This is a genomic window from Oerskovia gallyi, assembly GCF_014836745.1.
Lineage (GTDB): Bacteria > Actinomycetota > Actinomycetes > Actinomycetales > Cellulomonadaceae > Oerskovia > Oerskovia paurometabola.
This window is the reverse complement of sequence record NZ_JACSQE010000014.1, coordinates 24,107-81,777: the sequence shown is the minus strand read 5'-3', so window position 1 is coordinate 81,777 and position 57,671 is coordinate 24,107. Positions and strand designations below refer to the sequence as shown.

Genomic DNA, 57,671 nt, shown 5'->3' with positions numbered 1-57,671 from the left:
TTCGGCTTCCTCGTGCTCTCGGCGTACACGATCCGGCTCGTCGACCGGCGACCCTCCCAACGCGGGCGGCGCGTCACGAACCGGGCGCGCGCGGTCAGCACCGTCGCGGGGTTTCGGGGCGCGGTCTCGCTCGCCGCGGCGCTCGCCGTACCGACGACCCTGAGCTCGGGGGCTCCGTTCCCCGACCGGGACCTCATCGTGTTCATCACGTGCGGCGTGGTCGCGACGACGCTCGTGGTCCAGGGACTCCTGCTGGCTCCCACGATCCGGTGGGCCCGCCTGCCCGACGACGACGGGGTCGCCCGCGAGCGCCGGCTCGCCGACGAGACGGCTGCGCAGGAGGCCCTCGACGCGTTGCCCGACGTCGCGGCGGCGCTCGGCACCGACCCGTCGGTCGCCGACCGCCTGCGCGGTGAGTACGAGGAGCACCTGACGCTGCTGCGCGCCCGGGACGCGGAGGGCGACGAGGGCGGCGAGCCGGACCCCGCGGTGCGCCTCGACGACGAGTACACCGAGCTGCGGCTAGCGCTCCTGGCCCGCAAGCGCGACACGGTCGTGCGGCTGCGCGACCAGCGCGCGATCGACGACACCGTCCTGCGTCAGGTCCAGGCGCGGCTCGACCTGGAGGAGATCCGGCTCAGCCGGGGCGGCCCTGCGCCGGAGTGAGCGGGCCCCGCAGCGGAGCGACCCGGCCCCCGCCGCGGCCAGTCGACCGGGGCTCTCGGCACGTGGTCAGCGCGACCTCGATCTCGCGGGAGAATGGAGAGCTGGGTGCTGCGTCCCGCGCGGATGCGCCCCACCCCCTCGACCTCGATCGCGCAGGAAACTGCAGGAAGCCACAGGACGTTCCAGTGCCCTCAGCGGACCAGCCCACCACGACCTCCAGCACCACCGCTCCCGCGGCCGCCTCCCCGGCGAGCCCCGCGAAGGAGCGGGCGACCGTCCTCGCGGAGGCCTCGCGCCGCCGCTCGTTCGCGGTCATCAGCCACCCGGACGCGGGCAAGTCGACGCTCACCGAGGCGCTCGCGCTGCACGCCAACGCGATCCGCGAGGCGGGGCGCGCGGACGGCAAGGCGGGCAAGCGCACGGTGTCCGACTGGATGGACATGGAGCAGGACCGCGGGATCTCGATCACGTCGGCCGCGCTGCAGTTCACCTACCGGGACGCCATGATCAACCTGGTCGACACCCCGGGCCACGCCGACTTCTCCGAGGACACGTACCGCGTGCTGTCCGCGGTCGACGCGGCCGTGATGCTCGTCGACGCGGCCAAGGGGCTCGAGGTCCAGACCATGAAGCTCTTCGCGGTCTGCAAGCACCGCGGCATCCCCCTCATCACCGTCATCAACAAGTGGGACCGTCCGGGCAAGGACGCGCTCGAGCTCATGGACGAGATCCAGGAGCGCACGGGCCTGGTCCCGACGCCGCTCACGTGGCCCGTGGGCGTCGGCGGCGACTTCCGCGGTGTCCTGGACCGCCGGACCGGTCAGTACGTGCACTACACCCGCACGGCCGGCGGCACCACCATCGCGCCCGAGGAGGTCATGGACCCGGACGCGGCCCTGACACGCGAGGGCGACGCCTGGACGACCGCCGTCGAGGAGGCCGAGCTGCTCGCCGACACCAACGGCGACCACGACCAGGAGTCGTTCCTGGCCGGCCAGACCACGCCGGTGCTGTTCGGCTCGGCCGTGCAGAACTTCGGTGTCCACGCGCTGCTCGACGTCCTGGTCGACGTCGCCCCCTCCCCCTCGCCGCGCGTCACCGTGAACGAGGACACACGTCCCGTGGAGGCACCCTTCAGCGCGTTCGTCTTCAAGATGCAGGCTGGCATGGACACCGCGCACCGCGACCGCCTCGCGTTCGCGCGCATCTGCTCGGGCGTGTTCGAGCGCGGCATGGTCGTGAGCTCGGCCCGCACGGGCAAGCCCTTCGCGACCAAGTACGCCCAGCAGGTCTTCGGGCGCGAGCGCACGATCGTCGACACGGCCTACCCGGGCGACGTCGTGGGCCTCGTCAACGCGGCGGGCCTGCGCGTGGGCGACACGCTGTACCTGGACAAGAAGGTCGAGTTCCCGCCCCTGCCGACGTTCGCGCCCGAGCACTTCGCGGTCATGCGCGCCAAGGACGTCTCGCGCTACAAGCAGTTCCAGCGCGGCGTCATGCAGCTCGGCGCCGAGGGCGTCGTCCAGGTCCTGCGCTCGGACCTGCGCGGTGACCAGGCGCCCGTCCTGGCCGTGGTCGGGCCCATGCAGTTCGAGGTCGCCGAGCACCGCATGGCGACCGAGTTCAACGCGCCCGTGACGCTCGACCGCCTGGGCTACTCGATGGCGCTGCGCACCACGAAGGACTGGGTCGCGAAGCTCAACGAGCAGCCGGGGGTCGAGGTGCTCCAGCGCGAGGACGGCGAGTACCTGGCGCTCTTCCCGGACCGCTGGCGCGTGACGTCGGTGCGCAACCGCCTCGACGACGTGGTGCTGCTCGAGGACGAGATCTTCGGCTGACGCGCCGGGCGCGACGGCCGCAGCGCCGTAGATGCCCGCAGAGCCCTCGACGCCCGACGGCGGAGCGCCCCCACGTACCCGGGTGCGCTCCGCCGTCGGGCGTTCTCGTGCAACGACGTGACGGCACCTCAGTGCGTGTCGTCGCTCCTGTCCTGCCCGTGGGGAGCCAGCACCGCAAGCACCTGGTAGGCGCGCCGCGCCGGGTCGGGCGACTCCTTGGCCTCGGTGAGCGCGCGGTCGGCCCAGCGTTCGAGCAGGTCCGCCAGGTCCTGCGTCATCTCTGCGGCCAGACCTGGCGTGAGGACGAGCGCGTTGATCGCGAGCAACCGGTCGTCCAGCCGGGCCTTCTCGTCGTTCGCCTCGACGAACAGGCGCTCGGCCCACACCAGTGCCGGGCGGACGACCTCCCGGACCGTCTCGGGCGACCCGGGGTCGACGACGTACCTCTCGGCGACGTTGGTCCACACGCGGTCGCGCCGGTCGCGCGCGTGCTCGGGTGCCTCGGCGATCATGCCCGCCTTGGCCAGCACCCGCAGGTGAAAGCTGATGGAGTTCGCGGGCTCTCCGATCGCCTGTGCGAGGTCCGCGGCCCGGGCGTGCCCGAGGGCCGCGAGCTCCGTGAGGATCCGCTGCCGCATGGGGTGCGCGACGGCCCGGAGCGCCGTGGGGTCCTGGACGTGGAAGGTCTCGCGCATCCCCCGAGGCTAGCAACGTCGTCGCCGTCCGCACGACCACTTGCGCAATTATCATTGCGCATCAGTTGTTGCGAGACTACGGTGTGTCGCATGTCGACCACCCAGAGCACGCCGCCACCTCCCCGCGCCTCGACGGACACCGCGGCCCCGGACCCGGTCCTGCTCTCCGACTCACCCGCAGCACCCGTCTCGCCAGAGCCCCCCGGCGACGCCCCCTCCCCCGCTCCACCCCTCCTGCGCAACCGGTCGTACATGCTCCTGATGTCCGGGCTGACGACCGAGTCGCTCGGAGCCGGCCTCGCCCTGTTCGCCGTCCCGCTCGTCGCCTACTCGCTGACCGGGTCGGTCCTCCAGGCCGGAGCCGTCGCAGCGGTCGGCCAGGTCGGGGCCCTGCTCGCGACGCTGCCGGCCGGCGTCGTCGCGGACCGCGTCGACCGGCGTCGGCTCATCGTCGCCGCGAGCGCCGTGGGCGCCGCCCTCTGGGTGACCGTGGGCGTCGCAGCAGCGCTCGGATCGCTCACCGCCTGGCACCTCGCGCTGGTGCTGTTCGGCGCCTCGGTCGTGGGAGCCTTCGTCGACCCCGCGACGAGCGGAGCCTTCCGCTCCGTCGTCCCGACCCCCCAGCTCCCGACCGCGCTCGCCGCGTCCCAGGGGCGGGACGCCGTCGCGAGCCTGCTCGCAGGCCCCGTCGGCGGCCTGCTCTTCGCCGTCGGGCACGCGGTCCCGCTCGTCGCAGCGGCGATCGGGTCGGCCGCGACCGCGGCATGCACGTGGGCTGTGCGCGAGCCACTCAACGGCGACACCGCGGAGGCCCGCACGACCCGACCCGTCGAGGCGCTGCGCCAGGGGCTGCGCTTCGTCTGGTCGGTCCCGCTCTTCCGGACGCTCCTGGGCCTCTTCGTCGTCATCAACGTCGCGTTCGGCGGGCTGCTCGTCGGGATCAACCTCGAGCTCGTCCGGACCGGGGTCGCCCCCGTCCTCATCGGGGTCATCGACCTCGCCGTGGGTGCGGGCATCCTCGTCGGGGCCGTGCTCGCACCGCGGCTCGTCGCGCGCGTCCGGGCCGGGGCGCTCACGGTCGCCGCACTGATCACCCTCGCCCTCGGCGCGACCCTCATGGCCGCCCTCCAGACCTACCCCGCCTACGTGGCCGTGCTGCCGCTCGCCGTCCTCCTGGTCCCGGCCGTCAACGCGGGCCTCGCGGGCTACGCAGCGGCGATCACCCCGCTCGAGATGCAAGGACGCCTCGCCTCGATCATGGGACTGACCGGGCTCGCCGCCGGACCCCTGATCCCGCTCGTCGGGGCCGGGTTGCTCGACCGGTTCGGGATCGGGACCGCGCTCGTGGCGCTCGCGGGGCTGCTCGTCGCCACGGTCGCCGTCATCGCAGCGGCACGCCCGCTCTGGCGCGTCGGCACCCCGGAGACGTGGGCCGACGACGCGCTGCCGTCGGCCGCCAGGACCACGGACTGACCTCGCGCCGGCCGGGCGCCGGTGTCAGGACGAGCGTGCACCGCAGACCGTGCTCGTCCTGACAGGCGCTCAGCGCGCCAGGTCCGCAGGGTCCGTGTTCGCCCCGCACAGCACGACGGCGACGCGCTCGCCGGGGTCGGGCACGTACGTGCGCGACTCGAGCGCCGCGAGCGCCGCCGCGGCCCCGTGCTCGACGACGAGCCGCCGCTCGTCCCACAGGTGCCGGCGCGCGGCGACGATCGCGTCGTCGGACACCAGGACCGAGCGCACGTCCGCGTGCTGCGCGAGCGACAGCGCCATCTCGGAGGTGCGGCGGGCGCCGAGCGAGTCGGCGGCGACCGACGCGACGGGGACGTCCACCACGCGACCCGCGTCGAGCGCGGCGCGCAGGGCCTGCGCACCGTGCGGCTCGACCGCCACGACCCTGATCCCGTGCGGACGTGCCGCGGCGGCCACGCCGCTGAACAGCCCGCCGCCGCCGACCGCGACGACGACCGTGCTGACGTCGGGGCGGACCGCGACGATCTCCTGCAGGAGCGTGCCCGCGCCCGCCGCGATCAAGGGGTTGTCGTAGGCGTGCGACGCCAGGGCCCCGGTCTCGTCCGCGAAGGACTGCGCGGCGTCGAGGGCCTCGGCGTACTCGGACCCGACCTGGTGGACCTCGGCGCCGAGGGTGCGCAGGCGCGCGACCTTGACCGGCGGCGCGGTCTCGGGCACGAAGACGGTCGCCCGGACCCCGTGCGCCCTCGCCGCCCACGCGTTCGCCATGCCCGCGTTGCCGCCCGACGCGATCACGATCCCGGCGTCGGGCAGCGTGCCTGCGTCGAGGTGGGCACCCACGAAGTTCAGGGCTCCGCGCGCCTTGAACGAGCCCGTGTGCTGCATGAGCTCGAGCGCGAACACGCCCGTCGCGGCACCGAGAGCACCCGGGTCCATGGGGGCGAGCGCGACGGGCCGAACCTGCCCCGCGATGCGCTGCGCCGCGGCGAGGACGTCGAGGTGGTCGATGGTCATGCGGAGTCCTCCGGGGGTGAGCGGCGGACCGGTAGGCCCAGAGGAACACTACGACGTGGCCGCCCGGGCCCGCGCCTCGCGGGGACGAACGCCGAGGTAGGGGGCTGCCCCCTACCTCGCGCGCCCCGGGGTCTGACTCACAACCCCGCCTCGCGGTAGAAGCCCTCGATGTGCTCGCGCACGGCCACGACCGCGCCCGCCGCGTCACCGTTCGCGACCGCGTCGAGGATCGCGCGGTGCTCGGCGCGCAGCCGCACCGCGGTGCGGGGCCAGTCCTCCAACCGTTCCGTCCCGGCAGCGACGTAGGACTCGATCGCCCCTCGGAGCCCGGTCATGACGGCCTCGACGAGCGTGTTGCCCGCGAGCCGGACGAGTTCCACGTGGAACGCCGCGTCGAGCTCGCGGAAGCGGGCCGCGTCGAGCGAGGGGTCGTCCATGGCGTCGAGCAGCGCGACGGCCTCCGCGAGCCCGGCGCCCGCGGCCTTCGCGGCGGCCTGGCCGACCGCCCAGGTCTCCAGCAGCACCCGGGTCTCCACGACGTCCCGGACCACGAGGGTCCCGGACGCGACGTGCAGTCGCACGGCCGCCCCGAGTCCTGCGGCGGGCCGGTCGATCACGGTGGCTCCGGCGTCGGGCCCTGAACCGACCGCGGTGCGGACGATGCCCATGGCCTCCAGGACGCGCAGCGCCTCGCGGACCGAGGGGCGCGAGACGCCGAGCTCCTCGGCGAGCGCACGCTCGGCCGGGAGGCGTTCGCCGAGGCCCCAGCGGCCGGCGGTCAGGTCCGCCTCGATCCGGGCGAGGACGATCTCGTGGGTGCGCACGGGGTCAGCGTAGTGCTGCACGTGCGTATCGGAACGAGTACGACGGTGGTGTCGCGCCGGTTCTGACACATCGTGCCCATGTGGTCCGACCACAGGGCACGATGGTCTACAGTGGCTCGGACACTGTGTGGTCAGACCACAACCTGCTCGTCGCCGAGCAGGGGCCGGGAGGGCCGCGCGGCACCTCCGACGGGCACTCGCCGCCCGCCGGGACCAGACTGAATCCCACCGCCCCCTGCCCGGCTGGAGTACCCAGTGCGTATCGCCCTCGCCGCCACCTGCATCGCCGACGCGATGTTCCCCCAGGCCCCCCGGGCCACCGTCCAGCTCCTCGAACGCCTCGGCCACGAGGTCTACTTCCCCGAGCAGCAGACGTGCTGCGGGCAGATGCACGTCAACACGGGCTACTTCGACGAGGCCGTGCCCGTCATCAGGAACCACGTCGAGGCGTTCGCGCCCGCGCTCGACGGCGAGTGGGACGCGATCGTCGTGCCGTCGGGCTCGTGCACCGGCTCGATCCGCCACCAGCAGGCCATGGTCTGCCGGCGCGCGGGCCAGGAGAAGCTCGGCGCGACCGCCGAGGCCCTGGCCGCCAAGACCTACGAGCTGTCCGAGCTGCTCGTCGACGTGCTCGGCGTGACCGACGTCGGCGCGCACTTCCCGCACCGTGTCACCTACCACCCGACGTGCCACTCGCTGCGCATGATCCGCGTGGGCGACAAGCCCCTCCAGCTCCTGCGCGCCGTCGACGGGATCGACCTCGTCGAGCTCCCCGGCGCCGAGAGCTGCTGCGGGTTCGGCGGGACCTTCGCGCTCAAGAACTCCGAGACGTCGACCGCGATGCTCAGCGACAAGATGTCGGACGTGAAGTCGACGGGCGCCGAGGTCCTGACGGCGGGCGACTACTCGTGCCTCATGCACATCGGCGGCGGCCTGTCGAAGCTGCGCACGGGGGTGCGCACCATGCACCTCGCGGAGATCCTGGCCTCGACGCAGGACGCGCCGACGCTCGTGGCCGAACCGGCCCACGCCCGCTCCGACGACGAAGAGGCCGCACGATGAGCACCTTCCTGGGCTTCCCCACCCGTCGCGGCGCGACGACCCTGCCCGACGGCGGCACGCACCACGGCTCGCCCGGCACCACCGCGAGCCCCGGCTGGGCCGACGACGTGCCGCACCCCGACGCTCCGCTGCGCTGGGGCGAGACGTTCCCCGAGGCCGCCAAGCAGGCGCTGCAGAACACGCAGCTGCGCCGCAACCTGGCCCACGCGACCTCGACCATCCGGGCCAAGCGCGCGGCCGTCGTCGGCGAGGTGCCCGACTGGGAGGCGCTGCGCGACGCGGGCTCGACCATCAAGGCCCACGTCATGAGCGACCTCCCGCACCTCCTCGAAGAGCTCGAGCGCAACGTGACGGCACGCGGCGGCGTCGTGCACTGGGCGCGGGACGCCGCCGAGGCCAACCGCATCGTGACAGAGCTGGTCAAGGCCACGGGCGAGACCGAGGTCGTCAAGGTCAAGTCCATGGTCACGCAGGAGATCGGGCTCAACGAGGCGCTCGCCGAGGAGGGCATCGCGGCGTTCGAGACCGACCTCGCAGAGCTCATCGTGCAGCTCGCCGACGACATGCCCTCGCACATCCTCGTGCCGGCGATCCACCGCAACCGCTCCGAGATCCGCGAGATCTTCCTCGAACGCATGGGCGACGCCCCGCCCGACCTGACCGACGCCCCGCGCGAGCTCGCCATGGCCGCCCGTGCGCACCTGCGCCGCAAGTTCCTCTCCGCGAAGGTCGCGATCAGCGGCGCGAACTTCGCGGTCGCGGACACGGGCACGCTCGCGGTCGTCGAGTCCGAGGGCAACGGGCGCATGTGCCTCACGCTCCCCGAGACCCTCATCACCGTCATGGGCATCGAGAAGCTCATCCCCACCTACCAGGACCTCGAGGTCTTCATGGCGCTCCTGCCCAGGTCCTCGACCGGCGAGCGCATGAACCCGTACACGTCCCTGTGGACGGGCGTCACGCCGGGCGACGGACCGCAGGAGTTCCACCTGGTCCTGCTCGACAACGGGCGCACCAAGGCCCTGGCCGACGACGTGGGCCGCGCGGCCCTGCACTGCATCCGCTGCTCGGCCTGCCTCAACGTGTGCCCGGTGTACGAGCGCGTGGGCGGGCACGCGTACGGCTCGGTCTACCCGGGCCCCATCGGTGCGGTCCTCACGCCCCAGCTCACGGGGTCGACGGGGAAGTCCGACCCCAACAACTCGCTGCCGTACGCCTCGACGTTGTGCGGTGCGTGCTACGACGTGTGCCCCGTGAAGATCGACATCCCGTCGCTGCTCGTGCACCTGCGGGCGCGTGAGGTCGACCAGGACCGGGGCCGCCCCACGGCCTGGGGAGCGGCCATGAAGGCCGCGTCGTTCGTCATGGCCAAGCCCGGCCGGTTCGAGCTCGCCGAGAAGGCCGGCGGCGTGACCCGGGTCCTGGGCGGCAGCTCCGGCCGCATCTCGTCGCTGCCGTTCCCGGGGTCGAGGTGGACCGACGCGCGCGACCTGCCGGTCCTGCCCAAGCAGAGCTTCCGCGAGTGGTGGGCCACCGACCACGCTCCGCGCGAGCCGGTCCCTCCCGTCTCCCCCGATACGACCGGAGACGCCCGATGAGCGCGCGCGACGACATCCTGGCCCGCGTGCGCGCGGCCGTCATCACCGACGGCGCGCACCTCGGGGACGCCGTGGCCGCACAGGCACCGGTCTCGCGCGAGTACCGGACGACGGGCGAGCACTCCCCCGGGTCCCCCGAGGCGGTCGAGATCCTGGTCGACCGGCTCGTCGACTACCGGGCGATCGTCCACCGGGCCGCGACCGAGACCGACCTGGCCCGCACCGTGGGCGAGCTGCTCGCCGACGCGCGCTCCGTCGTCGTGCCCCCGGGGGTGCCCGCGCCCTGGACGAGCGCGCTCGGGGCCACGACCGCCGTCGTGCACGACTCGCGGGAGGACCGGCGGACCGCCACCGAGCTCGACCAGGTCGACGCGGTCCTCACCGCGTCGCGGCTGGCCGTCGCGGACACCGGGACGATCGTCCTCGACGGTGAGGAGGACCAAGGGCGCCGCGCGATCACGCTCGTCCCGGACCTGCACGTGTGCGTCGTGCGGACCGGCGACGTCGTGCACACGCTGCCCGAGGCCGTGACGATCCTCGCCGCGCACCCCACGCGCCCGCAGACGTGGATCTCGGGGCCGAGCGCGACGAGCGACATCGAGCTCTCGCGCGTCGAGGGGGTCCACGGCCCGCGGACGCTGCACGTGATCCTGCTGGCCTGAGCGCTCCCTCCCTCGCTGCCGGTGCCACCGCTCGGCAGCACGAGCAGGTGCTCAGCCCACCTGGCGTCGCACCGCGCGGCGTACGCGCTCGGGGTCGAGCGGTGGCCGCCCGTCGGGCCCGGTCGACAGCACGGAGTGCAGCACGAGCCCCTCGATGAGGGCGTCGAGGTCGGGCACGACGTCCGCGTCCACGTGCCGCCGCAGCGCGGCCTGGCTCGCGGCCATCCACCGCTGCGTGACCGTGCGGAAGGCGGGCTTGCGCGCCGCGAGCACGTAGAGCTCGAGCGCGACCAGCAGGTCCCGCTGGTAGCTGCCCGACTCGTCGCAGACCAGCGCGACGAGAGCCTCGACCGGGTCGCCGCCCTCGGGGACCGCGTCCATCGCCGCCTCGAAGCGCGCCGCGGCCTGGGCCGCGTGCCGCTCGAACGCGAGCCGCAGCACGTCGTCGAGGTTCTCGAAGTGGTACGTCATGGACCCGAGCGGCACGTCGGCCGCGGCGGCGATCACCCGGTGAGTCGCGCCCGCGACGCCGTGCTCGGCGATGACGTCGAGGGCCGCGTCGACGATCCGGTCCTTGCGGTCGGGGTCGACGCGGCGCACCGCGGTCACTCGTCGATGTGGCGCAGCACGCGGGCCGGGTTGCCCACGGCCACGACGTTCGCGGGCAGGTCGCGCGTGACGACGGACCCTGCGCCCACGACCGTGTTCTCGCCGATCGTCACGCCCGGGCACACTGTCACACCGCCGCCGAGCCACACGTTGTCGCCGATCGTGATGGGCTGCGCGGCCTCCCACTTGTCCCGGCGCGGGCCGGGCTCGACGGGGTGCGTGGGCGTCAGGAGCTGGACGTTGGGGCCGATCAGCACGTCGTCACCGATGGTCACGGGCGCGACGTCGAGGCACACGAGGTTGAAGTTCACGAAGACGCGCGCGCCGACCGTGGTCCGGTAGCCGAGGTCGCAGCGGAACGGGGGGCGGATGTCGCTGCCCTCGCCGAACGCGCCGAGCAGCTCGGTCAGCACCTCGCGGCGAGCCGTGCCGTCGTGGGGGTCCAGGGTGTTGAAGCGGTGGCTGAGCGACATGGCACGCTCGGAGTCGGCCGCGATCTGCGGGTCGTCGGCGAGGTAGAGGTCGCCCGCGAGCATGCGCTCGCGCATGGTGCGCTGGTCGGAGGGGTCCGGGAAAGTCATGTGTACAAGCGTACACATGACCGTGGGCACCGTCAGTCCGAGGCCCGACGGCGGTGCGTCATCTCCTCGAGGACCGTCCGGAGCCGCACGGGGAAGTCCTCGGGCGTGTCGGGCGGGAGCCGGTCCACCCGGAACCACGCGACGGCCTCGCTCTCGTCGCTCACGACGGGCAGCGCCTCGAGGTCCGCGAACGCCACATAGCCCACGTCCCAGTGGACCAGGCACGTGCCGAAGCGGGAGGACAGCGCGTGCCGGTGCAGGTCCACGGGCGCGCCGCCGGGCTCGAAGGGCTCCAGCCCGACGATGCCACTCTCCTCGCGGGCCTCGCGGAAAGCCGCTGCCGCCAGGCTCTCGTCGCCCGGCTCGACGTGACCGCCGACCTGGACCCAGAACTGGCCCTTGCGGTGGAAGCACAGCAGCACGTGCAGCAGGTCCGGGGTCAGCACGAAGCAGCTCCCCGTCAGGTGCTCGGCGCCACCGCGGAAGATCACGTCCCCCCGGCCCTCCTCGACGAACGCCACGTACTCCTCGCGCAGCGCGGACTGCGCGGGGCTCAGCGGCCCCCAGGACCGGATCGAGTCGAGGGCGGTGGCGGCAAGGTCTTCGGCGGAGGTCACCCGGGAAGCCTACGACCGACGTGCGCGAGGTAGAGGGCCGCCGCCGAGGCAGAGGGCTCCAACCCTCCACCCCGGCGCGGTCCCTCTACCTCGGCACCGGCCTCAGGGGGTCAGCACGCCCCCTCGTCCTTCCACGGGCCCCAGTCGCTGGCCACGGGCGCGTTGCCCTGCGTCCAGTACCGGGCCGACCACCTGTGGCCCGCGTGCGTGACCTGCGCGCCGCCGTTGTACGCCGTCCCGGCCGCCCACGGCGCTGCCGAGCAGCCGGCACCGCCCGTGTTCCCGCCCGTGGTACCCCCGGGAGTGCCGCCCGTCGTCCCGCCGGAGACCACCGGGTTCACGACCTTCACACCGCGCGGGTGGTCGTAGGTCGTGGCGTAGGTGTTCGTCCCGATCGTCACGCGGACGTTCGAGATCTGCGCCATGGGCAGCCGCCACGACAGCTTGGTGTACGCCGAGCCGCCCGCCGGGATGCCTCCCGAGGGCACCTTGAGCGTCGCCGAGTGCAGGTCCCCCTTGAGCCCGCCCACGTTGTTGCCCGAGTGCCCCGCGACCGTCGTGATGCCCCAGCCGTTCTGCTCGCCGATCGTGGCCGAGGTGGTCGTCGCGAAGTCGAACGAGATGGTCGACCCCGCCGGGATCGCGACCGTCGACCGGTTGGAGAACGTCACCCGGGGGTTGATCGGGTAGTTGTTGTCCCCGAGCGCGAACTCCGAGAACGACACCCCGAGGTCGATCGCCTGCGCCGGCGTCGCCGTCTTGGACTTGGCCGCGCCGTATGGCGCCGCGGTGGAGAACGTCGAGTGCATGCGCGTCACGAGGCTGTCTCCCATGCCGTACTCGCCGCTCGCCGCGTCCAGGCCGTAGTCTCCGGCCAGCTCCCAGATCATCAGGCCGCCGTAGCCGCCCGCGACCACGTAGTCCGCCTTGGCCTGGATCGCCTGGTCGGAGTCGCCCGAGATGAACGACTTCGTCTGCGCGTTCCACCACCACTCGGTCTTGGTGACCGGGTCGAAGTTGTGCTGGTAGGTCCCGGTCAGCGGACCGGTCGGCGCGCCGTAGGCCGCCGCGTACGAGCCGACCTTCCCGTTCTGCAGGTTCAGCATGTGCCAGATCGGGTTGCCGCCCGCGGGGATCTTCGCCCCGGCCTTGTCGACGTCGTACCAGACGTTGTCGATCCCGCCCGCGCCGTTGCCGCACTTGGACGTGCCGCCCAGCGAGGGCCCGGTGCCCGGCGGGCACTTGGTCTGGTCGGGCAGCGCCGCCTTGCCCCACAGTCCGTTGGTCCCACCCTGGACGTTGGTCCAGCCGCGCGTGTAGAACGGGACGCCGATGTTGATACGCCCGGCCTGCACGGCGCCTCGGAAGTAGTGCGCGGCCCAGTCGGCGTTGAGGTACCCGATCCCGTCGTACGCCCCGTACACGCCGGCGGCCGCGAGCTCACCGTCCTTGCCGTCGTCGTACAGGGCGCCGTTGCCGCCCACGAAGTCGTTCCACGTCCCGTGCAGGTCGTAGGACATCACGTTGACGTAGTCGAGGTACGGCATGATCTGGAAGACCTCCATGCCGCGCAGCAGCCACCCGGACGCGGGTGCCGCGATGGTCAGCATGTAGTACTCGCCGTCCTGCGCCGCGGCCTTGTCGAGGGCCTCGCGCGTGGTCTTCATGAGCTGCTCGTAGTTCTTCCAGAGCTGGCCGCGCCGCGCGTCGGCGATCTGGAAGTCGTCCGGGTTCCCGGCCTTGACGTTCGAGGTCGGGTACTCGTAGTCGATGTCGATCCCGTCGAACCCGTAGGTCCGCACCATCGCGACCGCGGACGCCGCGAACGCGTCGTACTCGGCCTGCGTGTCGAGGGTGTAGAAGCCACCGGAGGCGACGCGGTTCCCGTCGGCCCCGAAGTAGCCGCCGGTCTCGGCCCAGCCGCCGACCGACACGAGCGTGCGCACTCCCGGGTGCTGCTTCTTGAACTTGGTGAGCTGGTTGAAGTGGCCTTTGTAGGGAACGGTCGGGTCGAGCGCGTTCTCGGCGCCCGTGAACGTCAGGCCCGTCGCCTCGCTCGTCGCCGACTCGGCGTTCACCGAGATCTTCGAGTCCGGTCCGACGTGCGCGAACGCGTAGTTGATGTGCGACAGCTTGGTCCACGGGATGTCGCTCGCCAGGTACGACGGCGTCCCCTCCTTGCCGGTCCGCCACGACGTGAAGTACCCGATCACGCGGCGGTCGAGACCGTTGGGCAGCTTCTCGCGCCCGGCCTCGTCGTACACGTCGCAGTAGGGCACGTCGACGGTCTTGTTGACGGCGAGCCCGTCGGGGCGGCACTTCTCCTGCGGGTTCGTGGAGATGGGGGTGCCGGGGTCGGCGCCGGTCGGGTCGCCTCCGGTCGTGCCGGTCGTGCCCGTCGTCCCACCGGTCGTGCCCGTGGTCCCCCCGGTCGTGCCCGTCGGGTCGCCGCCCGTCGTCCCACCGGTCGTGCCGGTCGGGTCCGTCCCGCAGGGCCCGACGACCTTCCACGCGCCCCACTGCTGCGTGCCGGGCGTCTCGCCCTGGGTCCACCAGGACGCCTTGTAGTTGGACCCGCTGTACGACGCGACGCTCCCGCCCGTGTACGCCGACGACGCCGACCACGCGGGCGCGCACGCCTCGGCCGCGGACGCCACGGGTACCTGCGCGACGAGCGGGACTGCCACCACTGCCGTCGCGGCGACTCCTGCGAGCCACCGCCTCACGGACCGTCTGCTTCGTTGCATGATCGACCGCCTCCCCAGCACGGCTGCGGCACCGTTGCCGCGGCATCGTGTGCCGTCACGCTAGGCCGCGCGTCGCGGCGCCCACATCAGGGGCGCCCGCACAGTTCGCTACGTACGTGGTTCCCGCAGCCCTCCGATGTGGCTCTCAGGCGTCGCGTCAGGACGAGCGTGGCCTCGAGGTCACGCTCGTCCTGACACCCCGGCTGCCGGGTGGGTCGCTCGCGTCAGCGCCAGTGCTCGAGCAGCCGGGCCGTCGTCCCCGTCGCCTTGTCGAGGACGTCCTCGGTCCCGTCGGCCGCCGCGGACAGGAGTGCTGCGTCGATGAAGTGCCCCAGGAGGTCGACATCGGTGACGTGGTCGTACCCGCTCGCCTCGAGCACGGTCCGCAGGGCCGCGAGCAGCCGGGGGCGGGACGCGCGCAGGATGGGGCGCAGCGCGGGGTCGCGCATCGCGGTGAGCACGGGGTCGAGCCGGACGTCGACGACCTGGTCGTCGACCGAGGGTGCGTAGAACGTCTCGATGAGCAGCCGAGCCGTGCTCGCGGTCGAGCGGTCGCGTCGCGCCAGGCCTGCGGCCTTCTCGGTCGCGGCCGTGCCGCGCAGCTCCTCGGCGGCCTCGACGGCGGCTGTGACGAGCGAGGAGCTCGACGGGAAGTAGTACGAGGCGGAGCCCTGCGGCACGCCCGCCGCCCGGGCGACCCGTCGGTGGGTCACTGCGGGGAACCCCTCGGCGAGCAGGAGGCGCGCGGCGGCCTCGACCATGACGCGCTGGCGGTCGCTGCTGCGGGCCTGGACGGGGACGCGGGCGTCGGTGCTCCGGCGGCGGGCGCCCGCAGCGAGATCCGGCGGGCCGGTGAGGGGAGTGTCAGGGCGTGCGAGGAGGGGCTCGACCTCCGGCCCGGTGTCGTGGGAGGGGTCGACCATCTCTCGCTGCGTCGCGCTCACGCGGTCATCCTAGGGAGGAAACGGACCAAGGGGGCGACGAACGCCGTGGAGGACCGGTGACGGTCGCGGAGCAGGGCGGGAACGGTCGTCGGTGGCGGATTTTCTGCGCAGGGTCACCAGCCCGCATCATGGAGGGATGAAGACCTCGTTCCTGCGCCCGACGACGGCGCTCGCCGTCGTCGCGCTGCTCGCCCTGGGGGCCTGCTCGGGAGGCGACGACGCCGCGTCGTCCGCCTCGTCGCCGAAGGCGGCCGCGAGCGAGAGCACGCCCGACAGCGCTGCTGTCGACGCCGCGACCGACGCCGCCTCCGCGGCGGACGCGGACGCCGGGGCGGCCGCCGCGGCAGAGGGCGGCGAGGCGGCACCGGCCGTCGACACGTCGTTCTGTGCCGCGACCGAGACGGCATGGGCCGCGGCCAACACCGCGCAGGTGTCGATGAGCGTGGACCACCCGCGCACCCTGGTGACCGGCTTCGAGAACGCCCGGGTCGCGCTCACGAGCGTGGAGCCCCCGGCGGACGTCGCGGCCGACTGGAAGACCGTGACGTCCTACGTCTCGACCGCGGCCAAGGCGCTCGCGAAGGCCGACGGAGACTCCCCGAAGGAGATCGTCAAGGCGCTCGACGACGCGGGCAAGGACCTCGACACCGATGCGATGACGGCGGCGTCGGCCCGCGTGACGGCCTACCTGGACACCACCTGCACCGGGTGAACCGGATGGGGAGAAGTCCCCTCGGGGCGAATTCTGGCGACGTTGCTCTCAGCAATGCTCCAGGATGGGGTCCGTGACCAACCGAAAGAGCTCGACCACGACCGTCAGCGGCCTCGCGACCGCTGTCCTCCTGACCCTCTCGCTCGCAGCCTGCAGCGGCGGTGGCGCCGATGTCGCCGCGTTCTGCAAGGCGGGCGAGGACCTCGACGCCACCATGGCCGACGTCGACCCGTCGGACCTCGCGAGCACGGGTGACGCGTTCACGACCCTCGCCGCCGAGATGAAGAAGATCACGGCCCCCGACGAGGTCGCCGCCGACTGGACCGTCCTGACCGAGGCCATGTCCGGGGCCGGTGCGACGTTCACCGAGCTCGACGGCCTCGACCCGACCGACCCGGCCTTCCTCGACAAGGCGACCGCGGTCGGCGAGGACATCGAGAGCGACAAGGTGACGGCCGCGATGGAGAACCTCGAGACGTTCTCCGCGGAGAACTGCAAGGCCTGACCCGAGAGTCCCGGAGGGGCCGGTCACGCAGCGCGCGCTGCGAGGCCGGCCCCTCGTCGTGGGCGCCGGGTGCCGGGGGCAGGGTGCCCCGCGGGCCGCTCGGGGGAGGATAGGGGCATGTCCCTCGGTGAACCCACGATCGACCCACGCCTCCTGCCGCTGCTGCGCGACGACCTCGCGGCCGCCTCCTACACGGTCGACGGGGTCGAGGACTTCCTCGGTCCGCTCGCGGCGGCGGCCCTGCACCGCGAGCAGGCCGTGCCCGCCCTGCGTGTCGCCCGGGCCGCGCTCGACGACGCGACGGGTGCGTCGTCGTCGGGCCGCAAGGACCCTCGTGCGGTGCTCGCCGCGCTGTTCCTGCTGGGCCTCGAGGTCCGCCGCGCGGACCTCGACGCCGCCCTGCCGGGCGTCGGGGCAGACGGCGCCGCTCGCCTCGGGCTCGTGGCCGCGGCGGGCAACGGGCCCGACGACGGCGTCCGCGCCCTGGTGGACCTGCGCCCCTACGCCGCGGCCGACGCGGCCGGTCCGGTCACGTGGTGGCTGGCCTCCGACCTGGGCGAGCTCGCGACCGGGCGACGCCTCGCGGGCGACCACGTGCTGGGCGCGGGCGGCGCCTCGATCACGCTCGCGCAGGTCACGATGCGTACCCCGGTGGGCCGGGTGCTCGACCTCGGGACCGGCTGCGGCATCCAGGCCCTGCACGCCTCGCGGCACGCGCAGTCGGTCGTCGGGACCGACATCTCCCGGCGTGCGCTGCGGTTCGCCGAGTTCAACGCCGCCCTCGACGGGGTGCGCCTCGACCTGCGGGAGGGTTCGATGCTCGACCCGGTCGCGGGCGAGCAGTTCGACCTCGTGGTCTCCAACCCGCCGTTCGTCATCACGCCGCGCGGGACCTCGGGAGCGACCAGCGCCCTTCCTGAGTACGAGTACCGCGACGGTGGGCGCGCGGGCGACGACCTGGTGCGGGACCTGGTCCGAGGCGTCGGGGACGTGCTGGCGCCGGGCGGCGTCGCGCAGATGCTCGGCAACTGGGAGCACCGGCGCGGCGAGCCCTGGACCGAGCGAGTGGGTGCCTGGCTGGAAGAGGCCGGGCTCGACGGCTGGGTCATCCAGCGCGAGGTGCTGGACCCGGCCGAGTACGCCGAGACGTGGATCCGCGACGGCGGCACGACCCCCGAGCGTGAGCCCGGGGCGTGGGCGGCGTCGTACGAGGCGTGGCTCGACGACTTCGCGACGCGCGACGTCGAGGCCGTGGGCTTCGGGATCGTCACGCTCCGCAAGCCCGCCGAGGGGCACGGCGTGAGCCTGCGCCGCCTCGAGGAGCACACGGGGTCGGTGCGTCAGCCGCTCGGCGGGCACCTGGCCGCCTCGCTCGCGGCCCACGACTGGCTCGCAGCCCGTGACGACGCCGCGCTCGCGTCCTCGCGTCTCACGGTGGCTCCCGACGTGACCGAGGAGCGCTACCTGACGCCCGGCGCCGAGGACCCGAACGTCGTGATCGTGCGGCAGGGCGACGGCCTGGGCCGGGGGATCCAGGCGTCGACCGGGCTCGCGGCGCTCGTGGGGGCGAGCGACGGCGAGCTCACCGTCGGGCAGCTGATCGGGGCGATCGCGTCGCTGTTCGAGGTCCCGACAGGCGACCTGGCGGGCGAGCTCCTCCCGGCGGTCCGTGGCCTGGTGAGGGACGGCTTCCTGCTCACGTGACGCTCGGGGTTGCCTCTAGGGTGCCGAGCACGGGGTTGAGGTCGTTCTCCCGGCGATGACGGCCTCAACCTCGTGCTCGGCCGCACGGAACCTCCTGGTCGGCTGCAGCGACCGGAAAGGCCGTGCGGCGCGCGCCGCGCCTCCCTAGGTTGAGCCCATGACCTCTCGCATCCAGCACACGACGTTCGACGCCCGCGACGCCTACGCGCAGTCGGTCTGGTGGTGCGGGGTCCTCGGCTACGTCGAGGACCCTGACGACCCGAACCTGCCCGGCCACGAGGAGTGCATGATCTTCCCGCCCGCCGGCACCCGCGCCCCGGCCGAGTCCCGCGGACGCCTGCTGTTCATCGAGGTCCCGGAGGGCAAGGAGATCAAGAACCGGCTCCACCTGGACCTGCGGCCCACCGACGGGACGCGCGAGCAGGAGGTCGAACGGCTCGTCGGCCTGGGGGCGACCAGGCTCGCCGACCACCGGCGACCCGACGGCTCCGGGTGGGTCACGCTCGCGGACCCCGAGGGCAACGAGTTCTGCATCCTGCGCAGCGACGCCGAGGTCGCGGCCCAGGGCGGCTGAGCCGCCCGCTCCCGCCCGGTGCCGAGCATGCGGTTGTCGTCGTGAAGCGGCGGGTCTTCGACGCCAACCGCATGTTCGACGGACGCCAGCCGCATGCTCGGCAGCGCGGAGCCGCCCGCGGGGCCCCTGCGGAGCGTGCCGTCAGTCCCGCCCGAGGACGGCGCCACGACCGACCCCGCCGCGTGGGTGCGCGCGATCTTCGACGTCCGCTCGACGCCCCTGTGGGTGCGCGCCGCGCACCTCGACTTCCGCTGCGCGGTAGGGGTCGACGGCGCCGCTCGCCTCGTGCGCGTCACGACCGTCGTGCGTCTGCACGGCTGGAAGGGGCGCGCCTACTTCGTCCCGGTGCGGCTGGCCCACGGTCCCGTGCTGGCCGCGATGCTGCGCCGGGCGGCCCGACGCCTGGGCTGACCCCGGCCCAGGTGCCGTGGCCGGCCCTCCGCCCGACGAGGCGCGGATCGTCACCCGCCGCGCTAGTTTCAGGCGCATGGACCTCGAGCTCCGTCACCTGCGGCTGATCGTCGCCGTCGCGGACCACGGGAGCGTGACACGGGCCGCGGCGGCCCTCGGGATCGCGCAGCCCGCGCTGACCGCGCAGCTCAACCGCATCGACCGTGCGCTCGGCGGGCAGGTCTTCACGCGCGACCAGCGCGGCGCCCACCCCACGGCCCTCGGTGAGCTCGTCCTGGGTCGTGCCCGCATGGTGCTGCCCGCCATGACCTCGCTCCTCGACGACGTCCAGCAGCACGTCAACCGTGACGAGGACGGCCCGGGGACGCTGCGGGTCGGGACCGTGGCGAGCGCGCTCGCGGGCCGGTTCGTGCACCGCCTCGTCACGGCCCTGCCCGACGTCCGGGTCACGACCGCCACGAGCTGGTCCGTGGACGACACCGCGCAGCAGGTCGCGGTGGGCACGCTCGACGTCGCGCTCGTCGGCCTGTGCTCGGACGCGATCCCGCCCACGACGGGCGGCGTCGCGTGGTGGCGCGTCGACGTCGACCCCGTGTTCGTCCTGCTGCCGGACGCGCACCCGCACGCCGACCGCTCGTCGGTCCCGCTGGGCGAGCTCGCCGACGAGGTGTGGCTCAGCGGGCCCGGGGACGGCTGCTTCGAGCGCTGCTTCGCGCAGGCGTGCGCGCGGGCGGGCTTCACGCCGTCGGGCCTGAGCGAGGCCGACCGGCCGACCGTGATCGACCTGGTCCAGGCCGGCCACGCGGTCGCCCTCGTCCAGCCGACGTTCCCCGACACCCCGGGTACGCAGGTCGTCCCGCTCGACGGCGCCCCGCTGCGGTGGGCGCACTACGTGGGCTGGCGCAGCGGTTCGGCGCACCTGCCCGTCGAGGTGCTGGTCGACGCCGCCGTCCGGTCCCACCACGACGCCGTGAGCCGCAGCCCGCGCTACCTGTGCTGGCTCGACACCTACGGGGAGACCCGTACATAACGCCCCGGTATGACCCGGCTGGCATCTGTGCCGCCCGCGTCCCGCTCCCTAGCGTGGGCCTCGTTCACCCGGCGATCCCGGGACCCGACGAAGGGACATCGAGATGGCACGATCACTCTGGAAGACGCTCGCCACGGCGTGCGCCGCGACGGCACTCGTGGCCGGACCTGCGGCGCTCACCGCGAACGCGGCGCCGCCCACCCCCGACACCCCGACCGTTTCTCCCCAGACCTCCCCGAAGGTCGCGCCCGAGGTGCTGCGCGCCCTCCAGCGCGACCTGGGGCTGAGCGCCAAGGACGCGACGAAGCGTCTGGCGTTCCAGTCCGACGCGGCGAGCACCGAGGACTCTCTCGCCGAGAGCCTGGACGCCTACGCGGGCGCCTGGGTCGACCCCGCGAAGAACACCCTGTACGTGGGCGTCGCCGACGGTACCGAGACCCAGGAGGTCCGTGCGGCCGGCGCGACGCCCGTGGTCGTCGACCACACGCTCGCCGAGCTCGACACGTGGAAGGCGGCGCTCGACGGCGAGCTCACCGACCCGGCCGCGGTCCCGAGCTGGTACGTCGACGTCACGACCAACCAGGTCGTCGTCAACGTGCACGACGACGGCCGCGCCCTCGCCGAACAGGCGGCCGCGGACGCAGGCGTGCCCGCAGACGCCATCACCTACGTGACCACGACCGAGGATCCCCGTCCGCTGATCGACGTGGTGGGCGGCAACGCGTACACCATGGGCTCAGGTGGCCGCTGCTCGGTGGGCTTCGCGGTGAACGGCGGCTTCGTCACCGCAGGGCACTGCGGGACGGTGGGCACCCGCACCTCGGGGCCGGGCGGCACGTTCCGCGGGTCGAGCTTCCCCGGCAACGACTACGCCTGGGTGCAGGTCGACGCGGGGAACACCCCGGTCGGGGCCGTCAACAACTACAGCGGTGGACGCGTCGCGGTCGCGGGCTCGACGGCCGCGCCCGTAGGGGCCTCCGTCTGCCGGTCCGGCTCCACGACGGGCTGGCACTGCGGGACCATCGCGGCCTACAACAGCTCGGTGACCTACCCGCAGGGAACCGTCTCGGGGCTCATCCGCACGAACGTGTGCGCCGAGCCCGGCGACTCGGGCGGCTCGCTCCTCGCGGGCAACCAGGCGCAGGGGGTGACCTCGGGCGGGTCGGGCAACTGCTCGTCGGGCGGGACGACGTACTTCCAGCCCGTCAACGAGGCGCTCGGGGCGTACGGGCTCACGCTCGTGACCTCGGGCGGTGGGGGCACCGAGCCGCCGCCGGCCGGGTGCCCGGGCTATGCCCGGACCTACCAGGGCAGCGTCTCGGCCGGGACCTCGGTCGCGCAGCCGAACGGTTCGTACGTCACGGCAGGCAACGGGACGCACCGGGTGTGCCTGAGCGGCCCGGCGGGCACGGACCTCGACCTGTACCTGCAGAAGTGGAACGGGTCCGCGTGGGCGAACGTCGCACAGTCGACGTCGTCCGGTGCGGCTGAGGCGATCACGTACACCGGGACCGCCGGGTACTACCGGTACGTGGTCCACGCGTACGCGGGCTCGGGCGCGTACACGCTGGGAGCGACGACGCCGTAGCCCCCTCGGTCGAGAACGGGGTTGAGGTCGCTACCGGTCCGGTGGCGGCCTCGCCCTCGTTCTCGGCACGGTCGGCGAGGGGGCGACGGCGTGGTCGGTCAGCGCGGTCCGTGGACACAGGTCCTCGTACCCTGCATCGTTGTCCCATGTCTCGACGCAACGATCCGATGAGCCACCGGCACTGGGCGGGCGGGTTCTACGAGCTCGCCCTGCAGGTGGGGCCCAGCGACGAGGAGCGGGTCGCGGCGTGGGTCGCCGCTCTGGTCGACGCCACCGGTCTGACGTGCCCCACGGTCGTCGATGGCACCGACCCGGCCCGCGTGGCGACGGAGGAGCGGGCCCTCCGGAAGGCCGGGGAGGCCCTGGTCCGAGGAGCGCACGTCCGAGGCGTGGTGCGACTTCCCGAGGGCGAGGAGGTGGCATGCGGGCTGCTGCTGCTCCAGGGGGCGTCCGACGACGGCACGCGTGCTACCCATGCTGGTGCTGACACTGCGAACCTGAACTGGTTGGTCCTCTACCTTCCGCTCGCCGGGCTCGGTGCTGCGGGCGTCGAGGTCGACGGGTTCCCGTTCGACGACCGCTCGGGGGCCGAGTCCCTCACCTGGCGCCGCCCCCTCGACGAATGGCTGGCCGGACTCGGTCGTTCGGTGCACCGGACCGTCCCGTTCCGTCGCGCGGTGATTGGGTTCGAGGTTGCGGGTGACGACGACGGCCCGTTCGAGCCGGACTGGCTCGCTCCCGCCGCTCCTCGGGACCGGGCACATCTTGTCGTGGGCCGGGCCGGCCTGACCTACGTCGCGGCGGAACACTGACGACGCCGTAGCCCCCTCGGTCGAGAACGGGGTTGAGGTCGCTACCGGTCCGGTGGCGGCCTCGCCCTCGTTCTCGGCACCTTGGACGGACGCCGACGGCACGTCCAGCGAGCCTCGCGGTCGGCGAGGGCCTAGTCTCACGATCGTGCTGATCGCCATGGCGGGACTGCCCGGAACCGGCAAGAGTCGACTCGCGCGCCTCCTCGCGCGCGACCTGGGGGCGGTGATGCTCAGCGCCGACCCCGTCGAGGACGCTTTCCTGCGTGCGGGTGCGGTGCACGACGACGTCACGGGCCTGGGCGCGTACCTCGCCGTCGAGGCTGCTGCCGAGGAGAACCTGCTCCTGGGCCACGCCGTGATCGTCGACGCGGTCAACGACCACCCCGCGGCCCGGCAGCAGTGGGTCGACCTCGCGGCGCGGGCGGCCACCCGGCTCTGGTTCGTCGAGGTCTACCTCGCGGACGAGGAGCTGCACCGCGAGCGCCTCGTGACCCGGGGCACGCGGTACCCGTCGCTCCCGGAGCCCGGGTGGGACTCGCTCGCCGAGCGGGCCAGGGCGCTCGCGGGCTGGACCGACCCGCGCCTGCGGCTCGACGCCTCGCTCGACGACGCGGAGCTCCTCGCGGCGGCCAAGGACTGGCTGGACGGCTGAGCCCCGCCCGCCCAGCCTCGCTGCCGACCATGCGGTTGGCGTCGGAATCCGGCCGGGACGGGACGCCAACCGCATGGTCGGCAGGCGCCAACCGCATGCTCGGCCAGCCTCTCCGTCCTTACGCCCCGTCCGACCGGTAGCCACCCATCCGGTCCGCCGGGGTCCGCGAATCCTCGGGGCGGTCCGATTCCCCCGGCCCGTCCGGGGCCACCGGCCCGGCGAGGTCCACGGGGTCCGGCACCTCGCCCCGCCCGGCACCCGCGTCCTTCGCGTCGCTCCCGAGCCCGAGCAGCACCCACATGGGACCGAACACGACCCACGCCCCGAGCACGATCGCGACCCGCAGCGCCCAGGTCCACAGCGGGTCGTCGGGCCACTGCGCGGGCGGGAGCAGGCCGTCGCCCGCGACGACCGACAGGGTGCTGATGACTCCGAGCGCGATCACGGCGGCGATCAGCGCCTTGCCGAGCTCGCGCATCTCGTGCACGAGCCCCGCCAGGCCGTCCTTGGGGGGCTTGACGGGCGCGGGCCCGTCACCGAACCAGTGCGCGGCGCGGACGTCGGCCCACGAGACGATCGAGTGCCCGAACGCGACCGTGAACCCCAGGTACACGGCCGCGAGACCGTGCACGGCCTCGGGCGGCGACCCGCCGGCGACGTCCGCGATCGACACGGTCACGAGCAGCAGGTCGATGAGGGGCACGCTGAGCAGCAGGACCGTGCTGAGCCGCCGACGGTGCAGCACGTACCGTGAGATCAGTCCCGCGCCGAGCACGACCCAGAAGCCGACCTCGCACGCGAGGATCAGCAGGACCAGCGGGTTCTCCAGGAGGCTCGACATGGTGTCCATGCTGGTCGGGTGCCGGCCCGACGGCGTCGCCCACCTCGCCGATCTTCGCTCGCCGCGCGTACATCGTTCGACGGAGGGACCTGGTCGGTGGCAGCAGGGGGGTCGGGTGACCGCGCCGATCCATGGATCGTGAGAACCGGCGCCTAGGATGCTCGGTGCGGCTGATCGTTCGATCCCCTGCGGCGACCGCCCCGACCGGCGTACGACCCAGCCCCCGGTCGACACCGACACCGGACACGCGCGAGAGGGCCTGAGTGCAGCACGACGACATCGACGCCCTGCGGCGCACCCCCGCCTGGCGCCTCCTGCGCTCGGACAACGCGCCGCTCGCGCTGAGCTTCCTCGGCACGGTCTTCGTCGAGCAGAACGTCCGTTCGATCGGTGAGGCCGAGCTGGTCTCCCTCCTGGACGACGCGCTGTACGCGATCGACGGGCCGGTCCCTGCCCGCGTGCCGCCCCGGCCCGTGACCGAGGGTGACGAGCCCGCGACGGGGAGCGACGTCGTCGGGCAGGAGGGGGCGAACGCCGAAGGGCAGGCCGCGGCCGGGGCGCGCAGGTACCCGCGCTCGCCCAAGGCGTACCTCGACCACTGGTCCGCGCCCGAGCAGGGCTGGCTGCGCAAGTTCTACCCGACGGGCTCGGAGGAGGCGCACTACGACGCGACCCCGGCCGTCGAGAAGGCCGTCTCGTGGGTCTCCGCGCTGCGCGAGCGGAGCTTCGTGGGTACGGAGTCGCGCCTCAACACGGTCTTCGAGCTGCTGCGCCAGCTCACGGTCGGCACCGAGTCCGACGCCGACGCGCGCCTGCGCGAGCTCGAGGCGCGGCGGGCACGGATCGACGAGGAGATCGAGCGCGTGCGTGCGGGCCAGCTCTCGCTGCTCGACGCCGCGGCCCAGCGCGACCGGTACCAGCAGCTCACGGGCACGGCCGCGGACCTGCTCGCGGACTTCCGCGAGGTCGAGGCGAACTTCCGGACCCTCGACCGCGAGATGCGCGAGCGCATCACGGGCTGGGACGGCGCCAAGGGCGACCTGCTGGACGCCGTCGTCGGGAGCAGGTCCGCGATCGCGGACTCGGACCAGGGGCGCAGCTTCCACGCGTTCTACGACTTCCTCCTGGACCGCCAGCGGCAGGAGGAGTTCGCCGAGCTCGTCGAGAAGGTCCAGGCGCTGCCCGCGCTCGAGGAGCAGGTCGGGGACGACGGCGAGGCCGCTCCCGGCGTCACGGGTCGGGCGGCCGGACGCCGCCTGCGCCGCATCCACTACGACTGGCTCGACGCGGGCGAGCGCACGCAGTCGACCGTGCGCGTCCTGTCCGAGCAGCTCCGCCGCTTCCTCGACGACCAGGTGTGGCTCGAGAACCGGCGCGTCATCGACGTGCTGCGCAGCATCGAGTCGCGCGCCCTCGCGCTGCGCGACACACCGGACCGCCTGCGGCTCGGCGCGGACGAGACCGGGCCGCTCGCGACGACCATGGACGCGACCTCGGTCGACGTGCACCTGCCGACCGAACGCCCCCTCTACCGGCCCCAGCACCAGGAGCCGCTCGCGAGCGAGGGCGTGACCGCGGGCGTCGCGGACTTCGACGCGTCGGCCCTGTTCACCCAGGTCCACGTCGACCCCGAGCGCCTGAGCCGCACCGTCCGTGACGCGCTGCGACGCCGGGGCCAGGTCTCGCTCGCGCAGCTCGTCGAGGAGAACCCGCTCGAGCAGGGGCTCGCGGAGCTCGTGACGTACCTGTCGCTCGACGACCCGCGCTTCGCCGTCGTGCACGACCCTGCGCACATCGACGAGGTGCGGTGGGTCGTCGACGTCGTCGACGACCCAGTGCCGGGCGGCCTCGGCGGGGCGCCCGTCGGCGAGCGCGAGACCACCGAGGCCACGACCGCCGAGGCCGTCCCGGCCGTGGACGAGGACGGGTTCCCCGTGCGACCCGCCGGGCCGCGCGTGCGCGTCGCCCGCGTCCCGCGCGTCACGTTCGCCCGGACGGGGGCCAAGGACCTCGCGGGCGCGGTCGCCCGCTCGCTCGCACAGGCGCCGCCCGACGCACCCGACCAGCAGTCCGCCCCGCCCAGCCCGCCGTCCGACCAGCCGTCTCCCCAGGAGGGAACCCCGTGAGCCAGCAGCCCGTCCGGACCGAACGTCCCGGGCAGACCGGTGGGCCCAGCCCCGAGCTCTCGCTCGTCGTGACCTCGCTCGTGAAGGGCGTCGTCTACCGCGAGGCCGGCACGCGCACGTGGCGCGACCTGCTCGCGCTCGAGGCGCAGGCGCGGGACTTCGTCGCGACGCTGGGCCTGGAGATCGTGATCGACGAGTCCGAGGGGTACGCGTACCTGCGCGCGCAGCCCGAGGACGAGCACGACGGCACCTTCATCCCGCGCCTCGTCGCGCGCCGCGAGCTGTCGTTCGACGTGAGCCTGCTGCTCGCGCTGCTGCGCAAGCGCCTCGCGCAGTTCGACTCCGAGGGCGGTGACACGCGCCTGGTCCTGACGCGCGACGAGATCGTGGACCTCGTCAAGGTCTTCCTGCCCGGGTCCAGCAACGAGGCCCGCGCGCGCGACCGTGTCGAGGCCAACGTGCGCCGCGTGGTCGAGCTCGGCTTCCTGCGCCCCGTGCCCGACACCCCGGACACGTACGAGGTGCGGCGCATCCTCAAGGCGTTCGTCGACGGGCAGTGGCTCGCGGACTTCGACGCGCGCCTCGCGGAGTACGCCGCCGAGCTCGCGTCGCGCGACGGGGGAGCGCTCCTGCCCGACGGCGGAGCACCCGTGGGTGCGCCGACCATGCGGTTGTCGCAGGCCGAGCATGCGGTTGACGTCGAGAACGGGCCTGAATCCGACGCCAACCGCATGCTCGGCACCGAGCCCGGCACCGGCACCACCCACGAGGAGGCCTGATGGCCGAGGCACTGTTCAGCGCGGTCGAGCTGCACGACGCGGCGGCGGACCTGGACCAGCGGTCGGGCTACCGCCTCGAACGCCTCGAGGTCCTCAACTGGGGCACGTTCGACAAGTACGCGTGGAGCTTCGAGCTCGAAGGGCGCAACGCGCTGCTCACGGGGGACATCGGCTCGGGCAAGTCGACCATCGTCGACGCCATCACGACGCTGCTGCTCCCCGCGAACCGCATCAGCTACAACAAGGCCGCGGGCGCCGACACGCGCGAGCGCACGCTGCGCTCCTACGTCGCGGGGCACTACAAGTCCGAGCGCAACGAGGTCACCGGCGCCTCCCGGCACGTGGGCCTGCGCCGCGGACACACCTACTCGGTCATCCTGGGCGAGTTCGCCAACCGCGGCTTCGACTCGCGCGCCGTGCTGGCCCAGGTGTTCTGGCTCAAGGACGGCGCGCAGGGCCAGCCCGAGCGCTTCTACGTCACGAGCACCTCGCCCATGACGATCGCCGACGACTTCGCGGGCTTCGACGGGGACATCAACGTCCTGCGCCGCCGCCTGCGCGAGTCCGGCGCGCAGATCCGCGACCACTTCCCGGAGTACGGGCGCGACTTCCGCCGCCTGCTCGGCATCGAGTCCGAGCAGGCCATGGAGCTGTTCCACCAGACGGTGTCGATGAAGTCGGTCGGCGACCTCAACGAGTTCGTGCGCGAGCACATGCTCGAGCCGTTCGACGCGGCCCGCTGGACCGAGAAGCTCGTCGCGCACTTCGACGACCTCACGAGCGCGCACGACGCCGTCGTCAAGGCCCGTGCGCAGATCGACCAGCTCGCACCCCTGCTCGCCGACGCCGACGCGTACGACGCCGCGGTCGCGCAATCGGAAGATCTCTCAATAAGGCGCGAGGCATTGCACGGGTTCACGGCGAGTCGTCGGATCGAGTCGCTCGACCTGCGCATTCTCGAACTCGAGACGTCGATCGCCGCCCGCGCGGACGGCCTCGACCGGCTCAAGGAGGAGCTCGCGCTGCTCGACGCCGAGCGCCAACGCCTCGAGGTCGAGCGCGCCGGGCACGGCGGCGATCGCCTCGCGCAGATCGAGGGCGAGGTCGCCCGTCGCGAGGTGGAACGCGCCGAGCGTCGCGCCAAAGCCGACGAGTACGCGCGCTATCTGGCTGCGGCAGGCCTGGAGACTGTGGCATCACGCGACGAGTTCACGGCCCTGCGCGAGCGCGTTGCCGACCTCCAGTCGGACGCGCAGGACGCCCTGGGCGAGATCGAAGGCCGGGCGGGAGAGGTCACGGCCGAACTGCGCGCGGTCGAGGCCGAGGCCCGCGAGATCAACGCCGAGCTGAGGTCGCTCACCGAACGAGAGTCAAACCTACCTAGCGCGAGCCTGGACCTGCGCGTGCGCTTGTGCTCCGCAGCCGGGCTCACGGAAGCTGATCTCCCCTTTGCAGGCGAACTGATCGGCGTGCGTTCCGAGCATGCCGAGTGGGAGGGGGCAGCAGAGCGGGCGTTGCGTGGCTTCGGACTTTCGCTCCTCGTGCCCGCCCAGCACTATGACGCCGTCACGGCGTGGATCAACGGGCACAACCTGCGGTCAAAGCTCGTCTACCACCGTGTGCCCGTGCCCGTGCCCGGTGATCGTCGATCAGGGAAGGGACGCGGCAGCGTCGGGATGCCGGCAAGCCGGGACGACGGGCCGCTCCTCGCAGACCTGCTCGAGGTCAAGGACGGCGACCTCGCGACCTGGCTGAGCGACGAGCTCGAACGGCGCGCCGACTATGTGTGCGCCGACACGCTCGCCGACTTCCAGCGCGTGCCGCGCGCCGTGACGCGCGAGGGGCAGGTCAAGCACTCGGCCAGCCACCACGAGAAGGACGACCGGCGCTCAGTCCGCGATCGAAAGAACTACGTTCTCGGTTGGAGCAACCAGGCCAAGATCGACGCCCTTCTTGAGGCAGCCGAGGAGGTTACTTCACGCCGCAAAAATCTGGAGGAGTCTCTTGACCAGGTCGGGCGCGAGAAGAACGCGGTGATCTTGCGCTCGGGAGCGCTCAACCGGCTCGACGTGTTCCGCGAGTGGCGCGAGCTCGACTGGGAGGAGCCCGTGCGCACGATCGCCGAGCTCCACGAGGAGAAGCGCCGCATCGAGGGTGCGTCGACCGAGCTCAGCCGCATCGCCGACCAGCTCCGCGACCTTGCGACCCGGGCCGCGGGCGTCGCGTCGGAGCGCGACGCGCTGCTCTCCGCGGCCGGCGCCGACAAGCATGCTCTCGACAGCGCGCGCACGCTGCGCGAGCGGTCGGTGCGCGTGCTCGCCGAGCAGGGGCCGCTCGACGCGGCCCTGGTCGATGAGCTCGCCCGGCTTTTCGACGCGGAAGCTGACGACCAGGCGTCCGCCCAGGGCGGCACGCCGGACGACATCGAGCCGGAAGCTGTCGAGAGCGCGCTGCGTACGCGGCTCACGAGCCAGGTCGAGGAGGCACAGGTTCGCCAGGGCCAGCTCGGGACGCGCATCGCGGCACAGATGGGGGCGTTCCGAACGGCGTATCCGGTCGAGTCGACCGAGCTCGACAATGACCTGAAATCTGCACCTGAGTACCGTGCGCTGCACGAGCGCCTGACTCGCGACGACCTGCCGCGCTTCGAGGTCGACTTCAAGACGTACCTCAACACCAACACGATCCGCGACATCGCGGGTTTCCACGCCGAGCTGTCCAAGCAGGCCGACCTGATCCGCGAGCGCGTCGAGATCATCAACGACTCGCTGCGCGCGATCGACTACAACCCCGGCCGGTACATCCGTCTCGAGATGGCGCCGACGCCCAACACCGAGGTGCGGGAGTTCCGGGCGGACCTGCGGGCGTGCACGGACGGCGCCCTGGGGCTCGATCTCGAGGGGCGTCGCGACGAGGCCACGGGCGAGGAGACCGTCGCGTACTACTCGGAGGAGCGGTTCCTGCGGGTCAAGGCGATCGTCGAGCGCTTCCGTGGCCGCGAGGGCCAGGCCGAGGCGGACGAGGCGTGGAAGCGTCGCGTGACCGACGTGCGGAGCTGGTTTGTGCTGTCCGCGTCGGAGCGCTCGCGCGAGGACGACGTCGAGCACGAGCACTACTCCGACTCGGGCGGCAAGTCCGGCGGTCAGAAGGAGAAGCTCGCCTACACGATCCTCGCGGCCTCGCTCGCGTACCAGTTCAAGCTCGACTGGGGCGCGGTGCGGTCCAAGGCGTTCCGGTTCGTCGTGATCGACGAGGCGTTCGGCCGCGGGTCGGACGAGTCGACGCGGTTCGCGCTCGAGCTCTTCAAGAGCCTCGGGCTGCAGCTTCTCATCGTGACGCCGCTGCAGAAGATTCGCGTTATCGAGCCGTACATCTCGTCCGTGGGCTACGTCGACAACCCGACGGGCCGCAACTCGCGGCTGCGGACCTTGACGATCGAGGATTACGAGACTGAGAAGGCAGCCCATGCAGGTTCGCCGGGCCAGAGCGTTGCCGGCTGACATGAATGCTCTGATTGTGTCCCCCCGCGAAGATCAGGCGGAATGGCCGGATCGATGGGCCACTCCCGAGAGCATCCGGAGGTCGCTCTCTGCTCCATCGAGATTCAGAGAAATTCTGGTGCGCTACTTCAATGGAGGCGGGTTCGTTCCAGAGATGCCGATCGCTCGGCCTAGTGCGGCAGAAATCGGGCCGTTGTTCGGCGAGGTTCAAGCGTGGGTCGCACAATGGTCGTCAGCGTCCTGTGTGGTTGTCGATTGGAAGACTGTTTCAAGCAAGGTGGTGGGGGCGCAATCTCTCCCTGTCAGGGTTCGATGGGAGACGTTTGCGGAACTGTTTCAATTCCTGGGGCGCGAGCGCGAGGTCCGTGAAATTGAACGGCTTCTTGAGATTACGAACGAGACTCTCCCCGAAGTGCAGGATTGGGCCCGTCTAAACGTGTCTCTCATCGCCCGGCACGCGAATTCCTGGGTGTCGTCCCTGCGGGTAGCGCGCTGGGTCGTGGATCATCCTTCGGTCGAAGTTTTCATGCGCCAGATTAATCCCCCCGGAGTTGACACGAAGTTCCTCGAGAAGAACAGATCGCTGGTTGCCAAGCTTCTCGACCAGGCACTCCCGTCGGATCGAGTTCGGGATGAGTACGGTGTGAAGGAATTCGAATTACGCTACCTTCTGAAGCGAAAGCACACCTATGCTCGGATGAGAATCCTGGATCAGAGCGACCCATCGATCTCCGGCTATTTTGGACCGTTCACGGAAATGATTGTACGCTCGTCCGAGCTGGACGAGCACCCGCCTGCGGCCACTCGTGTCCTTGTCGTGGAGAACGAGGTGACATTTCTTTCGTTAGGCCACGTGCCTGGTTCGATCGCGATGCTCGGCAATGGCTACGCCTTGTCCGGACTGCGAGCGGCTTCGTGGTTGAAGGGGGTGGAGGTGGCCTACTGGGGGGACGTGGATACTCATGGGTTTCGCATCCTTGACTATTTTCGGAAAGAAGTGCCGAATGTGCGCTCGTTGATGATGGACCGGTCCACGATCGAGCATCACCGTGATTGGTGGAAGCGGGAGGATAGTCCGGCTACTTCCGAACTGGAGCATCTCACGACCAGTGAGCAAGCTGCATACCGCCGGATAGTTGACGACAAATGGGCCCCGCACCTACGTCTAGAGCAGGAGCACCTCGAACCCGAGTTTGTGCATCGTGCTCTTAGGGCCTGGGTTGCCCTATCGGATGAGCAACATGGGGCGGTCCACTAGGTCCGTGCACCATTGAAGCCCCGCGGCAGCCGCACCTCGAACGTCGTGCCCGACGACGGAGCCCGGCCCGCGTCGTCGGCTCCCGTGCCCGTAGGGCTCGGCCGGGCGAGGTCCGTCGCCGCCGCGTCGCGCACCGTGATCTCGCCGCCGTGCGCCTGCACGACGGCCTGCGCGATCGCGAGGCCCAGCCCGGTCGAGCCCCCGACCCGGTTGCGCGCCGAGTCGCCTCGGCTGAACCGTTGGAACAGGGACGGGCGCAGCGAGTCCGGGATGCCGGGGCCGTCGTCGGTCACGGACAGGACGACGTGGTCGTCGCCGTCGGGCCGGACGCCCACGACCACGCGCGTGCCCGGCGGGGTGTGGACGCGGGCGTTGCCCAGCAGGTTCGCGAAGACCTGGCGCAGGCGCGCCTCGTCGCCCACGACCGTGACGTCGGGGAGGTCGAACGTGTCGTCGCCGTCGGCCCACAGCACGTCGCCCTCGGCGGCAGCCTCGTCACCGTCGAGCACCGGGCCGTCACCCTCGGCCACGGGGAGGTCCAGCTCCCACACGTGGTCGCGGCTGGCCGCGTGCGCGTCCGCGACCGCGTCGATCGCGAGCGCCGCGAGGTCCACGGGCTCCCGGTCGAGCGGCCTGCCGGCGTCGAGCCGGGCGAGCAGCAGCAGGTCCTCGACGAGGTCGCCCATGCGCAGCGCCTCGGACTCGATGCGGTCGAGCGCGCGCAGGGTGTCCGGCGGCACGTCGTCGGGGGAGCGGCGCACGAGCTCCGAGTACCCGCGGATCGACGCGAGGGGCGTGCGCAGCTCGTGGCTCGCGTCGGCGACGAACTGGCGGACCTGCGTCTCGGACTCGTGGCGCGCGGTGAGCGACGCCTCGACGTGGTCGAGCATGCGGTTGAGCGCGGCCCCCACCTGGCCGACCTCGGTGCGCTCGTCCGTGAACTGCTCGTCGACGCGCGGGATCTCGCCGACCTCGCCGCGGTCGAGCGGCAGCTCGGACACGTGCACGGCGGCGTCGGCGAGCGAGTCGAGCGGGCGCAGCGAGCGGCGCACGAGCCACGTGCCGAGCACCGACGCGATCGCGATCCCGACGCCCGCCAGGATCACCTCGACCAGGAGGTAGCCCTCGACCGTCTGGCTGACCGAGGCGGTGCTCATGGCCGTGATGGACGGCTCCCCGTGCTCGGTCGTGGTCGAGATCGCGCGGAACGTCCCGAGGTCGGTCACCTCGACGTCGTGCGGCCTGCCGTCCGCGGGCACGGACTCGAGGTCGGCGATCTGGGCGGCGTCGAGCTCGCGCCGGTCGCCCAGGTCGTCGACGTACCCCGCGAACTGCACCTCGCCGTCCGCGTACACGACGTTGATGGTCCCGGCGCCCTGCCCGGGCGGCAGGGGGTCGCCGTTCCCCGTGCCCGACGACGGCGCCTCGCCCGGGGAGGTCCCGTCACCGGGGTCCTGGGCGGGGGGCGCACCGTCGCCCGGCCGGTCGAAGGGTCCGCGCTCGGCGCGCTGGCTCGCCTGCACGAGCTCGTCGTCGAGGCGGTCGACCAGGCTCTGACGCAGTGCGAGCGTCGAGCTCACCGCGAGCGCGACGCTGAGCACGAGCAGGATCCCGACGAGGACCGTGACGAGCTGTCGGCGCAGGGTGTGCGGTCGGGCGGTGAGCGACGCCCGGGGCGAGGTCACGCGTCAGGCCTTCGCGGCGCCGTCGGGCACGGTGCCTGCCGGGCGGGCTCCGCCCGTCGCCGCTCCCGGGGAGCCCGTGGCTCCCTCGGCGGGCTTGATGACGTAGCCGACCCCGCGCAGGGTGTGGATCATGGGCTCGCGGCCCTTGTCGATCTTGCGACGCAGGTAGGAGATGTAGAGCTCGACGATGTTGGCCTGCCCGCGGAAGTCGTAGTTCCACACGCGGTCGAGGATCTGCGGCTTGGACATGACGCGGCGCGCGTTGCGCATGAGGTAGCGCAGGAGCTCGAACTCGGTCGCGGACAGGTGGATGGGGTCGCCGCCGCGGAACACCTCGTGCGAGTCCTCGTCGAGGACCAGGTCGCCGACCACGACGGTCGAGTCCTCGCGGGCGGCCGTCGCACCGCCACGCCGCATGAGACCGCGCAACCGGGCCACGACCTCCTCGAGGCTGAACGGCTTGGTCACGTAGTCGTCGCCGCCTGCGGTGAGCCCGGCGACGCGGTCCTCGACGGTGTCGCGGGCCGTGAGGAACAGGACGGGGACGTCGGGGGAGACCGCGCGGATGCGGCGCAGCACGGTGAGGCCGTCGAGGTCGGGCAGCATGACGTCGAGCACGATCACGTCGGGGCCGACGTCGCGGGCCGTGCGGATCGCGGACTGCCCGTCGAGGGCGGTCGAGACGTCCCACCCCTCGTAGCGCAGGGCCGAGGTGAGGAGCTCGGCGAGGTTGGGCTCGTCGTCGACCACGAGGACGCGCACCGGGGAGCCGTCGGCCCGGGTCAGGCGTTCGGGGGCGCGCGGGGAGACGAGGGGTTCCGTGGGCGCGGGGGTCGTGGTCATGCGTCCATGGTGCGCGCGGTGTCTCGGTCGTGCCTGTGGTGTTCCTATGAATTGACTGTGAGGGCGCTCGTCAGTCGAGCGGCCGCTCCCGGTGCGAGGCGGCGAGCGTCGAGGCGAGGATCGCCTCGATCGCGAAGGCCGTGGCGCCGGCGAGGTCGACCGCGTCGGGGTCGAGCAGCCACTGGGTCTGGAGGCCGTCCATGACGGCGATGATGGTGCTGGCCGCGCGGTCGAGGGCGACGGGGTCGAGCGCGACGTCGTCCTCGGGGGTCAGGAGGCCGGCCTCGCGGCGTTCGGCGATCACGGTGGTCAGGGCGCTCGTGATGTCTCCGCGCAGGCCTGCGAAACGGCGCGTGGCCCAGTCGCGCGCGGGGTGCTGGTCGGTCACGGACTCGCCGGTCAGGACGGTGTAGGCCTGCACGATGCCGGGGCGCTCGGCGTTCATCCGGGCGGTCGTGACGAGGTGGCGGAACAGGTCGAGGCCGCCGGGGATGTGCTTGCCCTCGAGGTGCTCGACGTCGACGACGTCCCGGAACTCGAGCACCTCGATGAGGAGCTGGTTCTTGGAGCCGAAGTGGTGGAGCACCCCGGCGTGGGTGATCCCGACCTGCTCGGCGACCTCGGCGAGCGAGCCCTGGTGGTACCCCTTGGACCCGAAGACGCGCATGGCTGCGCGCAGGATCTCCTCGCGCCGGGCGGCGGTGCCCTTGCGCGGTCGGCGCGTGCGCGCCGGTATGGCCTCTGTCATGACCGCAACCATACTGTGATCTTCGTTGACTTACTGACCTGTAAGTAAGTGTGGTTGTATATCGGCCAGCAGACAACGCCGTCCGAACGGAGCACCTGGTGTCACTGAAGACCCACGACGTCACGACCGACGTCACCCCCGACGTCAGCCCTGAGGGCGCGGTCGACGTCGACGGGACCGAGGAACGCCTCGCGCGCCTCGCCGCAGACCTCACGGTCGAGGAGAAGGTCTCCCTCGTCGTCGGCGCGGGCATGTGGACCACCACCCCGATCGAGCGCATCGGCCTGCGGGCCGTCGCGATGTCGGACGGCCCCGTGGGCGTGCGCGGCACGGGCGGCGAGACCGACGGCGCCGCGGCGGGAGCGCAGACCTCCGCGATGCTCCCCGCCCCCAGCGCGCTCGCCGCGACCTGGGACCTCGACCTCGCGACCCGCGCCGGCGCGCTCTTCGCGTCCGAGGCCCGCCGCCACGGCGTCCACGTCGTCCTCGCCCCGCAGATCAACCTCCAGCGCACGCCCGTCGGCGGCCGCCACTTCGAGTGCTACTCCGAGGACCCGCACCTGACCGCCGAGATCGCGGTCCGCCTCGTGCGCGCCTCGCAGGAGAACGGCGTCGGCATGAGCGTCAAGCACTACGTCGCGAACGACTCCGAGACCGAGCGCACGCGCTACCTCGCCCGCCTCGACGAGCGCACGCTGCGCGAGGTCTACCTCCCGCCGTTCGAGCGCGTCGTGCACGAGGCCCAGGCCTGGAGCGTCATGGGTGCCTACTCGGGCGTCGACGACGGCGAGACCGCCGCGCCCGTCCTCGAGCACCGCCCGCTCCTCACCGGGATCCTCAAGGACGAGTGGGGCTTCGACGGCGTCGTCGTGAGCGACTGGGTCGCGACCAAGTCGATCCGGGGCGCGGTCGAGGGTGGGCTCGACCTCCAGATGCCCGGCCCCGACGGCCCCTGGGGCGACGGCTTGCTCGACGCCGTCCGCTCGGGCGAGGTCGCCGAGGCCGAGCTCGACGACAAGGTGCTGCGCCTCCTGCGCCTGGCGCACCGCGTCGGCGCGCTCGACCTCGGCGGCCCCGCCGTTCCCGGCACCGGCTCCGGCACGGAGTCCGGCCTCCAGCCCGACGGCGCACCCTCCTCCGCGCCGTCGGCCCGCGACGGGCTCACGGGCCAGGAGGCGTCGGCCGCCTTCCTCCGTGAGCTCGTCGCACGCTCGATCGTCGTGCTCAAGAACTCGCCGGTCGCACCTCGCGCCGGGGAGGGGCCGGTCCGGCTCGTCCCGCTCGACCCTGCCGCCCTCGCGACCCCCGGGCGCCCCCTGACCGTGGCTCTCCTCGGCCCGGCCGCGACCGCCCCCTTCCTGCAGGGCGGCGGTTCGTCGTTCGTCGTCCCGGACCGCGTCTCGACCCCCGAGGAGGAGATCCGCGCAGGCCTGCCCGCCGGGACGCGTCTCCTCGTCCACGACGGTGCACGCTCGCGCTCCAACCCGCCCGCGCTCGACGTCTCCGGCAGGTGCAGCGACCCGCTCACGGGCGCGCCGGGCCTGCGGGTCGAGCTGCTCGGCACCCACGGCGAGGTCCTCGACTCCCGCACGGCACCGTCGTGGGACGGCTGGCTCCAGGACGTCCGCGCCGACGCCGTGGCCGTACGGGTCCGCGCCGACGTCGACCTCGACGAGCCGGGCACGCACGAGCTCGGCATCGGCACGGTCGGCGTCCACGTCGTCACGATCGAGGGCCAGGTCGTCTCGACCGGCGACGTCGTGGTCGACGAGGACGTCGTGCTGAGCTCGGGCCACAACCACCCCGTCGCGCGCACCGTGACGGTCGAGGTCGCCGAGCCTCGCACCGCCCGCCTCGACGCGACCCTCCAGGTCGTCCACGCTGTCGGGTACGCGTCGTTCGTGCGCGGCGAGCTGGTCCACCGGCTGCCCGGAGCGAGCGCCGAGAAGCTGCTCGACGACGCCGTGGCCGCGGCCCGCGAGGCCGACGTCGCGATCGTCGTGATCGGCACGACCGAGGAGGTCGAGTCCGAGGGCTACGACCGCCCCGACCTCGACCTGCCCGGCAACCAGGACCGGCTGGTCGAGGCCGTCCTCGCCGCCAACCCGAGGACCATGGTCGTCGTCAACGCGGGCGCGCCCGTCCTGCTGCCGTGGCTCGACGACGCCCCGAGCGTCCTGTGGGCCTGGCTCGGCGGGCAGGAGGCCGGGACCGGGCTCGCCGACGCGCTGCTCGGGACGACCGAGCCCTCGGGGCGTCTCCCGTGGACGCTGCCCGCCCGCGTCGAGGACGTCCCCGTCCCGCACGCGATCCCGCACGAGGGCGTCGTCGAGTACACCGAGGGGCTCGACGTCGGCTACCGCGCGTGGGAGCGCACGGGCGCCACCCCCGCGGCCCCGTTCGGCCACGGCCTGGGCTGGTCCGAGTGGGAGTACCTGAGCACGACGGTCGTCGTGGCGGACGGTCGCTCGGACGTCCTGCTCGACGTGACGGTCCGCAACGCGGGCACCCGCGCGAGCCGCGAGGTCGTCCAGGTCTACGTCGAACCCGACGCAGCCTCGGACCACGACGCGACCGAAGCCCCCGACCGCCCCGTGCGCTGGCTCGGCGGATTCGCCGTCGTCGACGCAGCCCCGGGCGAGACCACCACGGCGCGCGTGCGCATCCCCGCGCGCGCCCTCCAGATCTGGGACGTCCCCTCGCAGCGGTGGGTCACCGCCGCCGGCGGGCACGTCCTGCGAGCAGGGCGGTCGATCCGCGACCTCCGGCTCAGGGCGACCCTGCCCGCCTGACCCCGGGGGAGCTGGTCGACCAGCCCCCCGAACGCACGACCCGCACCGCCAGCACGGCCAGCCCCACCCGTCCCACCAGCAAGACGACCGGTTCATCGCGGACCGCACGTACGGTTCGTTCAGATTTTCAGTGCAAGGAGGCACTCATGAACAAGCGCAGGATCAGCACGGCGATCATCGGGCTCACGTCCCTCGCCCTCGTCGCCACCGCGTGCAGCGGCGGCAGCGGCGACGGGGGCACCTCGTCGGCAGGCACCTCGGACGTGCTCACGATCGGCATGCCCAACGGCCCGCAGACCGACAACTCGAACCCCTTCGCGAACACGTCCTCGGCGATGTCGCTCGGCTACGCGTTCGCGATCTACGAGCCCCTCGCCCAGGTCAACACCGTGCGGCCCTCCGAGGACCCCACGCCGTGGCTCGCGAGCGAGTGGGAGTGGAACGCCGACTACACGCAGCTCACGCTCACGGCCCGCGACGGCGTCAAGTGGTCCGACGGCGAGGACTTCACCGCCGACGACATCGCCTACTCGTTCCAGATCCGCAAGGACAACGAGGGCCTCAACACGTTCGCCCTGCCCTTCGGCGACATCGCGGTCGACGGCAACAAGGTCACGGTCTCCTTCACCTCGGGCCAGTTCGTCAAGCAGGCCCAGATCCTCCAGCTCTTCATCGTCCCCGAGCACGTCTGGAAGGACGTCGACGACCCCACGACCTGGACCAACGAGGAGCCCGTCGGCACCGGCCCGTACACCCTCAAGTCGTGGACCGCGCAGGCCGCGACGCTCACCGCGCGCGACGACTACTGGGGCGGCGAGCTCGGCGTCAAGGAGCTGCGCTACAGCTCCTACAACGACAACAACGCCCTCACCAACGCCCTCGTGTCGGGCGAGGCGCAGTGGGGATGGACCTTCATCCCCGACTACCAGAAGGTCTACATCGACGCGAACCCCGACGTGAACAACCAGTGGGCCCCCACGGGTCTCGGCGTCGACTCGCTCTTCCTCAACACCGAGACCGAGCCGTTCGACGACGTCGCCGTCCGCAAGGCCGTCCAGATGGTCCTCGACCGCCAGCAGATCTCCGACCTCGCGTCCTCGGGCGTCTTCCCGCCCCTGCTCAACGTCACCGGCATGCCCGAGCCCGCAGGCACCGACTTCATCACCGCCCCCTTCCAGGGCACGAAGTACACGGTCGACGTCGACGGCGCCAAGAAGGTCCTCGCCGACGCCGGCTACACCCTCGACGGCACGACCCTCAAGGACCCCGAGGGCAACGCCGTGACGTTCACGCTCACCAACCCCACGGGCTGGTCCGACTACCTGACCGAGCTCCAGATGGTCGCCGACGCCGTCAAGCCCCTCGGCATCGCCGCGACCGTCGAGGGCCAGAACGCCGACGCATGGTTCACCGCGATCGCCGAAGGCGACTTCCAGGCCTCCATGCACTGGACCGACGGCGGCGCGACCCCCTGGGACACCTACTCCAACCAGATGGACGGCGCCCAGTACATGCCGCTCGGCGAGCGCGCCAACTGGAACTTCGGTCGCTTCAAGAACGACGAGGCGACCGCAGCCCTGGCCACGTACGCCAACGCCACGGACGAGGCAGCCCGTACCGCTGCGCTCGAGACCGTCCAGCAGGTCTTCGTCGACGAGGTCCCGACCATCGCGCTCCTCGGACGCCCGGCCGCGGCCCAGTACTCGACCAAGAACTTCGTGGGCTGGCCCTCGGACGAGGACCCGTACGCGAACCCGCAGCCGACGACGGCGAACGCGTCGCTGATCCTCACGAAGCTGAAGCCGGCTTCCTGATCGTCTCGTGAGAGGTGGGGAGGGGCGTGGCCGGGCCTACCATCCGGCCTCGTTCCTCGGCCTCCCGCCAGGCCCGACCACGGCCCGGCCACGCCCCTCCCCACCACTCCTGCCTGCGCAGCGCGTCCTTCGCTCCCCACGCCGCATACGTGGCCGGTGCTTGATGCAGGCGCCCCCCGTTCCCCCCAGCAGTCAGGTTCACCCATGAGTTCCGACACGCACACCGCCCCGGTCGCGCCCCCGCCCGCCGCGCCCGTCCTCGAGGCCCGCGGGCTCACCAAGCACTTCCCCGTCAAGGGGCTGCGGTCCCACGCCGTCGTGCACGCGGTCGACGGCGTCGACGTCTCGCTGCGCAGCGGCCAGGTCGTCGCGCTCGTGGGGGAGTCCGGCTCCGGCAAGTCGACCATCGCCCGGCTCCTCGCCCGCCTGTACACGCAGACGTCGGGCGAGATCCTGCTGCACGGCGAGCCCGTGACCGCGCACCGCGGCCGGGCCTTCCGCCGGTACTGCCGGCGCGTCCAGATGATCTTCCAGGACCCGTTCGGCTCCCTGAACCCGGTCCACACGATCCGCTACTCGCTCACGCGCTCGCTGCGGATCCACCAGCCGAAGCTGCGCGGACAGGCGCTCGAGGACGCCCTCGAGGCGTTGCTCAACAGGGTGCAGCTCCAGCCCGAGCGGTACGTCGACAAGTACCCGCACGAGCTCTCGGGCGGGCAGCGCCAGCGTGTCGCGATCGCGCGCGCCCTGGCCGCCGACCCCGAGGTGCTCCTCGCCGACGAGCCCATCTCGATGCTCGACGTGTCGATCCGCATCGGCATCCTCAACCTCCTCAAGGACCTGCGCGACCGCCTCGGCATCGCGATCCTCTACATCACGCACGACATCGCCTCGGCCCGGTACTTCGCCGACGAGACCCGCGTCATGTACGCGGGCCGCATCGTCGAGCACGGCGAGAGCGAGCTCGTGACGCAGGAGCCCGCGCACCCGTACACCCAGCTCCTGGTGCGCTCGGCCCCCGACCCGGAGAACCTCGCGGCGCAGGACCGCACGGGCGCGAACGGGGAGCCTCCGTCGATGGTCCGCCCGCCCGAGGGCTGCCGGTTCAGCCCGCGCTGCCCGTTCGCGACGGACCTGTGCCGGAGCACGGTTCCCGGCCTCGTGCCCGTGGGCGACGGCCGTGAGGTCGCCTGCTGGGGCTACGTGGACGCGTCCGAGGTCGATCCTGCCGAGCGGGACCTGCTCCCCGTGCTCGGCGCCGCACGAGTGGGGGTGTCGGCATGAAGTACTTCCTGCGACGCATCGTCTTCTACGTGATCACCGCCTGGGCGGCCATCACGATCAACTTCTTCATCCCGCGCATGATGGACGGCGACCCGGTGTCGTCCTTCATCAACAAGAACCAGGGCCGCATCAGCTCCGAAGCCCGCGAGTCGCTGTACGTCCTGTTCGGGCTCGACAGCGGCGCCTCCCTCTGGGAGCAGTACGTCGACTACTGGAAGATGCTGTTCTCGGGGGACCTGGGCCTGTCGATCATGCTCTTCCCGAGCACCGTGAGCGAGGTCATCGCGCAGGCCCTGCCGTGGACCATCGGCCTGGTCGGCATCGCGACGGTCATCAGCTTCCTGCTCGGCTCGTTCCTCGGCGTCGTCATCGGCTGGCGCCGTGGGTCGTGGGCCGACGGCCTCCTGCCGATCACCACCTTCTTCTCGTCCGTGCCGTACTTCTGGCTGGGCCTGGTCGCGATCATGCTCTTCTCGGTGACGTGGTCGATCTTCCCGTCGTCGGGCGCCTACCAGCCGGGGCTCGTGCCCGGGTGGAACTGGGAGTTCATCAGCTCCGTGATCCAGCACGGCACGCTGCCCGCGATCACGATCGTGCTGTCCTCGGTCGCGGGCTGGATCCTCGGCATGCGGAACATGACGGTCACGGTCACCTCGGAGGACTACGTCACGGTCGCACAGGCCAAGGGCCTCTCGGAGCGTCGCGTGATGTTCGGGTACGCGGCCCGCAACGCGATCCTGCCGCAGGTCTCGGGCTTCGCGCTGTCCCTCGGATTCATCGTGTCGGGGACGCTCGTCATGGAGAAGGTCTTCTCCTACCAGGGCGTGGGCTTCACGCTCCTGCAGGCGATCGGCGCGCACGACTACCCCCTCATGCAGGGCATCTTCCTCATGATCACGCTGTCCGTCCTCGTGGCGAACATCCTCGCCGACCTCGCCTACGTGGTCCTCGACCCGCGCACCCGACAGGAGGGCTGAGAAGATGACCGGCATCCCCGTCCAGATGGACCACGCCCAGCTCGACACCGGCTCCGAGCCGCTCGCCCCCGAGGTGCCCCGGCGCCGCAAGGGGACGCGCAAGAAGCAGAAGCTCCTGTTCCTGCGCAACGGCAAGTCCTTCACGGGGCTCGCGATCCTGGGGTTCTTCGCGATCCTCGCGGTCGTCGGGCCGTGGATCGCTCCCTACGACCCGAGCGCGATGTCGCCCGACGTCCTGCAGCCCCCGAGCGCCGCGCACTGGCTCGGGACCACGCACGTCGGCCAGGACGTGTTCTCCCAGATCCTGGTGGGCACGCGCGGCGTCATGATCGTCGGTTTCGTCGCGGGCATCGGCGCGACGCTCCTGTCGATCCTGGTGGGCGTGAGCGCGGGCTTCCTGGGGGGTGTGAGCGACGAGCTGCTCTCGTCGCTGTCCAACATCTTCCTCGTCATCCCCGCCCTGCCGCTCATCATCATCGTCGCGGGCCAGCTCCCCGACGCGGGCGGGCTCACGGTCGCGCTCATCCTGGCCGCGACGAGCTGGGCGTGGGGTGCGCGCATCCTGCGCGCCCAGACCCTGTCGCTGCGCCGTCGCGACTTCGTCGAGGCCGCACGCGCCAACGGCGAGTCGACGTGGCGCATCGTGTGGTTCGAGACCTTGCCCAACCTGACGGCCATCATGGCGTCGAGCTTCGTGGGCACGGTGACGTTCGCGATCCTCATGCAGACCACGCTCGCGTTCATCGGCGTCACGTCGATCTCGGACTGGAACTGGGGCACGATCCTCTTCTGGGCCGAGCAGCAGCAGGCCCTCTCTCGCGGCGCGTGGTGGTGGTTCGTCCCGGCGGGCCTGTGCATCGCGATGCTCGGTATGGCCCTGACCCTCATCAACTTCGGGATCGACGAGTTCGTCAACCCGCGCCTGCGCTCGACGGGCGCGAGCCCGCGCGCCCTGCGCAAGCGCCGCATCTCGCCGCGCATCGGCTTCACGGCCGTGGTCCGCGAGGGGGTGCCGGTCGCGTCCAGGGCGGGCGCCACGAGCACCAGCAGGCCCGACGGCGCCACGCGCCCAGGTGCGCCGCCGGCGTCGACCGGTGCGGCGCCGTCGGGCAGGGGGACGGGCGCGCCCGCCCCGGGCGGGCCGGGCACCCCGGGGAGCACGCGCGACGACCGCGACACCGACGGCACGACCGCACGCAAGGAGAACGCCCGATGACCGTCACCGACCTTCCCCCCGCCGGGGCTCCCACCGGGACCGGCAGCCCCGTGCTGGAGATCCGCGACCTGCACGTCGCCTACGGCTACGGCCCCGAGCCCGTTCGCGCGCTGCGCGGCGTGAACCTCACGCTGCACGAGGGTGAGGTCCTGGGGATCGCGGGCGAGTCGGGCTGCGGCAAGTCGACCCTCGTCTACGCCGCGACCCGGCTCCTGCCCCCGCCCGGACTCATCACGGGCGGCGAGGTCCTGTTCCACGGGGGCGTGGGGAGCGCGGGCGGCGAGCCCGTCGACATCCTGCGCATGAGCGACAAGGAGCTGCGCCGCTCGCGCTGGCAGGACACCGCGATCGTGTTCCAGGGCGCCATGAACTCGCTCAACCCGGTCTACCGGGTCGGCAAGCAGCTCACCGACGCGATCGCGGCGCACCGCCCCGGCATGTCACGCTTCGACCGCAACGAGCGGGCCGCCGAGCTGCTGTCCATGGTCGGGATCGCGACGGACCGCATCTCGGCGTACCCGCACCAGCTCTCGGGCGGCATGCGCCAGCGCGTCATGATCGCGATGGCGCTCGCGCTCGAGCCCAAGGTGCTCATCATGGACGAGCCCACCACGGCGCTAGACGTCGTCATGCAGCGTCAGATCGTCGAGCAGATCATCGAGCTGCGCGACCGCCTGGGCTTCTCGGTCGTGTTCATCACGCACGACGTGTCGCTGCTCATCGAGGTCGCCGACCGCATCGCGATCATGTACGCGGGCGAGATCGTCGAGCAGGCGTCCGCGAGCGACGTGTACCGGCGTCCTCGGCACCCGTACACGCACGGGCTGCTCAACTCGTTCCCTCCCCTGCACGGACCCAAGCGGCCGCTCGTCGGCATCCCGGGCTCGCCGCCCGACCTCCAGGCCCTGCCGAGCGGGTGCCCGTTCCGGCCGCGCTGCGCGCACGTCATGGACGCGTGCGCCGACGTCCACCCGACGCTGGGCCCCACGTCGCTGGGCCTGCCCGGTGTCGGCGAACCGGGCCGGTCGGTCGCGTGCCTGCTCCACGACGGGCACGGCGAGGTCCCCGCGGAGCTGCGCGTCTGAGGGTCGCGCCCGGGCCGCCGGGGTCGACGATCCCAGGTGACTCCTCGGTCGCGGGGCCGCCCGGTCGTCCCCGCGAGCAGAGCCGGTCGGCACCCCGCGGCGGGGGCCGGCCGGCTCGCGCTCGTCGCAGGGCGCTCCCGGCGGGGGTGTGAAAGACCACCCGCCGCCACGCCCTGACCTGCCCGTTCTCTTTGCCGGATCCCCACACGCGGTGACCTACGGTGGACGGGTGACCTTCCCCCCTCCTTCGACGACGCAGCCGACCGCACGTCCGCCGGCCCCCCCGCGGGCCGTCGGTGCACGCCCCGTGCACGCACCCGGCAGAGGCGCGACGAACGTGCCGGGACGCGTCGTGGCGGGTCTCACCGCGGTCGCCGCCGTCGTCCTCACGTGGCAGGTGTGGAACGTCTTCGTGGCGACCGAGCAGGGGCAGTTCCTGGACCAGGCGGCCTTCCGTGGCGCCGACTACGGGCAGGGGACGCTGTGGTCGTTCGCGTCCCCCGTGCTCGACGTCGTCTCGGTGTCCTTCGTCGTCCTCGGGCTGGGGACCGCGATGGGCATCGCGCTCCTGCGGCGTCGATGGGGCCTCGCGGTCCAGGTCGCGTTCCTCGTCGTGGGAGCCAACGTCACGACGCAGCTCACGAAGAAGGTCGTCCTCGACCGCCCGGACCTCATCGGCGGGTGGAACGGCAACAGCCTCCCCAGCGGGCACACGACCGTCGCCGGTTCGGTGTCGGTCGCGCTGCTGATGGCGGTGCCGCGCGGCTATCGCCCCGTCGTCGCGCTCCTGGGCGGCACGTACACGGCGGCCACGGGCATCTCGACGCTCGTGGGGGAGTGGCACCGACCGAGCGACGTGGTCGCGGCCGTGCTCGTGGTCCTCGCCTGGGGAGCGCTGGTCCTGGCGTTCACGCCCACCTCGGCCCTGGACGAGCTCCCCGCCGGCAGGAGCGGCGCCTACCCGGGGTCGGTCGTCGTGTCGGTGCTCCTCATCGCAGGCGGCCTCGCGGCTGCGCTCGTCGCGGCCTGGTGCCTTCGCGAGGTCTACCCCGCGAGCTGGGGCATGACGGACCTGGCGGAGACCACGGCCTACGTGGGGGGCGCGTCGGGGGTGGTCGCCGCGACGGCGATCTCGTTCGCGATGCTCCTCCTGCTCCGACAGGCCACGTCCCGTCCCCCGCGCAGGTGACGGTCGCCCACAGGTCCGGTCACGCTCTCGCGCCCGGCGTCCCGGACGACCACGAGCCCTGGTCACGAGGGCTGTCCACAACGGATAAGGTGCCGCCTGGCGCCAGTGGCGTAACGTCATAGGCTGCCGGTGGGAACGAGACGGTGGGGTCCAGCGCCACGCCCCTGCCCGACGCCGTAGCCCACCCCCAGCACCTCGGCCCACCCGGAGACCGCTCCGGGCGCGAGCCACACCAGCAGCAACGGAAAGCAGGAACGGATGTCCTCAGGTCGCAAGCTCGTCATCGTGGAGTCCCCCACGAAGGCACGCAAGATCCAGGGCTACCTCGGTGACGACTTCGAGGTGGAGTCGAGCGTCGGGCACATCCGCGACCTCCCGCAGCCGTCCGAGCTGCCCGCCGACATGAAGAAGGGGCCTTTCGGCAAGTTCGCGGTCAACGTCGACGAGGGCTTCGAGCCGTACTACGAGGTCTACGCGGACAAGAAGAAGAAGGTCGCGGAGCTCAAGCGCGCCCTGAAGAACGCCGACGAGCTCTACCTCGCGACGGACGAGGACCGCGAGGGCGAGGCCATCGCGTGGCACCTGCTCGAGGAGCTCAAGCCCAAGGTGCCCGTGCACCGCATGGTCTTCCACGAGATCACGCGCGAGGCCATCGAGCGTGCGCTCGAGAACACGCGCGACCTCGACGAGCACCTGGTCGACGCCCAGGAGACGCGCCGCATCCTCGACCGCCTCTACGGCTACGAGGTCTCGCCCGTGCTGTGGCGCAAGGTCCGTCAGGGTCTCTCGGCGGGCCGTGTCCAGTCGGTCGCCACGCGCCTGGTCGTCGAGCGCGAGCGTGAGCGCATGGCGTTCGTCGCGGCCGAGTACTGGGACGTGTCCGGCACGTTCTCGCTCGCCGACTCCAGCGCCGAGGACGCCGACAAGAGCTTCGACGCCCGCCTGGTCCAGCTCGGCGGGGCGCGCGTGGCCTCGGGCCGCGACTTCGACGACCGCGGTCAGCTCAAGCCCGCCTCGGCGCGCGACGGCGTGGTCCAGCTCGGCGAGCAGGCCGCGGCCGCCGTCGTCGGCGGACTTGCCGATGCCGACTTCGCGGTCCGCAGCCTCGAGACGAAGCCGTACACGCGCCGTCCGGCCGCGCCGTTCACGACCTCGACCCTCCAGCAGGAGGCGAGCCGCAAGCTCCGCTTCAACTCGCGGCAGACCATGCGCACCGCGCAGGCGCTGTACGAGAACGGCTACATCACCTACATGCGTACGGACTCCCCGTCGCTGTCGGCCGAGGCCACGGACGCCGCCCGCCGCCAGGCCGCCGAGCTGTACGGTCCCGAGTTCGTGCCGGGCTCCCCTCGCGTCTACGCCTCGAAGGCGAAGGGCGCGCAGGAGGCGCACGAGGCCATCCGCCCCGCCGGCGACTCGTTCCGCACCCCGGCCCAGGTCGCCCGTGAGATCAGCGGCGACCAGTTCAAGCTGTACGAGCTCATCTGGAAGCGCACCGTCGCCTCGCAGATGGCGGACGCCAAGGGCTCGACGGCGTCGGTGCGGCTGGCCGCGCCGGTCGCGGGCAGCGAGGCAGAGGTCGCCGGGAAGGAGGCCGTGTTCGCGGCCTCCGGCACGGTCATCACGTTCCGCGGCTTCCTCGCCGCGTACGAGGAGGGCACCGACGACGGCGCGGAGACGGCCGACGGCACCCCCGCGAAGTCCGGCCGCCGTCGCAACGACGAGGACGCCCGCCTGCCCCAGATGGGCGAGGGCGACCTGCTCGACGGGCGCGACCTCACGGCCGACGGGCACTCGACGTCCGCACCCCCGCGCTACACCGAGGCCAGCCTCATCAAGGCTCTCGAGGAGCGCGGCATCGGACGTCCGTCCACGTACGCGTCGACCATCTCGACGGTCCAGGACCGCGGATACGTGCTGCCGCGCGGTCAGGCCCTCGTCCCGAGCTGGCTCGCGTTCGCCGTGATCCGGCTCCTGGAGGAGCACTTCGAGTGGCTCATCGACTACGACTTCACCGCGGAGATGGAGGCCGACCTCGACGCGATCGCGGCCGGCGACAAGGACCGCGTCGCGTGGCTGACCCGTTTCTACTTCGGGGACGGGACGGGCAGCGAGGAGGGCGAGGGGCTGCGCCAGCTCGTGGACGACCTCGGCGAGATCGACGCGCGCGACATCAACTCGGTCCAGATCGGCGAGGGCATCCAGCTCCGCGTCGGCCGGTACGGTCCGTACGTCGAGGATCTCTCGGTCGAGGTCAAGGAGGGCGAGAACCCGCCGCGGGCCTCGGTGCCCGACGACCTGGCCCCCGACGAGCTCACGGTCGACAAGGCGCGCGAGCTCCTCGCCGCAGGCGCCGACGACGGCCGGATCCTCGGCACCGACCCGGAGTCCGGGAACCCGGTCGTGGCCCGCGCGGGACGCTACGGCCCGTACGTGACCGAGCAGCTCCCCGAGCCGAAGCTCGACGAAGGCCTGTCGGCCGCCGCGCTCAAGAAGGCCAAGGCCGCGCTGCCCAAGCCCCGCACGGCGTCGCTGCTCAAGGACATGAGCCTGGACACCGTGACGCTCGAGGACGCCCTGCGTCTGCTGTCGCTGCCGCGCGTCGTGGGCACGGACCCGGAGACGGGCGTCGAGATCACCGCGCAGAACGGCCGGTACGGCCCGTACCTCAAGAAGGGCACGGACTCGCGCACCCTCCCGTCCGAGGAGGCCATGTTCACGGTCACCCTCGAGGAGGCGCTCGAGCTGTACAAGCAGCCCAAGCGCGGCCGCGGAGCCACGGCCACCCCGCCGCTGCGGGAGCTCGGCGACGACCCGACGTCGGGCAAGCCCATCGTGGTCAAGGACGGGCGTTTCGGCGCGTACGTCACGGACGGCGAGACGAACCGGACGCTGCCGCGCGACCTGACGCCCGAGTCCATCACCCCGGAGAAGGCCATCGAGCTCCTCGCGGAGAAGCGCGCGGCCGGTCCGGCGAAGAAGAAGGCACCGGCGCGCAAGGCACCGGCCAAGAAGCCCGCCGCGAAGAAGGCCCCGGCCAAGAAGGCGACGGCCGAGAAGAAGTAGCGGCGGCGCCCCGGCGGCGGGGCCTTCCTCGTGGGGGCCGGAGCGCCGAGGTAGAACGTGCTGTGCGAGGTAGAACGCGGTGCGCACTACCTCGCACAGCACGTTCTACCTCGCTCCCTCGTCGGGAGGCCGACCGATCAGTGGTGCGTGTGCTTGACCGGTTCGGGCAGGCCCGCGTCCGCGCGGATCGAGCGCGACAGCCCCTCGATCGAGCGCAGCGCGTCGACGAGCTCGGGCACGCGGACCTCGAACGGCATCGCGTGGATGGTCTCGCCCGGGGCGGTCGCGGCCTCGGCGACGCGGCGCAGGTCGCCCACGTCGGCCGTCGTGAGGCCGATCTCGGTGAGCGTGTTGGGCAGCCCGACGCGCGTCGTGAACTCGACGAAGTCGCGGATCTCCTGCGAGGGCGCCCCCTCGAGCACGAGCTGGGTGAGCGAGCCGATGTTGACCTTCTGGCCGTGCGTGAGGCCGTGGGTCTGCGGCGCGGCCGTGAGCCCGTTGTGGATCGCGTGGGCCGCTGCGAGGCCGCCCGACTCGAAGCCCAGCCCGGACAGCAGGGTGTTGGCCTCGACCACGGCGTCGACCGCCGGCGTGACGAGGTGCTCCTTGACGGCCTCGATCGCGGGCAGCGAGTTCTCCCACAGGATCTGCCAGGAGAGCTCGGCGAGCGCGGTACCCGTGATGAGGGGCAGTCCGCCCGCCATGGTCGTCGCGTTGGCCTTGGCCACGGCGCGGGCCTCGATCCACGTGGCGAGCGCGTCGCCGATGCCCGCGACGAGGAACTTCACCGGGGCGTTCGCGACGAGCTGGGTGTCCACGAGGACCAGGTCGGGGTTGTGCGGGAAGAAGCGGTACTCCTCGAACGCGCCCTCGTCGGTGTAGATGACCGACAGCGCCGAGCAGGGCGCGTCCGTCGAGGCGACGGTGGGCACCGAGACCCAGCGGACGCCCTCGAGGTGCCCGGCGGCCTTGACCGCGTCGATCGTGCTGCCGCCGCCGATGCCCACGATCACGTCGGCGCCGGTCTCGCGGATGCGTCGGGCGAGGTGGTCGACGGCCGCCGCGGTCGCGTACGTGCCGAAGCCCTCGCGCTCGCGGCGCAGGTTCGCGGCCTGGAACGACTCGGCGACGGTGTCCGCGACGATCTCCCAGACCACGTCGTCGGCCACCAGGAGCGGCTTGGTGCCGATCGGGGCGACGAACTCACCGAGCCGGGACAGCGCGCCGCGCGACTGCACGTAGCGCAGAGGGCTGATGAGGGTGCGGATCGGGACCTCGGACATGGGGACCTCCTCGGAGTGCTGGACAGGACGTCGCCGGACCGGCGCGGAGGGTCGCTCCTCGCGGACCGCCGACACCTCGACGCTATGTCGGGGCAGGGCAGGGCGCCTGGTGGGGCCGTGTGACGTCCGTCGTCGTCCCGTCACGCGAGACGTGGTGCGTCAGTCGACCGTGACGGCCTCCAGCACGGGCAGCCGTGCGGCCCGGATGCCCGGCCAGACGCTCGCGACGAGCCCGATCACGACCGCCAGGCCCAGGACCGCGAGCACCTGCCCCCAGGGGACCGCGAGGCTCGTGAGCCCCTGCTCGGCGAGCACCCCGGGCAGGGCGGCGGCGATCGCGATGCCCGTGAGCACTCCCAGCACCGTCCCGTAGACCGCGGTCAGGACCGACTCGATCGTGATGATGCCCGCGAGCTGGAGGCGCCCGAGCCCCACGGCCCGCAGCAGCCCGATCTCCCGGGTGCGCTCGATGATCGACAGCGCGAGCGTGTTGACGATGCCCAGCAGCGCGATGACGATCGACAGCCCGAGCAGCGCGTAGAGGATCACCAGGACCTGGTCCACCTGGGCCGCGGCCGCGTTGGCGAGCTCCTCGCGGTCGAGCACCGAGACCACGAGGAAGGGCTTGACGGCCCCGGTCAGGGCGGCGCGCAGCTCGGTGGCCGAGGTCCCCGGGGCGGCCGTGACGTACACGGCGTACGTCGGGATCTCGGGGGCACCCACGACCGCGTAGGTCGCGTCGGCGAGCACCACGTCGGACGAGATCACCTGGGTGTCGACGATCGCCCCGATGCGCACGTCCTGCGTGCGGGCGCCGTCGTCGCTCGTCAGGGTCAGGGAGTCGCCGACCGCCCAGCCGTGGTCGCGCGCAGCGGTCCGGCGCACCACGGCCTCGCCGTCGGCGAGGGCCCGGTCGGGGTCGCCCTCGACCACGGGCGCGTCGAGCGCCTCGGTGAAGAACCCGGGCGGCACGACCGTGGCCCCGCTGGGCTCGCCGTCCACGTCGAGCGTCCCGAGCCGCAGGGGAAGCGCCTGCCCGACGGCGGGGAGCCCGGTCACGGCATCGGTGACCCCCGGCGGGAGCGCGCCCGTGGCGGCGGCGGCCTGGACCACGTAGTCGGCCCGCATCTGCTCGTCGACGATCGACCGGACCGAGGCCTGCGTCGAGGCCGCGATGACCCCGGTGGCGCTCACGAGCGCCATCCCGATCAACAGCGCCCCCGCGGTGTTCGAGGTGCGGCGGGGGCTGCGCGTGACGTTGCCGCGCGCGAGGCGCCCCAGCGGGCGGATCGCGGCCACGGCCGGCACGGCGAGCACCGTGATCACGGCGCCGGCGATCGCGGGGGACAGGACCAGGACGCCCACGAGCGCCGCGCTCGCGCCGACCGCGAGCAGGACCCGCGGGTTGAGGTCGTCGACCAGGGCCCACCCGGTCGGGTCGGCCGAGGCCGAGCTCCCGAGCCGCGAGGCCAGCACCAGCAGGCCCGCGCCGAGCACCGTCAGCACGAGCCCGACCACCGCGCGGGTGCCCGTCCCGCGGTCCGGTGCGACGTCGTCGTGCATGGCCTGGACCGGGGGAGTGAGGGCCGCGCGGCGGCCCGGGACCGCGGCCGCGACCACGCTCACCAGGACGCCCAGCGAGATCGCGACCACGACCGACGTCGCGCTCAGCGGCACGCGCCCCGAGAGCTCCATGCCCGTCGAGCCGAACACCGCGCGCAGCCCGCTGACCAGCACCCGGCCCAGCACGACCCCCGTCGCGGCCCCGAGGATCCCGACCGCGACGGCCTGCGCGAGGATCGACGCGAAGACCTGCGCGGGCGAGGCCCCGAGCGCCCTCAGCAGGGCGAACTCGCGCTGGCGCTCGCGCACCGACATCGCGAACGTGTTCGCGATGATGAACGCCCCCACGAACAGCGCGATGGCCGCGAAGACCAGCAGGAACGTCTCGATGAACCCGAGGATCTGCTCGACACCCTCGCGGGCCTCCTCACGCACGGCCTCGCCCGTGAGGGACTCCGCGCCCGCCGGGAGGACCTCGGCCACGCGCTCGGCGAGCTCCTGCTCGGACACGTCCCCGGCGGCGTAGACCGAGATCGTGGGGACCGTCCCGTCGGGGGCGTAGGTCGCGAGCGCGGTCGCCGGGTCGAGGCCCACCAGGATCGTGCCCGCCGCGGCCGCCTCGATCGCGAAGATTCCCGTGACCGTGACGGGCTGGGGAGCGCCCGCCAGGACCACGGTCGTGGTGGCCCCCGTGGTCAGGCCCGCCGCCGACGCGGCGCTCTCCTCGAGGGCGATCTCCGCCGCGCCCAGGGGCCACGCGCCGCTCGCGAGCGTCACCGTCGGCTCGTCGGGGCCCACCGCGATCCCGATGCTCGGCGGTCCCGACGTCGTGACAGCCGTGCCGTCCGCCGCGACCAGGACGATCGGACCCGACGCGTCGGGCACGGCGCGCGCGACGCCGTCGACCCCTGCGACCGTGTCCGCGAGCGAGACCGGGACCGGGGAGTGCGGCGTCCCGAACGTGCTGCCCGCGCTCGTCGTGTCGTCGATCTCCTCGGCACCGCGCACGTACACGTCGGCCACGAGGGTCGTCGCGATGATCTCGTCGAACGTCGAGGACAGCATCGCGCGGAACGTGAACGTCCCCACCACGAACGCGACCCCGAGCATCACCGCGAGCGTCGACAGCAGGAAGCGGACGAGGTGCGCCCGGACCCCGCGCAGCGCGACCCGCAGCATCAGTCCTCCTCCGCCTGCCCGAGCGCGTCGAGGATGTCGCGCCGCGTCGGGGCCGCGAGGTCGGCGGTGATCCGCCCGTCCGTGAGGAACAGGACCCGGTGCGCGTACGAGGCCGCGCGCGGGTCGTGCGTGACCATGACGACCGTCTGCCCCAGCTCGTCGACCGAGCGCCGCAGGAAGCCCAGGACCTCCGCGGACGAGCGCGAGTCGAGGTTGCCCGTGGGCTCGTCGGCGAACACCACGGACGGCCGCGAGACCAGGGCACGCGCGCACGCGACCCGCTGCTGCTGCCCGCCCGAGAGCTCGGCCGGACGGTGGTGCAGGCGGTCGCCCAGGCCCACGGCGCCCACGACCTCGTCGAACCACGCCCGGTCCACGGGGGCGCGGGCGATGTCGAGCGGGAGCGTGATGTTCTCCGCCGCGGTGAGCGTGGGGACCAGGTTGTACGACTGGAAGACGAACCCGATCCGGGTCCGCCGCAGGCCCGTGAGGCGCCGCTGCGAGAGGCGGCTCACCTCGGTCCCGTCGATCACCACCCGGCCCGACGTCGGGGAGTCCAGGCCGGCCATGCAGTGCATGAGCGTCGACTTGCCCGAGCCTGACGGCCCCATGATCGCCGTGAGCTCGGCCGCGCGGAAGTCGACGTCGACGCCGTCGAGGGCCCGCACGACCGTCTCGCCCTGCCCGTAGGTCTTCACGAGGTCGCGTGCCCAGGCGGCCGTCCCGTCCGGAGCGGTCGGGGACAGCGCGGGCAGCGGCGGGACGGCACCGGTTCCGGAGCGGGGAGGTGCGGGCAGGGCGGACGAGGACGGGGTGGGCTCCATCGGAGATCCCTTCGGTCGGAATGTCTCCATCGTGGCCCCTGGGGCGGGTGACGTGCGACACATCGGCCGAACTCGCGTCAAGACGTCGGCGTGGCGTGGTCCTCCCCGATACCACGGACCACCCGCCCGTGCGACCCGACGGCTCGACCCCCCTGCCCGCCGGGCACCACCCGAGGAGCCCACCATGACGAACCACACACAGGCCGGATCCCCCCGGCACGCGGCGGTGCTCGCCGTGCCCCCCACGACGGCTGCCCCCACGCTCGCGTGGCGCCTGCTGTCGACGGCGCTCGCGGCCCTGCTCGTGCTCGTGGGCGTCGTCGCGATGCCCCGCACGGCGTCCGCCGCCGAGCTCGACGCCATCAAGACGGTCACGATCACCCAGCCGTTGGACGAGGCCCACCTGTGGCAGTCGCTGCGGATCGAGGCCACGTGGGCCGTGCCCGACGGCTCGCACGCGGGGGACACGTTCACCCTGGCGTTCCCGCAGTCCCCCCGCGTGACGGGGTTCGCGCAGACGTTCGACCTCAAGACGCCCGCCGGTGCGGTCGTCGGGACGTGCGACGTCACGCAGGACGGTTTCGCGTGCACGCTCAGCCCCTACGTCGAGACCGCGACCAACGTCCAGGGCACGCTGTACTTCTACGCGCAGGTCAGCAGCGTCGGCGAGGGGGGGACGTTCACGTTCACCACGGGCAACGAGATGGTGATCGAGGTCCCCGTACCGGGCGGCGGCGTGATCCCGGGCAGCGGCTGGTCCGCCCCGGAGCAGCCCGTCAAGGGCGGCTGGGTCAGCACGGACGGCAGGACCGCCGTCTGGGAGGTCTACGTGCCGAGCGAGTTCCTGGCCGCCTCGGCGGGCGGTCCCGTGGTCGTGACCGACACCTACGACTCGCGGCTGACCATGCGCGACGACTCGCTCGTCGTCGCGTACGTCCCCCTGGCCGACTGGAACGACGGTGACTACGGCTCGAGCGCGGTGCGGCTCAGCCCGGGGACCGGTTACGTCTACACCCCGGACGTGGCCGGCTCGTCGTTCGACCTGACGTTCGTCGACCCCGTGACGGACGGTTCGCGCATGTACATCTTCACGTACCGGATGTCGTTGCCCGCGGGTGTGCAGGACGGTGACACGTTCGCCAACCAGGTTGCGGGCAGCACCGGCTGGGACGACCAGCGCGTGCTCGAGTACGCGGCCGCCGGTGGCGACGGCAGCGGCGACGGCAACGGCGAGCTCCGCCTGACCAAGCGCGTCACGGGCGAGGCCGCGACGTCGGTCCCGGCGGGCACCGCGTTCACCGTGGACTACACGACCGACCGGAACGGAGCGACGACGTCGGGCAGCCTCACGGTGACCGACGGTGCGACCGTCACGATCCCCGGCCTCGCCGCCGGGACCGTGGTGACGCTGAGCGAGGTCTCGCCCGCCGCGATCGACGGCGTGACCTGGGGCGAGCCCGTGTTCTCGGGCGAGGGCGTGACCCCGGTCGAGGGTGGCGCACAGGTCACGGTCGGCGCGGAGGGCGTGGTCGAGGTCGCGCTCGACAACCCGGTCACCCCGGTGGACCCGCCTGTCCCGCCAGCCGCGCCGGTGCCGCCCACCGCGGTGCCGCCCACCACGGTGCCCCCCGTCACGACGCCGCCTGCGGCGGTCGTCCCGCTGACCAAGGCCCCGACGGTCAGGGCGACTCCCCAGGCGACGAAGAAGCCCGCGCGTGGTGCGCTCGCCACGACGGGCGCGACGGTCGGCCTGGCTGCCGGTGCGGCCGCGCTGCTGGTCGGCACCGGGGTCACGCTCGTGGCGCTGCGTCGTCGGGGGGCGACCTCCTGACGACGGCCTGAGCGCAGCAGCCCCGCGACGGCTCCTGGGGCGACCGGTCGATCGACCGGTCGCCCCAGGGGCCGTGGCGGGGGGGCGCAGCCCGGTCGCAGTAGCGTGGACGCATGGTCTCTCACGCAGTGGTGAACGTGCTCGACGCCGTACCCGACCCGGGTGACGCCCCGCCCGTGCGCTGGGGGATCCTGGGCGCGGGGAAGATCGCGGGCTCGTTCGCGGACGAGGTCCGGGCCTACACGCAGGGGCACGTGGCGGCCGTGGGTTCGCGCGACGAGCACCGGGCACGGGACTTCGCGCAGCGGCACGCGCCGTCGGCGACCGTGCACGGTTCGTACGAGGCCCTCGTCGCGGACCCCGACGTGGACGTCGTGTACGTCGCGACCCCGCACTCGCACCACCGCGAGCACGGGTTGCTCGCGGTCGCGGCGGGCAAGCCCGTCCTCATGGAGAAGGCGTTCACGCGCAACGAGGCCGAGGCGCGCGAGGTCCTGGACGCGGCGCGGGCCGCGGGCGTGTTCGTCATGGAGGCGATGCTGACGCGGCACCTGCCGCACGTCGCGGCGATCCGCGCGCTGGTCGCGCAGGGGGAGATCGGCGAGGTCCGGTCGGTCACGGCGTCCTACGGGTCGAACGCCGCGTACGACCCGTCCCACCGCCTGTTCGCGCCCGAGCTCGCGGGCGGCGCGCTGCTGGACATCGGGATCTATCCGCTCGCGTTCGCGACGGACCTCCTGGGCATGCCCGACGACGTCACGGCGGTCGGTCTGCAGGCTCCCACCGGGGTGGACGCCCAGTCGACCGTGGTGCTGCGGTACGGGGACCGCGCGACGGCCACGCTCGCCTCGTCGGTCCTGGCGCAGTCGGCGACGTCGCTGGTGATCGCGGGAACGGGAGGGCGGATCGAGGTCGTCGACCGTTTCATGGTGCCCACGGCCTTCAGCGTGGTCTGGGCCGACGGCGCGCGCCGCGACTACGACGGGTACGCGCCCGGGGCCAAGCAGTACGAGGCGGCCGAGGTCGCGCGCTGCCTCGCGGCGGGGCTCACGGAGAGCCCGCGTATGACGTGGCAGGACACGCTCGACCTGATGCGGGTCATGGACCGGGCGCGTGCGCAGCTGGGGGTCGTGTACCCGGGCGAGTAATCGCTCGCCGGTGCCGAGAACGGGGTTGAGGTCGTTCTGGCGTCCCGAACGGCCTCGGCCGGGCGGTTCGACCGCGCGGAACCTCGTCCTCGGCACGTCGGCCGCGCGACCACACCTCGGGCAATACCCCGTGGCAGCGCTCTCACGGGGTTAGCGTGAACCCATGAGCAACGACGCCCGCGAAGCGGCACCGACAGTCCAGCCCGCCTCCCTGCCCCACCTCGCGGCGACCGCCGCCGACCTGCCCGAGGTGATCTCCGGCGTCGTGCCCGACCCGCGGACCGCTCCCACCGTCCGCTGGGGGATCCTGGGCGCCGGGAACATCGCCGGGTCGTTCGCCGAGGCCGTGCGCGACCACACGCGCGCACGCGTCGTGGCCGTGGGGTCGCGCGACCGCGTCCGCGCCGAGCGCTTCGCGACCGAGCACGGCATCCACACGACGCACGCCGACTACACCGAGCTCGTCGAGGACCCGCAGGTCGACGTCGTGTACGTCGCGACCCCGCACTCGCACCACCGGGACCACGCGCTGCTGGCCATCGCGGCGGGCAAGCACGTCCTCGTCGAGAAGGCGTTCACGCGCAACGAGGTGGAGGCGCGCGAGATCCTCGACGCCGCGCGGGCCGCGGGCGTGTTCGTCATGGAAGCCATGTGGACCCGGTTCCTGCCGCACGTCGCGGCGCTGCGCGCGGTGATCGCGCGCGGTGAGATCGGCGAGATCGTCAACGTGAGCGCCGACCACGGCCAGTTCTTCCCGTTCGACCCCGAGCACCGGCTCTACGCGCCCGACCTCGCGGGCGGCGCGCTGCTCGACCTGGGCGTGTACCCCGTGTCCTTCGCGCACGACGTCCTGGGGGCGCCGTCGTCGGTCACCGCGGTGGGGGCGCTCACGGAGACGGGAGTCGACGGCCAGCTCGGCATCACGCTCGGCTACGGCCGGGCCATGGCCACGCTGTCGACGACCCTGTGGTCCCAGACCCCCAACGTCGCGTCGATCTCCGGGACCGCCGGGCGCATCGAGATCGAGGGCACGTTCTACGCCCCGACGTCGTTCCGCGTGGTCCGGCACGACGGCGCGCAGTGGCGCTACGAGGGCTTCCGCGGCGAGGGCAAGCAGTACCAGGCGGCCGAGGTCGCGCGCTGCCTCGCGGCCGGCCTGACCGAGAGCCCGCGCATGACGTGGCAGGACACGCTCGACGTCATGCGGACCATGGACGAGGTCCGCCGCCAGACGGGCGTGGTCTACCCGAACGAGTGATCTGGGTGTCGAGACACCCGGGTGGGGGGGGGGGGGGGGGGGGGGGGGGGGGGGGGGGGGGGGG

At 72.6% G+C, this 57,671-nt stretch carries 45 protein-coding genes (1 of these 45 cut by a window edge); 30 read left to right on the top strand and 15 right to left on the bottom strand.

Going from position 1 to position 57,671, the window contains the following annotated elements:
- Both H9640_RS16325 and H9640_RS16320 read left to right on the top strand, forming a co-directional pair.
- A protein-coding gene (locus tag H9640_RS16325) for a Na+/H+ antiporter (protein WP_191791835.1) crosses the window boundary here: on the top strand, nucleotides 1-666 show its end. Its footprint begins 936 nt before the window's first position; 666 of the gene's 1,602 nt are visible here — the last part of the coding sequence; the start codon falls outside the window, past its left edge; the stop codon is at nucleotides 664-666.
- A gap of 185 nt (nucleotides 667-851) precedes the next feature.
- Nucleotides 852-2,504, top strand: a complete 1,653-nt coding sequence (locus tag H9640_RS16320) for a peptide chain release factor 3 (RefSeq protein ID WP_191791834.1) — start codon at nucleotides 852-854, stop codon at nucleotides 2,502-2,504.
- A gap of 128 nt (nucleotides 2,505-2,632) precedes the next feature.
- Here H9640_RS16320 and H9640_RS16315 read toward each other — a convergent pair whose 3' ends face one another.
- Nucleotides 2,633-3,199 carry an ArsR/SmtB family transcription factor gene (locus H9640_RS16315; RefSeq protein ID WP_191791833.1) on the bottom strand — a complete coding sequence of 189 codons (567 nt, stop codon included), beginning with the start codon at nucleotides 3,197-3,199 and terminating at the stop codon, nucleotides 2,633-2,635.
- 90 nt (nucleotides 3,200-3,289) lie between these two features.
- On the opposite strand from H9640_RS16315, the gene H9640_RS16310 reads away from it, so the two are divergent.
- Complete coding sequence (locus H9640_RS16310; protein ID WP_191791832.1) at nucleotides 3,290-4,672, top strand: MFS transporter; 1,383 nt, start codon at nucleotides 3,290-3,292, stop codon at nucleotides 4,670-4,672.
- Between the two features lie 69 nt (nucleotides 4,673-4,741).
- Here the strand turns inward: H9640_RS16310 and H9640_RS16305 are convergent, their stop codons facing one another.
- Together H9640_RS16305 and H9640_RS16300 are read right to left on the bottom strand one after the other, a co-directional pair.
- Nucleotides 4,742-5,686 carry a threonine/serine dehydratase gene (locus tag H9640_RS16305; protein ID WP_191791831.1) on the bottom strand — a complete coding sequence of 315 codons (945 nt, stop codon included), beginning with the start codon at nucleotides 5,684-5,686 and terminating at the stop codon, nucleotides 4,742-4,744.
- A 137-nt stretch (nucleotides 5,687-5,823) separates the two neighbouring features.
- Nucleotides 5,824-6,510: a FadR/GntR family transcriptional regulator gene (locus tag H9640_RS16300; protein ID WP_191791830.1), complete on the bottom strand. Its 687-nt coding sequence runs from the start codon at nucleotides 6,508-6,510 to the stop codon at nucleotides 5,824-5,826.
- A gap of 255 nt (nucleotides 6,511-6,765) precedes the next feature.
- Between H9640_RS16300 and H9640_RS16295 the strand changes: the two genes are divergently transcribed.
- Genes H9640_RS16295 through H9640_RS16285 form a run of 3 tightly spaced genes read left to right on the top strand, consistent with a single transcriptional unit; the run spans nucleotide 6,766 to nucleotide 9,832 of the window.
- Complete coding sequence (locus H9640_RS16295) at nucleotides 6,766-7,572, top strand: (Fe-S)-binding protein (protein WP_191791829.1); 807 nt, start codon at nucleotides 6,766-6,768, stop codon at nucleotides 7,570-7,572.
- Complete coding sequence (locus H9640_RS16290; protein ID WP_191791828.1) at nucleotides 7,569-9,170, top strand: LutB/LldF family L-lactate oxidation iron-sulfur protein; 1,602 nt, start codon at nucleotides 7,569-7,571, stop codon at nucleotides 9,168-9,170. The genes H9640_RS16295 and H9640_RS16290 overlap by 4 nt, the downstream gene beginning before the upstream one ends.
- Nucleotides 9,167-9,832 (top strand): LutC/YkgG family protein, encoded by a 666-nt coding sequence (locus H9640_RS16285; protein WP_191791827.1) that lies wholly within the window; start codon nucleotides 9,167-9,169, stop codon nucleotides 9,830-9,832. Before H9640_RS16290 ends, H9640_RS16285 begins: the two co-directional genes overlap by 4 nt.
- Before the next feature lie 51 nt (nucleotides 9,833-9,883).
- On the opposite strand, the gene H9640_RS16280 is transcribed toward H9640_RS16285, so the two are convergent.
- From H9640_RS16280 to H9640_RS16260, 5 genes are all read right to left on the bottom strand, one after another.
- A complete protein-coding gene (locus H9640_RS16280) occupies nucleotides 9,884-10,432 on the bottom strand; it encodes a TetR/AcrR family transcriptional regulator (protein WP_318243811.1) in 549 nt (182 codons plus the stop codon).
- 5 nt (nucleotides 10,433-10,437) lie between these two features.
- Nucleotides 10,438-11,022: a sugar O-acetyltransferase gene (locus tag H9640_RS16275; protein ID WP_204807644.1), complete on the bottom strand. Its 585-nt coding sequence runs from the start codon at nucleotides 11,020-11,022 to the stop codon at nucleotides 10,438-10,440.
- 32 nt (nucleotides 11,023-11,054) lie between these two features.
- Nucleotides 11,055-11,639: an NUDIX domain-containing protein gene (locus H9640_RS16270; protein WP_191791825.1), complete on the bottom strand. Its 585-nt coding sequence runs from the start codon at nucleotides 11,637-11,639 to the stop codon at nucleotides 11,055-11,057.
- 110 nt (nucleotides 11,640-11,749) lie between these two features.
- Nucleotides 11,750-14,365, bottom strand: a complete 2,616-nt coding sequence (locus H9640_RS16265) for a glycosyl hydrolase family 18 protein (protein WP_318243810.1) — start codon at nucleotides 14,363-14,365, stop codon at nucleotides 11,750-11,752.
- 245 nt (nucleotides 14,366-14,610) lie between these two features.
- On the bottom strand, nucleotides 14,611-15,330 hold the full coding sequence (locus H9640_RS16260; RefSeq protein WP_191791824.1) for a TetR/AcrR family transcriptional regulator: 720 nt from the start codon (nucleotides 15,328-15,330) through the stop codon (nucleotides 14,611-14,613).
- Between the two features lie 136 nt (nucleotides 15,331-15,466).
- On the opposite strand from H9640_RS16260, the gene H9640_RS16255 reads away from it, so the two are divergent.
- The 9 genes from H9640_RS16255 to H9640_RS16215 all read left to right on the top strand — a co-directional run bounded on the left by H9640_RS16255 (nucleotide 15,467) and on the right by H9640_RS16215 (nucleotide 23,318).
- Nucleotides 15,467-16,042, top strand: a complete 576-nt coding sequence (locus tag H9640_RS16255; protein ID WP_191791823.1) for a hypothetical protein — start codon at nucleotides 15,467-15,469, stop codon at nucleotides 16,040-16,042.
- A gap of 73 nt (nucleotides 16,043-16,115) precedes the next feature.
- Nucleotides 16,116-16,547 (top strand): hypothetical protein, encoded by a 432-nt coding sequence (locus tag H9640_RS16250; protein WP_191791822.1) that lies wholly within the window; start codon nucleotides 16,116-16,118, stop codon nucleotides 16,545-16,547.
- Between the two features lie 117 nt (nucleotides 16,548-16,664).
- Nucleotides 16,665-18,251: a DUF7059 domain-containing protein gene (locus H9640_RS16245; protein ID WP_191791821.1), complete on the top strand. Its 1,587-nt coding sequence runs from the start codon at nucleotides 16,665-16,667 to the stop codon at nucleotides 18,249-18,251.
- 157 nt (nucleotides 18,252-18,408) lie between these two features.
- A complete protein-coding gene (locus H9640_RS16240) occupies nucleotides 18,409-18,825 on the top strand; it encodes a VOC family protein (protein ID WP_191791820.1) in 417 nt (138 codons plus the stop codon).
- 135 nt (nucleotides 18,826-18,960) lie between these two features.
- A complete protein-coding gene (locus tag H9640_RS16235; protein ID WP_318243809.1) occupies nucleotides 18,961-19,236 on the top strand; it encodes a DUF2867 domain-containing protein in 276 nt (91 codons plus the stop codon).
- 76 nt (nucleotides 19,237-19,312) lie between these two features.
- A complete protein-coding gene (locus H9640_RS16230) occupies nucleotides 19,313-20,266 on the top strand; it encodes a LysR family transcriptional regulator (RefSeq protein WP_191791818.1) in 954 nt (317 codons plus the stop codon).
- A 103-nt stretch (nucleotides 20,267-20,369) separates the two neighbouring features.
- Nucleotides 20,370-21,854, top strand: coding sequence for a S1 family peptidase (locus H9640_RS16225; protein WP_191791817.1), 1,485 nt, complete (start codon nucleotides 20,370-20,372; stop codon nucleotides 21,852-21,854).
- A 146-nt stretch (nucleotides 21,855-22,000) separates the two neighbouring features.
- Entirely contained in the window at nucleotides 22,001-22,666 is a 666-nt protein-coding gene (locus H9640_RS16220; protein ID WP_191791816.1) for a hypothetical protein, read from the top strand.
- 145 nt (nucleotides 22,667-22,811) lie between these two features.
- The gene (locus H9640_RS16215; RefSeq protein ID WP_191791815.1) at nucleotides 22,812-23,318 is read left to right on the top strand and encodes an AAA family ATPase; all 507 of its coding nucleotides are present in this window, start codon (nucleotides 22,812-22,814) and stop codon (nucleotides 23,316-23,318) included.
- Nucleotides 23,319-23,436: 118 nt separating this feature from the next.
- Here the strand turns inward: H9640_RS16215 and H9640_RS16210 are convergent, their stop codons facing one another.
- Complete coding sequence (locus H9640_RS16210) at nucleotides 23,437-24,159, bottom strand: hypothetical protein (RefSeq protein WP_191791814.1); 723 nt, start codon at nucleotides 24,157-24,159, stop codon at nucleotides 23,437-23,439.
- Nucleotides 24,160-24,422: 263 nt separating this feature from the next.
- Between H9640_RS16210 and H9640_RS16205 the strand changes: the two genes are divergently transcribed.
- The 4 genes from H9640_RS16205 to H9640_RS16190 all read left to right on the top strand — a co-directional run bounded on the left by H9640_RS16205 (nucleotide 24,423) and on the right by H9640_RS16190 (nucleotide 31,822).
- On the top strand, nucleotides 24,423-26,285 hold the full coding sequence (locus tag H9640_RS16205; RefSeq protein WP_191791813.1) for a DUF3375 domain-containing protein: 1,863 nt from the start codon (nucleotides 24,423-24,425) through the stop codon (nucleotides 26,283-26,285).
- Nucleotides 26,282-27,064 carry a DUF4194 domain-containing protein gene (locus H9640_RS16200; RefSeq protein ID WP_191791812.1) on the top strand — a complete coding sequence of 261 codons (783 nt, stop codon included), beginning with the start codon at nucleotides 26,282-26,284 and terminating at the stop codon, nucleotides 27,062-27,064. Before H9640_RS16205 ends, H9640_RS16200 begins: the two co-directional genes overlap by 4 nt.
- The gene (locus H9640_RS16195) at nucleotides 27,064-30,564 is read left to right on the top strand and encodes an ATP-binding protein (protein WP_191791811.1); all 3,501 of its coding nucleotides are present in this window, start codon (nucleotides 27,064-27,066) and stop codon (nucleotides 30,562-30,564) included. The genes H9640_RS16200 and H9640_RS16195 overlap by 1 nt, the downstream gene beginning before the upstream one ends.
- Nucleotides 30,565-30,682: 118 nt before the next feature.
- The gene (locus H9640_RS16190; protein ID WP_191791810.1) at nucleotides 30,683-31,822 is read left to right on the top strand and encodes a Wadjet anti-phage system protein JetD domain-containing protein; all 1,140 of its coding nucleotides are present in this window, start codon (nucleotides 30,683-30,685) and stop codon (nucleotides 31,820-31,822) included.
- Here H9640_RS16190 and H9640_RS16185 read toward each other — a convergent pair.
- From H9640_RS16185 to H9640_RS16175, 3 genes are all read right to left on the bottom strand, one after another.
- Nucleotides 31,819-33,507 (bottom strand): sensor histidine kinase, encoded by a 1,689-nt coding sequence (locus tag H9640_RS16185; protein ID WP_191791809.1) that lies wholly within the window; start codon nucleotides 33,505-33,507, stop codon nucleotides 31,819-31,821. The two genes, H9640_RS16190 and H9640_RS16185, sit on opposite strands and share 4 nt — an antisense overlap.
- 3 nt (nucleotides 33,508-33,510) lie before the next feature.
- Nucleotides 33,511-34,350, bottom strand: coding sequence for a response regulator transcription factor (locus H9640_RS16180; protein ID WP_275581433.1), 840 nt, complete (start codon nucleotides 34,348-34,350; stop codon nucleotides 33,511-33,513).
- A 70-nt stretch (nucleotides 34,351-34,420) separates the two neighbouring features.
- A complete protein-coding gene (locus H9640_RS16175) occupies nucleotides 34,421-35,098 on the bottom strand; it encodes a TetR/AcrR family transcriptional regulator (protein ID WP_191791808.1) in 678 nt (225 codons plus the stop codon).
- A 98-nt stretch (nucleotides 35,099-35,196) separates the two neighbouring features.
- Between H9640_RS16175 and H9640_RS16170 the strand changes: the two genes are divergently transcribed.
- The 8 genes from H9640_RS16170 to topA all read left to right on the top strand — a co-directional run bounded on the left by H9640_RS16170 (nucleotide 35,197) and on the right by topA (nucleotide 48,521).
- Nucleotides 35,197-37,890 (top strand): beta-d-glucosidase, encoded by a 2,694-nt coding sequence (locus H9640_RS16170; RefSeq protein WP_318243808.1) that lies wholly within the window; start codon nucleotides 35,197-35,199, stop codon nucleotides 37,888-37,890.
- A 146-nt stretch (nucleotides 37,891-38,036) separates the two neighbouring features.
- On the top strand, nucleotides 38,037-39,704 hold the full coding sequence (locus tag H9640_RS16165) for an ABC transporter substrate-binding protein (RefSeq protein WP_191791807.1): 1,668 nt from the start codon (nucleotides 38,037-38,039) through the stop codon (nucleotides 39,702-39,704).
- A gap of 204 nt (nucleotides 39,705-39,908) precedes the next feature.
- Nucleotides 39,909-40,988 carry an ABC transporter ATP-binding protein gene (locus H9640_RS16160; RefSeq protein ID WP_191791806.1) on the top strand — a complete coding sequence of 360 codons (1,080 nt, stop codon included), beginning with the start codon at nucleotides 39,909-39,911 and terminating at the stop codon, nucleotides 40,986-40,988.
- Nucleotides 40,985-41,965, top strand: a complete 981-nt coding sequence (locus H9640_RS16155; RefSeq protein ID WP_191791805.1) for an ABC transporter permease — start codon at nucleotides 40,985-40,987, stop codon at nucleotides 41,963-41,965. Before H9640_RS16160 ends, H9640_RS16155 begins: the two co-directional genes overlap by 4 nt.
- 4 nt (nucleotides 41,966-41,969) lie before the next feature.
- The gene (locus H9640_RS16150) at nucleotides 41,970-43,181 is read left to right on the top strand and encodes an ABC transporter permease (RefSeq protein WP_225227352.1); all 1,212 of its coding nucleotides are present in this window, start codon (nucleotides 41,970-41,972) and stop codon (nucleotides 43,179-43,181) included.
- Nucleotides 43,178-44,266, top strand: a complete 1,089-nt coding sequence (locus H9640_RS16145; RefSeq protein ID WP_191791804.1) for an ABC transporter ATP-binding protein — start codon at nucleotides 43,178-43,180, stop codon at nucleotides 44,264-44,266. Before H9640_RS16150 ends, H9640_RS16145 begins: the two co-directional genes overlap by 4 nt.
- A gap of 337 nt (nucleotides 44,267-44,603) precedes the next feature.
- The gene (locus tag H9640_RS16140) at nucleotides 44,604-45,455 is read left to right on the top strand and encodes a phosphatase PAP2 family protein (protein ID WP_318243807.1); all 852 of its coding nucleotides are present in this window, start codon (nucleotides 44,604-44,606) and stop codon (nucleotides 45,453-45,455) included.
- Between the two features lie 258 nt (nucleotides 45,456-45,713).
- A complete protein-coding gene (gene topA / locus H9640_RS16135) occupies nucleotides 45,714-48,521 on the top strand; it encodes a type I DNA topoisomerase (protein ID WP_191791803.1) in 2,808 nt (935 codons plus the stop codon).
- A 137-nt stretch (nucleotides 48,522-48,658) separates the two neighbouring features.
- Here topA and H9640_RS16130 read toward each other — a convergent pair whose 3' ends face one another.
- The 3 genes from H9640_RS16130 to H9640_RS16120 form a co-directional block, all read right to left on the bottom strand.
- The gene (locus tag H9640_RS16130; protein WP_191791802.1) at nucleotides 48,659-49,804 is read right to left on the bottom strand and encodes a glycerol dehydrogenase; all 1,146 of its coding nucleotides are present in this window, start codon (nucleotides 49,802-49,804) and stop codon (nucleotides 48,659-48,661) included.
- A 159-nt stretch (nucleotides 49,805-49,963) separates the two neighbouring features.
- Entirely contained in the window at nucleotides 49,964-52,546 is a 2,583-nt protein-coding gene (locus tag H9640_RS16125) for an ABC transporter permease (RefSeq protein ID WP_191791801.1), read from the bottom strand.
- Nucleotides 52,546-53,370: an ABC transporter ATP-binding protein gene (locus H9640_RS16120; RefSeq protein ID WP_191791800.1), complete on the bottom strand. Its 825-nt coding sequence runs from the start codon at nucleotides 53,368-53,370 to the stop codon at nucleotides 52,546-52,548. The genes H9640_RS16125 and H9640_RS16120 overlap by 1 nt, the downstream gene beginning before the upstream one ends.
- A gap of 184 nt (nucleotides 53,371-53,554) precedes the next feature.
- On the opposite strand from H9640_RS16120, the gene H9640_RS16115 reads away from it, so the two are divergent.
- From H9640_RS16115 to H9640_RS16105, 3 genes are all read left to right on the top strand, one after another.
- The gene (locus H9640_RS16115) at nucleotides 53,555-55,201 is read left to right on the top strand and encodes an Ig-like domain-containing protein (RefSeq protein ID WP_191791799.1); all 1,647 of its coding nucleotides are present in this window, start codon (nucleotides 53,555-53,557) and stop codon (nucleotides 55,199-55,201) included.
- A gap of 113 nt (nucleotides 55,202-55,314) precedes the next feature.
- Nucleotides 55,315-56,349, top strand: a complete 1,035-nt coding sequence (locus tag H9640_RS16110) for a Gfo/Idh/MocA family protein (RefSeq protein ID WP_191791798.1) — start codon at nucleotides 55,315-55,317, stop codon at nucleotides 56,347-56,349.
- Between the two features lie 163 nt (nucleotides 56,350-56,512).
- Nucleotides 56,513-57,607 (top strand): Gfo/Idh/MocA family protein, encoded by a 1,095-nt coding sequence (locus H9640_RS16105; protein WP_191791797.1) that lies wholly within the window; start codon nucleotides 56,513-56,515, stop codon nucleotides 57,605-57,607.
- Nucleotides 57,608-57,671 lie beyond the last annotated feature (64 nt).

Excerpts from the sequence above, each read along its gene's own strand:
- H9640_RS16285 (WP_191791827.1), top strand. The coding sequence starts at position 9,167 with ATGAGCGCGCGCGACGACATCCTGGCCCGCGTGCGCGCGGCCGTCATC.
- H9640_RS16245 (WP_191791821.1), top strand. The coding sequence starts at position 16,665 with ATGTCCCTCGGTGAACCCACGATCGACCCACGCCTCCTGCCGCTGCTG.
- H9640_RS16305 (WP_191791831.1), bottom strand. The coding sequence starts at position 5,686 with ATGACCATCGACCACCTCGACGTCCTCGCCGCGGCGCAGCGCATCGCG.
- H9640_RS16230 (WP_191791818.1), top strand. The coding sequence starts at position 19,313 with ATGGACCTCGAGCTCCGTCACCTGCGGCTGATCGTCGCCGTCGCGGAC.
- H9640_RS16255 (WP_191791823.1), top strand. The coding sequence starts at position 15,467 with ATGAAGACCTCGTTCCTGCGCCCGACGACGGCGCTCGCCGTCGTCGCG.
- H9640_RS16290 (WP_191791828.1), top strand. The coding sequence starts at position 7,569 with ATGAGCACCTTCCTGGGCTTCCCCACCCGTCGCGGCGCGACGACCCTG.
- H9640_RS16105 (WP_191791797.1), top strand. The coding sequence starts at position 56,513 with ATGAGCAACGACGCCCGCGAAGCGGCACCGACAGTCCAGCCCGCCTCC.
- H9640_RS16310 (WP_191791832.1), top strand. The coding sequence starts at position 3,290 with ATGTCGACCACCCAGAGCACGCCGCCACCTCCCCGCGCCTCGACGGAC.
- H9640_RS16125 (WP_191791801.1), bottom strand. The coding sequence starts at position 52,546 with ATGCTGCGGGTCGCGCTGCGCGGGGTCCGGGCGCACCTCGTCCGCTTC.
- H9640_RS16210 (WP_191791814.1), bottom strand. The coding sequence starts at position 24,159 with ATGTCGAGCCTCCTGGAGAACCCGCTGGTCCTGCTGATCCTCGCGTGC.
- H9640_RS16115 (WP_191791799.1), top strand. The coding sequence starts at position 53,555 with ATGACGAACCACACACAGGCCGGATCCCCCCGGCACGCGGCGGTGCTC.
- H9640_RS16220 (WP_191791816.1), top strand. The coding sequence starts at position 22,001 with ATGTCTCGACGCAACGATCCGATGAGCCACCGGCACTGGGCGGGCGGG.
- H9640_RS16120 (WP_191791800.1), bottom strand. The coding sequence starts at position 53,370 with ATGGAGCCCACCCCGTCCTCGTCCGCCCTGCCCGCACCTCCCCGCTCC.
- H9640_RS16165 (WP_191791807.1), top strand. The coding sequence starts at position 38,037 with ATGAACAAGCGCAGGATCAGCACGGCGATCATCGGGCTCACGTCCCTC.
- H9640_RS16160 (WP_191791806.1), top strand. The coding sequence starts at position 39,909 with ATGAGTTCCGACACGCACACCGCCCCGGTCGCGCCCCCGCCCGCCGCG.
- topA (WP_191791803.1), top strand. The coding sequence starts at position 45,714 with ATGTCCTCAGGTCGCAAGCTCGTCATCGTGGAGTCCCCCACGAAGGCA.
- H9640_RS16315 (WP_191791833.1), bottom strand. The coding sequence starts at position 3,199 with ATGCGCGAGACCTTCCACGTCCAGGACCCCACGGCGCTCCGGGCCGTC.
- H9640_RS16145 (WP_191791804.1), top strand. The coding sequence starts at position 43,178 with ATGACCGTCACCGACCTTCCCCCCGCCGGGGCTCCCACCGGGACCGGC.
- H9640_RS16110 (WP_191791798.1), top strand. The coding sequence starts at position 55,315 with ATGGTCTCTCACGCAGTGGTGAACGTGCTCGACGCCGTACCCGACCCG.
- H9640_RS16225 (WP_191791817.1), top strand. The coding sequence starts at position 20,370 with ATGGCACGATCACTCTGGAAGACGCTCGCCACGGCGTGCGCCGCGACG.
- H9640_RS16195 (WP_191791811.1), top strand. The coding sequence starts at position 27,064 with ATGGCCGAGGCACTGTTCAGCGCGGTCGAGCTGCACGACGCGGCGGCG.
- H9640_RS16155 (WP_191791805.1), top strand. The coding sequence starts at position 40,985 with ATGAAGTACTTCCTGCGACGCATCGTCTTCTACGTGATCACCGCCTGG.
- H9640_RS16130 (WP_191791802.1), bottom strand. The coding sequence starts at position 49,804 with ATGTCCGAGGTCCCGATCCGCACCCTCATCAGCCCTCTGCGCTACGTG.
- H9640_RS16175 (WP_191791808.1), bottom strand. The coding sequence starts at position 35,098 with ATGACAGAGGCCATACCGGCGCGCACGCGCCGACCGCGCAAGGGCACC.
- H9640_RS16150 (WP_225227352.1), top strand. The coding sequence starts at position 41,970 with ATGACCGGCATCCCCGTCCAGATGGACCACGCCCAGCTCGACACCGGC.
- H9640_RS16180 (WP_275581433.1), bottom strand. The coding sequence starts at position 34,350 with ATGACCACGACCCCCGCGCCCACGGAACCCCTCGTCTCCCCGCGCGCC.
- H9640_RS16240 (WP_191791820.1), top strand. The coding sequence starts at position 18,409 with ATGACCTCTCGCATCCAGCACACGACGTTCGACGCCCGCGACGCCTAC.
- H9640_RS16275 (WP_204807644.1), bottom strand. The coding sequence starts at position 11,022 with ATGACTTTCCCGGACCCCTCCGACCAGCGCACCATGCGCGAGCGCATG.